Here is a 57,403-nt window from a genome sequence, read left to right on the forward strand (position 1 = left end):
CAAGCACCTCTGGCCGTGGATCATCATCGCGATCCTGACCTGCTCGGTGACACTGAGCCTGACGATGGTGACCATTGCGGTGAAGAACCCGGACAACCTGGTCAACGACAATTATTATGAAGCCGGCAAGGGCATCAACCGCTCGCTGGAGCGCGAATTGCTGGCCCAGACCCTGCAACTGCGTGCCAACGTGCAACTGGACGAACTCACCGGTGAGGTGAACCTGCGCCTGAACGGCAACAGCCGTCCCCAGACCCTGGAACTGAGCCTGATCTCGCCGACCCAACCGGAGAAGGACCGCAAGATCGTCCTGACCCGCAACGACAGTGAACCAGGGCGCTACGTCGGTCAGTTGGCGGACAAGATCGAAGGCCGGCGCTTTGTCGAATTGCTGGGGGTGGAGAACGACAAGACCTGGCGCCTGTTCGAAGAAGAGCAGATCAATCACGGCCAGGACCTCCTGCTCGGCGATGAACCGCTGCAAGGCGCTGAAGACCTGAAGCAGTAAATCGCTTCTCTGTGGCGAGGGAGCTTGCTCCCGCTGGGTCGCGAAGCGGCCCCGTTCGTCGTATGACCGGCTCACCCGATTACGACTGCTACGCAGCCGAGCGGGAGCAAGCTCCCTCGCCACAACAGCGCCCATAAACCAGCAAACGCCCCAGCCAAAAAGGCCTTCATGCGACAACCATGACCACTCCACAGCCCTGCTACCACTGCGCCCTGCCCGTCCCCCCTGGCAGTCGCTTCACCGCCGTTGTCCTCGGTGAAACCCGCGAGCTGTGCTGCCCGGGCTGCCAGGCGGTGGCCGAGGCCATTGTCGCCGGTGGCCTGGAAAGTTATTACCAGCATCGCAGCGAAGCGTCGGCCAACCCCGAATCCCTGCCCGTCCAGTTGACCGATGAACTGACACTGTACGATCGCCCAGACGTGCAGCAATCATTCGTGCGCCATGAAGGCGAACTGGCCGAAACCACCTTGTTGATGGAAGGCATCAGTTGCGCCGCCTGCGGCTGGTTGATCGAAAAGCAATTACGCAGCCTGCCGGCCGTGGCCGAGGCGCGGTTGAACCTGTCCAATCATCGCCTGCATGTACGTTGGGCCGACGCTCAACTGCCGCTGAGCACGCTGCTCACCGAATTGCGCCAGATCGGCTATGTCGCCCACCCGTACCAGGCCGACCAGGCCTGTGAACAACTCGCCGCACAAAACCGCCTGGCCCTGCGCCAATTGGGTGTGGCCGGTCTGTTGTGGTTCCAGGCGATGATGGCAACCATGGCCACCTGGCCGGAATTCAACATCGACCTCAGCCCGGAGATGCACACCATCCTGCGCTGGGTTGCCCTGTTCCTCACCACGCCCATCGTCTTCTATAGCTGCGCGCCGTTCTTCAAAGGCGCCATGCGCGACCTGCGCACCCGCCACCTGACCATGGACGTTTCCGTGTCCCTGGCCATCGGCAGCGCCTACGTTGCCGGGATCTGGACGTCAATTACCGGGGTCGGCGAGTTGTACTTCGACGCCGTAGGCATGTTTGCCCTCTTCCTGTTGGCCGGCCGTTACCTGGAACGCCGGGCCCGGGAGCGCACGGCCGCCGCCACCGCCCAACTGGTCAATCTGTTGCCGGCCTCGTGCCTGCGCCTGGAAAACAACGGCCAGAGCGAACGCATCCTGCTCAGCGAGTTGCGCACCGGCGACCGGGTATTGGTGCATCCAGGCGCGGTGCTGCCGGCCGATGGCAGGATCCTGGATGGCCAGTCCAGCATCGACGAATCGCTGCTGACCGGTGAATACCTGCCACAACCTCGCCAGGTGGGCGACGCCGTCACCGCCGGCACGCTGAACGTCGAAGGGGCCTTGACGGTCGAGGTGCTGGCCCTCGGGCAAGACACCCGATTGTCGGCCATCGTGCGGCTGCTGGAGCGGGCCCAGGCCGAAAAGCCACGGCTGGCGGAAATCGCCGACCGCGCGGCCCAATGGTTCTTGCTGTTCTCCTTGATCGCCGCTGCCGTCATCGGGCTGGTGTGGTGGCAACTGGACGCTTCGCGCGCGTTCTGGATCGTCCTGGCGATGCTGGTCGCCACCTGCCCTTGCGCGTTGTCCCTCGCCACGCCGACCGCCCTCACCGCCGCCACCGGCACCCTGCACAAACTCGGTCTGCTGCTGACGCGCGGTCATGTGCTGGAAGGCCTGAACCAGATCGACACGGTGATTTTCGACAAGACCGGCACCCTCACCGAAGGCCGCCTGGCGTTGCGCGCCATTCGGCCATTGGCGGCCCTCGACAGTGACCAATGCCTGGGCTTGGCCGCCGCCCTGGAAAACCGCTCCGAACACCCTATCGCCCGTGCCTTCGGCCGTGCGCCATTGGCTGCCGAACAGGTGCAAAGCACCCCGGGGCTGGGGCTGGAAGGTTTGGTGACCGAACAGCGCCTGCGCATCGGCCAGCCCGGTTTCGTCTGCGAACTGAGTGGCGTCGCCGTACCGCAAATGCCGGACGAACCCGGGCAATGGCTATTGCTGGGCGATGAGATCGGGCCCCTGGCCTGGTTCGTCCTCGATGACCGCTTGCGCGTCGATGCCCCGGCACTGCTGGCGGCCTGCAAGGCACGGGGCTGGCGGACGCTGCTGTTGTCGGGTGACAGTTCGCCCATGGTTGCCAGTGTCGCCGCCGAGCTGGGCATCGATGAGGCTCGCGGCGGGCTGCGCCCGGACGACAAACTGGCCGTGTTGCAGCAGTTGCATCAACAGGGCCGCAAGGTGCTGATGCTCGGCGATGGCGTGAACGACGTGCCCGTGCTGGCGGCGGCGGACATCAGTGTCGCCATGGGCTCGGCCACCGACCTGGCCAAGACCAGCGCCGACGCGGTGCTGCTGTCCAACCGCCTCGACGCCCTGATCCACGCCTTCAGCCTGGCCCGACGCACCCGCCGTGTGATCATCGAGAACCTGGTGTGGGCCGGGCTGTACAATGGCCTCATGTTGCCGTTCGCCGCCCTCGGCTGGATTACGCCGGTGTGGGCGGCGGTCGGCATGTCCATCAGTTCGTTGACCGTCGTGTTGAATGCGCTGAGGCTGACACGTCAGCCCAAGACGCAGGTTTTCGACACCACGCCCGATACCCGCCCGCTGCCGGCCTGAGCCGCACGGGCATGGAGTTCCGACATGCCAGCTCTCTACGTGATGATCCCGGCCGCGCTGCTGATCGTGGCCATCGCTGTGTACATTTTCTTCTGGGCCGTGGACAGCGGCCAGTACGACGACCTCGACGGTCCGGCCCACAGCATTCTGTTCGACGATCAGGACCCGAACCACAAGGCGGCGGTGGACGAAGCCAGTGGCGAGGCCCGCAAGCCGGACGACAAGGCTGGGCCCCATGCTTGACCTGGCACCCCTGTTGGTTTCGGCGGTCATCCTTGGCCTGCTCGGCGGCGGACACTGCCTGGGCATGTGCGGCGGCCTGATGGGCGCCCTGACCCTGGCGATTCCCAAGGAACAGCGCAGCCGGCGCTTTCGGTTGCTGCTGGCGTACAACCTGGGGCGGATCCTGAGCTACGCCACCGCCGGGTTGCTGATCGGCCTGGCCGGTTGGGCGGTGTCCAACAGCCCGGCGGCGATGATCATGCGGGTGCTGGCCGGCTTGCTGTTGATTGCCATGGGCTTGTACTTGGCGGGCTGGTGGAGCGGCCTGACCCGCATCGAAAGCATCGGTCGCGGCCTGTGGCGGCACATCCAACCCGTCGCCAACCGTTTGCTGCCCGTGTCGAGCCTGCCCCGGGCCTTGCTGCTCGGTGCGCTATGGGGCTGGCTGCCGTGCGGCTTGGTCTACAGCACCCTGTTGTGGTCCGCCAGCCAGGGCAATGCACTGGACAGCGCGTTGCTCATGCTCGCCTTCGGCCTGGGCACCTGGCCGGTGCTGCTCGCCACGGGCCTGGCCGCCGAACGCGTCACCGCCCTGCTGCGCAAACGCAGCGTGCGCATGGCCGGTGGCTTGTTGGTGATTATTTTCGGCGCATGGACACTGCCGGGGCCACATCAACATTGGCTCATGGGCCATTGACCAAGTCGCCCCCAATCGCGAGCATCGACAACTCCCAATGCCCCGTTGACGCAAATCAAAACGGCCACCCCCTCGCGCCCCTAGACTCGCCCCATGCCAGTCTATCCGGGGAATGCCCGCATGCTCGACACCATTTGTTGGGACTCAAATCTTATCCGCCGTTACGACCTGGCGGGACCACGCTACACCTCGTACCCCACTGCAGCGCAGTTCGGCAGCCAGGTGGGCACCTTCGACCTGCTCCATGCCCTGCGCGACAGCCGCAAGGCCCTGCGGCCGTTGTCGCTGTACGTGCACATACCGTTCTGCGCGAACATTTGCTACTACTGCGCCTGCAACAAAGTCATCACCAAGGACCGCGGTCGTGCCCACGCCTACCTGCAACGCCTGGAGCAGGAAATCCAACTGATCGGCTGTCACCTGAACCCCACCCAGCGCGTGGAACAGTTGCACTTTGGCGGCGGTACCCCGACGTTCCTCAGCCACGACGAACTGCGCCAACTGATGGCCAAGCTGCGCCTGCACCTGAACTTGCTGGACGACGATTCCGGTGACTACGGCATCGAAATCGACCCCAGGGAAGCCGACTGGTCGACCATGGGCCTGTTGCGCGAACTGGGTTTCAACCGGGTCAGTATCGGCCTGCAAGACCTTGATCCAGCGGTGCAGCGGGCCGTCAATCGCCTGCAAAGTCTCGAGGAAACCCGCGCAGTGGTCGAAGCCGCCCGGACCTTGCAGTTCCGTTCGATCAATATTGATCTGATTTATGGGCTGCCCAAGCAGACCCCGGAAAACTTCGCCCGCACGGTCCAGGAAGTCATCCATCTGCAACCGGACCGGCTCTCGGTGTTCAACTACGCCCACCTGCCGGAACGCTTCATGCCCCAGCGGCGCATCAACAGCCAGGACTTGCCGACCCCGGAGCAGAAACTGGCAATGCTGCAAGGCACCATCGAACAACTGACCACCGCCGGTTACCGCTATGTCGGCATGGACCACTTCGCCCTGCCCGACGACGAACTGGCAATCGCTCAGGAAGAGGCTACGTTGCAGCGCAACTTCCAGGGCTACACCACCCATGGCCATTGCGACCTGATCGGCCTTGGCGTGTCAGCCATCAGCCAGATCGGCGATTTGTACTGCCAGAACAGCAGTGATCTGAGCCATTACCAGAACACCCTCGCCGACGGGCAATTGGCGACCAGTCGCGGGCTGATCTGCAACGCTGACGACCGGCTGCGGCGCGCGGTGATCCAGCAATTGATCTGCCATTTCCACCTGCCCTTCGCCGAGATCGAGCAAACCTTCAACATCGATTTTCGCGGTTACTTCGCCCCGCAATGGCCGCAATTGCGGGCCATGGCCGCGGATGGGCTGATCGAGCTGGATGACACCCACATCCGGGTATTGCCCGCCGGGCGCCTGCTGGTTCGGTCCGTGTGCATGGTGTTCGATGCCTATTTGGAGCAGCACAACCGACAGCGCTTCTCCCGCGTTATTTGAGCGCGACAATTTGACGACGAAACCGCACTGGCCGGAGTGCCATCTCTGGGGTACCCTTACGCCTTATGCGTGATTTCCCACAAGGATTTAAGAAATGTCCGAGCCAGTCAAACTGCGCGCCCACAACCAGGCCCATTGCAAGGATTGCAGCCTGGCCCCCCTCTGCCTGCCGCTTTCGCTGAACCTTGAGGACATGGACGCGCTGGACGACATCGTCAAACGGGGCCGACCGTTGAAAAAAGGCGAGTTCCTGTTTCGCCAGGGCGACGCCTTCGACTCTGTCTACGCCGTGCGCTCGGGCGCCTTGAAGACCTTTAACCTGAGCGATGGCGGCGAAGAACAGCTCACCGGCTTCCACCTGCCCAGCGAACTGGTGGGCCTGTCCGGCATGGACACCGAGTCCCACCCGGTCTCGGCCCAGGCGCTGGAAACCACCTCGGTGTGCGAAATTCCCTTCGATCGCCTGGACGAGCTGGCCATACAGCTGCCGCAACTGCGCCGCCAGTTGATGCGGGTCATGAGCCGGGAAATCCGTGACGATCAGCAGATGATGCTGCTGCTCTCGAAAAAAACCGCCGACGAGCGTATCGCCACATTCCTGGTCAACCTCTCGGCACGCTTCCGCGCTCGTGGGTTCTCGGCCAACCAGTTCCGCTTGAGCATGTCGCGCAACGAAATCGGCAACTACCTGGGCCTGGCGGTGGAAACCGTGTCCCGGGTGTTCACCCGCTTCCAACAGAACGAGTTGATTGCCGCCGAAGGCAAGGAAATCCACATTCTCGACCCGATCCAGCTCTGCGCCCTGGCCGGCGGCTCGATCGACGGCTGATGAACCTGCGCGGCTGAGGGATTTGCCTCGCCGCGCTATACTGCCGCGTTTGCAGCCCTGCCAGGACACCTCCACGATGGTCTTCGACTCCTTCGATATCAAATCCCTGATCCGCCCCGTGATCGATTTCCCCAAGCCCGGCGTGATCTTTCGCGACATTACCCCACTCTTCCAATCCCCGACCGCCCTGCGCCTGGTCATGGACAGTTTCGCCCACCGGTACGTCGAGGCCGAGTTCACTCACATTGGCGCGATGGATGCGCGGGGTTTCCTGATTGGCTCGATCCTGGCCTATCAGCTGAACAAGCCGCTGATCCTGTTTCGCAAGCAAGGCAAGCTGCCGGCCGATGTGCTGGCCGAGGGTTACCAGACCGAATACGGCGAAGCCTTCCTTGAAGTGCACGCCGATAGCTTGTGCGAGGGTGATTCGGTGGTGATGTTCGATGACCTGATCGCCACTGGCGGCACGCTGATCGCCGCTGCCAACCTGATCCGCCGTATGGGCGCCAAGGTCCACGAAGCCGCAGCGATCATCGACCTGCCGGAGCTGCTCGGCTCCCAGCGCCTGGAAGACATGGGGATTCCCACGTTCTGCCTGACGCAGTTCTCGCTCAGCGAAAGGTAATTGGCAGGCAACAATCGAACCTGTGGGAGCGAGCTTGCTCGATGGCGATTTATCAGTCGCATGGATATTGACTGATCCACCGCTATCGCGAGCAAGCTCGCTCCCACAGGTACTGTGTAGCCGCTACAACGCGATTGGCTTGCGCCCGGCAAACGAATGCGCCAGTGTCCCGCCATCCACCAATTCAAGCTCCCCACCCAGCGGCACGCCGTGGGCGATGCGCGAGGCGATCAAGCCTTTGTTGTTGAGCAGTTGGGCAATGTAATGGGCGGTGGCTTCGCCTTCGACCGTCGGGTTCGTAGCGAGAATGACTTCCGTGAACGTACCCGCCTCTTCGATCCGCGCGATCAACTGTGGAATGCCGATGGCTTCAGGCCCCAAGCCGTCGAGCGGTGACAAATGGCCCTTGAGCACGAAATAACGGCCACGAAAACCGGTCTGCTCTACCGCATACACATCCATCGGCCCTTCCACCACGCAAAGCAGGCTGTCGTCCCGACGCGGATCGGCACATTGTGGACAGAGATCGTCTTCGGTGAGGGTGCGGCATAACCGGCAATGCCCTACGCCTTCCATGGCCTGGCTCAGGGCCTGGGCCAGGCGCGAACCGCCGCTGCGATCACGCTCGAGCAATTGCAACGCCATGCGCTGGGCAGTTTTCTGACCTACACCCGGCAACGTTCGCAGGGCATCGATCAGTTGGCGAATCAAAGGGCTGAAGCTCATGGAGGAAATGTCCGACATAACAACGAGACGCGGTTTATACCCGCGCCTCCGATTAGCGTCAAATACTCAATCCTGCGCGACCCGCACCACCAACTTGCCAAAGTTGCGCCCCTCCAACAACCCGATAAACGCCTGTGGCGCATTCTCAAGGCCATCGACCAGGTCTTCACGGAACTTGACCTTGCCATCGCGCACCCAAGGGGCCATGGCACTGATGAACTCGGGCTGACGGTCGCCGTAGTCATCGAACACAATAAACCCCTGGATCCGCACGCGCTTGTTAAGCAACGTGCGCTGCAACTGCGGCAAGCGATCCGGGCCGCTCGGCGCTTGATGATCGTTGTAGGAAGCGATCAGGCCACAGAGCGGGATTCGCGCCTTGGCGTTGAGCAGCGGCACGACGGCATCGAAAACCTTGCCACCGACGTTTTCGTAATAGATGTCGATGCCCTTGTCGCAAGCGTGCGCCAGCTCCTCGGCAAAACGTGCGCTCTTGTGATCGACACAGGCGTCAAATCCCAGCTCGTCGACCACGTACTTGCATTTCTCGCGGCCACCCGCGACGCCGACGACGCGCAGGCCCTTGATCTTCGCCACCTGGCCGACCACCGAGCCCACCGCACCCGAGGCCGCTGCGACCACCAGGGTCTCCCCGGCCTTGGGTTGGCCGATGTCCATCAGCCCCATGTAAGCGGTCATGCCCGGCATGCCCAGCACACCCAAGGCCATCGACGGGCTCGCAAGCCCCGAGGGGATGGGCATCACGTTGCGCCCGTCGCTGATGCTGTGGCTCTGCCAACCGGTGGCCCCCACCACCAGATCACCCTCCTGGAATTTCGGGTGCATCGAGCGCTCCACGCGGCTGACGGCGCCACCGGTCATCACCTCGTCGATTTTTACCGGAGCAGCGTAGGAAGGCGCGTCACTCATTCGCCCGCGCATGTAAGGGTCCAGCGACAGGAACTGCGTCTTGAGCAGGATCTGCCCTTGCGCCAGCTCCGGCAGCGTCACGTGCTCCAGGCGGAAATTCTCCGCGGTCGGGGCGCCGTGGGGGCGGGAGGCAAGGACGATGCGCTGGCTGGAGGTCGATGCTTGTGACATGGAAGCGTCTCCTTGATCGTTGAGTGGCACGTATAGGGAGCAGACCATTGCCGAGGGGGTGGCGTTCGATGTTTGTTCAGCGGGCACCTGTGGGAGCAAGGCTTGCCCGCGATACAGAGACCTCGGTGTGTCGGAGCGGCGCGTCATCGTTCATCGCGGGCAAGCCTTGCTCCCACAGGTATGATTTCTACCACCGCTCGCGCCTATGACAGAAACAAAAATGCCAGGCGCGATGCCTGGCATTGTGTGTAGCCCATCCCGACCGGGATGGCGAATCAGAACGGCAGTTTCATGCCCGGCGGCAGTTGCATGCCGGCCGTCATGCCAGACATCTTGTCCTGGCTGTTGGCTTCGATCTTGCGCACCGCGTCATTGACGGCGGCGGCGAACAGGGCTTCGAGCATTTCCTTGTCGTCTTCGCTCAGGCCTTCGACCACGCTTGGGTCGATGCTGACGCGCTTGATGTCGTGGCGACCGGTCATGACCACGGTCACCATGTCGCCGCCGGACTTGCCGGTGACTTCGGCGTTGGCCAGTTCTTCCTGCATCTTGGCCATTTTTTCCTGCATCTGCTGCGCCTGCTTCATCAGGCCGGCCATGCCACCTTTCATCATGGGAATCACCTCGAAAGTACTTGGATAAACAACGCACCCGGCCCGTTCGGCCCGGTGCCTTCAGTTATGAGCCCTGGGTGACCGGGGCCTCGACAGGTTCGATAGTATCGTGACGGACCACGGCGCCGAACTGTTGCATCATCTGCTGGATGAATGGATCACCGTGGATCGACTCCTCGGCTTCGCGCTGACGGTCGGCACGGCGCCGGGACGCGGCCTGGGCCGGGGTCTCCTGCTCGGGCTTGATCAGCTCGATGGTCAGCGTCAGGGTGCGCTGGTGGTACTGGTTCAGCGCATCGTTGAGGCGGCGCTGCTGGGTCGCGTTGAATAGCGCGCTGTGGGCCGGGTCCAGGTGCAGCAGCCAGTGGTCGCCCTCCACGGCCATCAGCGTGCAGTTGGCGGCGATGCTGCCGGTCATGCCGCTGATCGGCAGCTTAGGGAACAGCTCCAGCCATTGCAGGGCCAGCCCGGTGGCTGGCATCGCCGCGGGTTCCGGCTCGGGCTCCGGGGCCGGCTCAGCGGCGTGCTCGCTGGCCAGGTCGTCCAGGTAGCTGTAGGCCGAATCCAGGTCTGGCTCGATGTAATCCTCGTCCAGCGGCGGTTCGTCATCCTGATCGATGCCTGGCGTGGCGACATCGACGTCGGCCACTGTCGGTTCGGGCACCGGCGCGGCGACCCACTCAGGCGCATCGGGCACTACGCTGTCGGGCGTCGGCAAAGGCATCGGCGGCAACTCGGGCTGCTCGGCGATGGTCTCCAGGACCGGTTCCACGGCAGGTTGCTGGACAACCTCGGGCTCGATCGGATCGTTCCAGGGCAGATCGACAACGGCTTCGGCGACCGGTTCGGGCAGCGCCTCGACGATCGGTTCAGGTTCTGGCTCAGGGGCCGCGACAACGGGTGTCGGGGTCGCTGGTGCCACAGGTGCCGACGCTACCGGAGCCGAAGCCACTGCCGGCGCAACGACGGGCGCGGCAGCCACTGGCTTGGCGGAATCAGCTGTGGCCTGGCTGATCCCCACTGGCTTTAGCGCTTGCCTCGGGGCATCCGCTGTGTCGGCTGGCCGGAACGCCAGCATCCGCAGCAGGACCATTTCGAAGCCGCCGCGCGGATCGGGGGCCAGGGGCAGGTCGCGACGGCCGATCAGGCCCATCTGGTAATAGAACTGCACGTCTTCGGCCGGCAGCGCCTGGGCCAGGGCCAGAACGCGATCACGATCGCCATGGCCGTTGTCGACGCCTTCGGGCAGGGCCTGGGCAATGGCGACGCGGTGCAGCACGTTGAGGATTTCCGAGAGTACGCCATTCCAGTCCGGCCCCTGCTCGGCCAGGTGACGCACCGCCTCGAGCAGCGCCTTGGCATCGCCTTCGATCAGCGCATGTAAAACGTCATAGACCTGGCCGTGGTCGAGGGTGCCGAGCATGGCCCGGACATCGGCGGCCATGACCTTGCCTTCACCGAAAGCGATGGCCTGGTCGGTCAGGCTCATGGCGTCGCGCATCGAACCATCGGCGGCGCGACCCAGCAACCACAGCGCATCGTCCTCGAAGGGCACGTTCTCGACGCCCAGTACGTGGGTCAGGTGCTCGACGACCCGTTCCGGCGTCATGTTCTTGAGGGAGAACTGCAGGCACCGCGACAAAATCGTTGCAGGAAGTTTCTGCGGGTCGGTGGTCGCCAGGATGAACTTGACGTAGGGCGGCGGCTCCTCAAGGGTCTTGAGCAGCGCATTGAAGGAATGGCTGGAGAGCATGTGCACTTCGTCGATCAGGTAGACCTTGAAGCGCCCACGGCTCGGCGCGTACTGCACGTTGTCGAGCAGCTCGCGGGTGTCTTCGACCTTGGTGCGGCTGGCGGCGTCGATCTCGATCAGGTCGACGAAACGGCCCTCGTCGATTTCCCGGCAGACCGAGCACTCGCCGCAAGGCGTGGAGGTGATGCCGGTTTCACAGTTCAGGCACTTGGCGATGATCCGTGCGATGGTGGTCTTGCCCACGCCACGGGTACCCGTGAACAGGTAGGCATGGTGCAGCCGCTGGCTGTCCAAGGCATTGATCAGAGCCTTGAGCACATGGGTCTGGCCGACCATTTCGCGGAACGAGCGCGGACGCCATTTACGTGCAAGAACCTGATAACTCATCGAAAACCGTCGCAACGAAGGAACATAAGCGGCTAATGCTAGCGGAGCAGGGGCGAAATTGCATCCGGTGTGCTCGTCTAATCTGACTAAGATGGGATCAGGGACTCGGTTGTCGACGCGGTTTTGCACAGTCAGGAGAGTTTATGCGCTCAGCCATGGGGGCTTTGCTGTTGTTGGGGACAGGTTGTCTTGCTGATGAAGTACCTTTGCGTTTTGCCGTTACCGACGGCTGGGCGATGCCCATGGTGCAGATCGAACGGGGTCGCCCGACCCAGGGCATCCTTCCCGATGTAATGACCAGCCTGGCGACCCAGATGGGACTGCCAGCGCAATTCCACGTCCTGTCCCGCGCCCGGCTGGACAGCGCCATGAAACACGGCGAGATCGACGTACGTTGCTATGTCAGCCCTGAATGGGTGAGTGATGGCGGCGATTATCTGTGGAGCATCCCATTGTTTTTCCAACGCGACCTGCTCGTTGCCACGGCAAACGCACCTGCGGCAGTAACACCGGCAACGCTGGCGCACCAGGCCATAGGCACGGTGCTCAGCTATACCTACCCGACCTTGCAACCCTTGTTCAACAGCGGCCAACTGCGCCGAGACGATGCTCGCAGCCAGGAGCAAGTGCTGGCGAAACTGCTGGCAGGCCGCTATAGCTATGCGGTCAGCAACCAATGGGCACTGGACTGGTTCAATCAACGCCATCCGGCGGATCGACAACTCCGTGCCGTGGCTGTGCTTCAGGAACAGCAGTTGAGCTGTTACGTGCGCAACGATCCGGACATTCCAGCGCAACGCATCCTGAGAACCTTGCTGAACATGAAGACGTCCGGGGAAATCGACGCGATCATCCAGCTTTACACTGGCCGCAGTGATGCATCGCAGGCCAGGAGAGAGGCACCCTCCCCCTGATCGCCTGGCCGCTGCTGCCATTGCGACGGCGGGATGAAGCCCTGCACCCAGCCGGGTATCCGTTCGGGCGGCATGGGCCGTGCGATGAAATAACCTTGTGCCACCTCACAGCCCAGGCTCAACAGCAGTTGGCCGTGCTCAAGGCTGTCCAGCCCTTCGGCGACCACCTCACGGCCAAACGCCCGAGCCAGGCCGATCACCGCTTTGGTCAGTGCCAGGTCGTCGCGGTCATGGAGGATGTCGCGGACAAAGGTCTTGTCGATCTTGATGGCTTGCGTGCGCAGGTGCTTGAGATCATTGAGCGAGCAGTAGCCCGTGCCGAACCCACCCAGCGAAAACCCCACGCCCAAGGCATGGCAGGCCTGGAGGCAAGCGCTGACGTGGGCAAGGTTCTCCACCGCGACCGATTCGACAATCTGCAGATCCAACAGGCATGGCGGTACCGCCGGATGCCGCTCCAACACCTGTCGCAGCCGCTCGACAAAATCCGCTCGCTGGAAATGCCGCGCCGAGATATTGATGCTCACCGGCCAGCCCTGCCCCGCTTGCAGCCATTGCTGCAACTGGGTCAATACCTGCTCCATGACCCACTCGCCGATCTCGACGATCAGGTCGGTCTCTTCCACCAGCGGCAGGAACTCCCGAGGCGGCACCAGGCCACGTTGCGGATGCTTCCAGCGCAGCAGCGCCTCCAGGCCGACCACGGTGCCGTGGCGCATGTTGACCTTGGGCTGGAAATGCAGCCGCAACTCATTGCCGGCCAGCGCCTGGCGGACCCGCTCGACGGTCTGGTAAGTGGCTCGCACTTCCTTGTCCCGGGACACATCGAACAAATGGAAACGATTGCGACCGCTTTGCTTGGCCACGTACATCGCCTGGTCGGCATGACGCAACAAGGTCTCGGCGTCTTCGTTATCCCAAGGAAACAATGTGACGCCAATGCTGGCGAAGACCTTGATGCCCTTCCCGTCAATGCCATACGGCATGGAAACAGCGATCAACACCCGGCTCAACGCGGCGTGCAACTCATCCATCCCACGCACATGGCGCAGCACCAGCACGAACTCGTCCCCACCCAGCCGCGCCACCACATCCTCGCCCCGCACGATACTGCGCAGGCGCCTGGCGACCTCCACCAGCAGCCGATCGCCACTGGCGTGGCCGTAGCCGTCATTGACCGCCTTGAAGCCATCGAGGTCGAGCATGCACACCGCCAGGGGCAAGTTTTCCGCACGAGAAAACTCCAGGGCCTGGTCCAGCAGATCGGACAGATAAGTGCGATTGGGCAACCCGGTCAGCACATCGTGACCAACCCGCCATTGCAGGGAATGCAGCAGGCGACGCTTTTCGCTGACATCGAAGCGAATCGCCAGGTAGCGTTCGACTTGTCCTGTATCGTCATCGATCACTGGCACCAGGGTGGTGTCGACCCAGTGCAACGTTCCGTCCTTGGCCCGGTTACAGATTTCCCCTTTCCAGACCTGGCCCAGGGCAATGGTGCGCCACATGGCGCCGAAGAATTCGTCAGGGTGCTGGCCGGAATTGAGCAGGCGATGGTTCACACCCAGCAACTCATCGCGCCGGTAACCAAAAAGGCTGCAAAATTGATCGTTGACGTAGGTGATGCGCCCGCTCAGATCGGTTTCGGAAAAAATCGCGGCGGCGTCAACGGCTCTGCGGTACTTCTTATCCATCGAAGCAGTCATCCATGAGTCAGGCTCATTTGTCGCGCGCGGTTGCACCGCCTTCAAGACAGGCGAAAATCAACTAGGCTCAAACACTTTGAGAGAAGCTGGAGCGCGGGCCCTGGCGGTACTAAGGGAGCGCTTCAGCCCTTGCCGAGTATCGCGGCAAGAAACGCAAGGCCCGGTCTCTGCACACGCCCCCGGCTTCTGAAGCAGGTCGCCAAATACCCGTGCCAAAGGCCGATTCTACGAAACACATCACACTTTGCAAAGCAAGGTGATGGATCACGCGGTTGTCTAATGCGAAAATCTATCGTTAAGTTCTTGATTCTAAATGGGAATTAAGCGATGCAAATTTCAAGTTTGGGTCCAGCCATCAGACGCTACCGCAAAGTAGCGGGGCTTACTCAGGCTGAACTTGGCGAAAAAACCGGTTTTGACCCCAAAACCATCAGCCGCTTCGAAACCGGCACCTACACCCCCAGCGTCGAAGCCTTGTTCCTGCTTGCCAATGTGCTGGATGTACAACTGAAAGCCTTTTTTGCCGACATGGGCGATGAGGACGAACAGCGGGCCTATCTGTTCGGTGTCATACACAGAGCCACGCCGAAGGATCTGGGAAAACTGATCGCTGCGGTTGACCAGGCCTTGTCCAAGCCTTGATGCGCAGATGAGATAGAAGCCGGGGCTGTCGATGGGAGACAGACCGGGGTTCCCTTTGGCGTTTGTTTGCCCTGCCCTTCCAATTCCGAGGGTGACGCAAGACAGAATGTCACATTGACATCTTTCGCCACGAACCTCGACTATCAACGCGCTGATTCCGCGTCCCTATGACGCCCATGACTCGTCGACACAATAAATCCAAGGGGACACAGTGCATAAATTTTCGGTCATTCTTGTCTCGATACTCGCCACCGGTTGCACCGCCAAATACGCTCAGCAAGACGTATTCTCCAACCAGGCAAAACTTGATAGGCAAATGCCCGTCACCGTCGCCACACCGGTCGACGGCAGCTACGAAACAACGCCCTACCCTGCATCCGGCGATATGACAGCTGCCGCCGTTAAAACAGCTTTCTCTTATTACACCAACCGTGTGACGGTAATAGCCGCGTGCCGTGAATTGAGCTGCCTGAGACAGAGCAGCCCTTCGGGTTACTACGTCATCCCAGAAATCCTGCACTGGGAAGAACGCGCCACAGAATGGTCGGGGCTCCCCGACAAGATTGCAGTAAAACTCGCCATTTATGGTCCGACAGGAGAGCAGCCACTGGGGTCTGCGGTCCTGTCCGGCAAAAGCAAATGGGCGACCTTTGGCGGGGACCATCCACAGGATTTGCTACATGAGCCGATTGCTGAATATGTTAAAGCTCAATACTGATCCAATCGGCCTGCGATAGGAGCTCGGTCCGTCGAGCAGTCCGGACCAGACCTCTCCTTCAGCACTCGTTTGCCCTGGCCGCAGCAAAATCCGGAAAGCAGGACGCAACGATCGATATCGATCAGCAAAATAAAACTAATGGTTGGAATTTGGCAAACCTTGCGAACGAAGGCTTGGGCGTTATGGAGGCAACCCCACCAGCCACACCCCGGCACACAATGTTCCCGCTGTGGCTGCTTCCTTCCGGATCTGACCAGGTTCACGGGTAATCGTTGCGGGGGGACCGATGGGGTCACCATAACGACGCCCGCCTGACGGCGAGCCGCGCCATTGTACCTATCTGGCAAGAAGTTACAACCGTTCGTGCCGGATTAAAAAACTGAAGATGTTCAAGCACTTGCTGTAGGCGCAAAGCTTACCCGCGAAGGCCTCGGCACATTCGACATGGATACAAGCTGACCTACCGCTTTTACGAGCGAGCCCGCCCCCACAGGGAATCGGTGGGGACACCGAAACGGTGAACACCCGAGGGCCCGTGTGTGCGGGCTTGCTCGCGAAGGCGTCGGCACATTCAATATGAGTGCTTGAACTAACATTCCCAAATGATTATCGATGCTAAACCTCAGCAACAGCTAGACCCAAAGACTATTGGTCATTCTTCTTTCGCTGACAGATTTAATATTCTGACAAAGGCCATGACAGCCACTAAAAATAGCGGACGTTATTACTTGGCCACCCTCTAATCATGACGAGGTATTACAAACCACCGCCGGGCAGAACGGTCCATATTCACCATTAAGCGCCTGGGCCCGAACTTGAACATTGAAGTACACCGGCCTGGAGCCACCACTGACGCCTATTTCATGGCGGTACCAACCACGATGGTCCGGCCGGACAGTGGTGGCGGGGACAAACTGCCCCTGCCCAGTAGACACGGCAGTCACTCTGAACGTATGAGCGGCAATCTGGTCGGGGCAGACGTTATCCGAGATTTGCCAGGCCAATATAATGGTGTAAGTGCTTTGTCCGGCCTGGGATAGCCTCCGGGGCGCATTGGGAATGGTCGTCGCCTTATCCATCTGATCGTGTTTCATAAAATTTTCCATAATAAATATAGCCATCATCCATGGCGGCCTTAGGGTAAAGGAAAGCTAGGATATAAAACCACTGTCAAAACAAATGGCATCACTTTAACTTCGCCCAGCCTCTTATCGAGAGTCAACTCTGTATCTGGCGAGCAAAACTTCCTGCGTGAGCAAACTACAACAGCACCCCATCCGCCCTACCACCCTCCTCCTGGATCACCAGATGGATGAAGTGCAGCTTGGTAATCACCGCGGCCGGTACGACGAATGGGTAGAAATCCGGCTGGCCCATGCTGCGGGACAGTTCGTTGAGCATGCCGGCCAGTTCGATCCAGGCGTTGACGAACGAGAGGAAGGCCGCACCGCCAGCGTGCCCGGAATCGTATAGGGTTTCGGGCGGGAACGGCTGGTAGTCGAAATCCATTTCCCGGGCGCTCATACCGAACCCCAGGGCGGTGTCCACCGCGTCCATCATGTGCAGGTAATGGGCCCAGGTTTCCGCCCAGTCCTCCCACGGGTGCATGGTGGCATAGGCGCTGACGTAGCGGGTTTGCCAGTCCAGCGGCGCGCCTTGCTGGTAGTGCTGCTCCAGGGCGTCGGCGTAGCTGGCGCGCTCATCGCCGAACAGCTCGCGAAAAGCCCCGAGCCAGTGGCTGTTGGCGACCAGTCGGTCCCAGTAGTAGTGCCCCACCTCATGCCGGAAATGCCCGAGCAAGGTGCGATACGGCTCGCGCATCTGCTGGCGCACGTATTCGCGATGGGCATCGTCAGCTTCCTTGATGTCGAGGGTGATCAGCCCGCTGGCGTGACCGGTGGTGGGTGGCGTGCCGTCGGGGTCGACACCGATGAAATCAAACGCCAAGCCGATGTTTTCGTCGACGGTTTTCGGGATGACCGGCAAGCCGAGAGTAATCAGTTGCGCGACCAGTCGACGCTTGGCGGTCTCGACCTTGCGCCAGCGTTCTGGGTTTTCCGGGATCGACAGGTCGGGAATGGTGCGGTTCAGGCTACAGGCGACGCACAGGGTGTCGTGCCCATTGTCCGGCAGCAGCCAATTACAGGCCGCCGCAGTGTCGAGGTTGGCGCAACGGCGAAACAGCCCGGCTTGGGGATCAACGTCCAGCGTCCAGGTCCCGGCTTGCTCGCCAGGTTGCAAGGACGTCAGGCGACTCTGCTCAGGTTGATAACCCAGCGCCGCCAGGCAGGCCAGGCATTGGCTATTGCGAAAAAACAACGACTGGCCACAGCGGCACGGCCAGACCTTGCTGTTACGTGACCGATCGCCCAGGAACGGCGCGGCGATGCGTGAGCTCAGTTGTTCGAAGAAGCGGTGCATGGCGATCTCTCCCTGGGGCCTGCAAGACTAGATCACCCTGTATCCATGATCGTTCCCACGCGTTGCGTCATAGTGCCCGATAAACCGTGGCGAGGGAGCATGCTCCCGCTGGGTGGCGCAGCCGCCCCAATCGGAACGACGCAACCTTCCCAGACGGACCGCGTCAGGAGGTTTTACGACGGCTGCGCCGCCGAGCGGGAGCAAGCTGCCTCGCCACAGCGGCGCCCTCACGATTAAACCGTGATGCCATGCTTGCTCAAGAAAGCCACGAACGCCTCTTCATCCAGCACCTTGAGCCCCAGCTCATTGGCCTTGGTCAATTTCGACCCGGCGCCCGGCCCCGCCACCACGCAGTGGGTTTTCGCCGACACCGAACCGGCGACCTTCGCCCCCAGGCTCTCCAGCTTGTCCTTGGCGACGTCGCGACTCATCAACTCCAGCGAACCGGTCAGCACCCAGGTATGCCCCGCCTCGGGCAAGCCTTCGACGACCTTCTTCTCGCTCTGCCAGTGCATACCGAAGTCGCGCAACTGTCGTTCCGCTGCCTCGGCCTGCTGACGGTTGCTGGCATTGGCGAAGAACTCGCGCACGGCGTTGGCCTGCTTTTCCGGCAACGCCTGGCGCATGTCAAGCCAGTCGGCATTCATCACCGCTTCGAGTGAACCGAACTTGTCTGCCAGTTTCTGCGCCCCGCCCGGCCCAACCGAGGGGATGTCCAGTTTGTCGAGAAAGCCGCCCAGGGTTGTGCTGGCGGAGAACTCGGCGCCCAACTCGCCTTGGTCCTGGATCTCGAGACCGTGGCGCAGCAGGTCCTTGATCACCTGGCGGTTGTGTGGGTCTTCGAAGAAGCTGTGGATCTCGTGGGCCACTTCCAGGCCGACGTCGGGCAAGTAGGTGAGCACCTGGGGCAAAGCCGCTTGTACGCGCTCCAGCGAACCAAGAGAGCGAGCCAGGACCTTGGCGGTTTCCTCGCCCACGTCCGGGATGCCGAGGGCGTAGATAAAACGCGCCAGGCTCGGTTTTTTGCTGTCGACAATGGCCGCCAGCAGGTTCTTGCTCGACAGTTCGGCGAAACCCTCCAGGTCGACCACCTGCTCGAAGGTCAGGGCATACAGGTCGGCGGGCGAACCCACCAGGCCCTCGTCCACCAGTTGCTCGACACTCTTCTCGCCCAGACCTTCGATGTCCATGGCCCGGCGCGAGACGAAGTGAATGATCGCCTGCTTGAGCTGCGCGCCACAGGCCAGGCGACCGACGCAGCGATACACCGCGCCTTCGCTGATAGTTTCACGGCCCTTGCTGCGCTTGATCAGTTGCGTGCGCTCGACATGGGAGCCGCACACCGGGCACTGCTGTGGGATCGCGACCGGACGAGCATGCTCCGGCCGACGTTCGGTGATCACCTGCACCACTTGCGGAATCACATCCCCGGCGCGGCGGATGATCACCGTGTCGCCGATCATCAGGCCCAGACGCGCCACTTCGTCCATGTTGTGCAACGTGGCGTTGGCCACGGTCACGCCAGCGACCTTGACCGGCTTGAGGCGCGCCACGGGCGTCACGGCGCCAGTGCGACCGACCTGAAACTCAACGTCCAGCAACTCGGTGAGCTCTTCAGAGGCCGGGAATTTATGAGCGATGGCCCAGCGTGGTTCCCGGGCGCGGAAACCCAGTTCGCGTTGGGAGGCGATACTGTTGACCTTGAACACCACCCCGTCGATCTCATAAGGCAACGCGTTGCGTCGCTCGCCGATGTCGCGGTAGTAATCCAGGCATTCGTCAATACCATGGGCCAGCTTCAATTCACGGCTGATGGGCAGGCCCCAGGCCTTGAGTTGCTTGAGATTGCCGATGTGGGTATCGGCAATGTCCGTGGTCACCTGGCCGATACCGTAGCAGCAGAATTCCAGCGGGCGGTTGGCGGTGATCTTGGAATCCAACTGGCGCAGGCTCCCCGCCGCCGCGTTGCGCGGGTTGGCGAAGGTCTTGCCACCCGCTTCCAGTTGCGTAGCGTTGAGGCGCTCGAAACCGGCCTTGGACATGTACACCTCGCCGCGCACTTCCAGCAGTGGCGGCCAGCCACTGCCCTGCAACTTAAGGGGGATGTTGCGCACGGTACGCACATTGACGCTGATGTCCTCGCCCGTGGTGCCATCACCGCGCGTGGCTCCGCGCACCAGCAGGCCGTCCTGATACAACAGGCTGACCGCCAAGCCATCGAGCTTCGGCTCGCAGCTGTATTCAACCGCCGCGCCACCGCCCAGCAAATCGCCCATGGGCAGGTCGAGGCCTTCAGTCACCCGCCGGTCGAACTCGCGCATGGTGGTTTCGTCGAAGGCGTTGCCCAGGCTGAGCATCGGGATCTCGTGACGCACCTGGCTGAACGCCGACAGCGCCATGCTGCCGACGCGCTGGGTCGGGGAATCGCTGGTCACCAGCTCCGGGTGCTGCTCTTCCAGGGCCTTGAGTTCGTGAAACAGACGGTCGTATTCGGCATCGGGGATGCTCGGCTCGTCGAGGACATGGTAACGATAGTTGTGCTGATCCAACTCGGTACGCAGCTGTTGGATGCGGGTTTCGACGGCGTTCATGGGTGTTCTCTCATAAAGCAAAAGAGCAGCCTAGGCTGCTCGATTTTCTTGATACATATGGGGGGTGCTTCGCACCCCAGCGGGAGCAAGCTCCCTCGCCACATAAAGCTCTCTGGGTTTGAGAGCCGTTCATCGCTTAGCGTTTCTGGGTCAACGCACGACGCTCGAATTCGACGATGCGCTGGCGGTAGTGCTCGATGGTCTGGGCGGTCAGCACGCTGCGCTGGTCATCCTTGAGTTCGCCATTGAGCTCCTGGGACAGCTTGCGCGCCGCAGCCACCATCACGTCGAAGGCTTGCTTGGGATGACGTGGGCCCGGCAGGCCGAGGAAGAAACTCACCGCTGGCGTGCTGAAATGATCGATGTCGTCCAGGTCGAACACCCCGGGCTTGACGGCGTTGGCCATGGAGAACAGCACCTCGCCGTTGCCGGCCATGCTCTCGTGACGGTGGAAAATGTCCATCTCGCCGAAACGCAGGCCGCTTTCCAGAATGTTCTGCAGCAACGCCGGGCCCTTGAAACCGGCCGGATCGCGGCAGATCACGCTGATCACCAACACTTCTTCAGCCTGGGCCTGGTCCTTGTCGGCGCTCGAGGTTTTGTTCTCGTCCGGGAAGTCGCTGTCGCGACTGCTGAAGCTCGGACCACCATCCAGGTCGAGGTTCAGGTTCAAATCACCCTGGGATGGCTCGCTGTTGCGCTTGCCGCGCTTGGAGCCCGATTCCCGTGGCTCACGGGCAGGCGCGCTCATCGACGGCAAGTCGTGTTCGTCCAGCTGCGGCTCCTTGTGGGTGTCCAGCACCCGGGGCGGGCCCAGCAGCTCGGCGTTGTCATCCTCATCCGGCAGGTTCGACAAGCTGCGGTCCAGGCGAAACTTCAGCTTCCCCTTGCCGCCGCGCATGCGACGCCAGCCGTCGAAAAGAATACCGGCAATGACAATGATGCCGATGACGATCAGCCACTCGCGCAGACCGATTTCCATGTAATCCCGTGCCTCTATAAAAATGCTGAAAAATAAGGGGCTTAGCTATTTGCAAACCGCTTTAAAACGTGGCGCCAACTCTATGTTCTGAATGGCCTTTTGCCCACGCATACGAAAAATTGACATTAAACTAGCACGACCAAAGATAACTTTACACCGTCTGTCGCACAGGCTTGTGCCCAATCTGTGATTTGAACAACAGGCCCAAGGGTAAAAAATACCTACAGCGTTCCAAGTAGAAGCCCTACAACCGGTTGTTCAGGCATCCACCATGGCCATGGCCTCCTCCACATCCACCGCCACCAGCCGCGAACAGCCCGGCTCATGCATGGTCACGCCCATCAACTGATCGGCCATTTCCATGGCGATTTTGTTGTGGGTGATGTAGATGAACTGCACCGTTTCAGACATCTCCTTCACCAGCCGTGCGTAACGGCCTACGTTGGCGTCGTCCAGTGGTGCGTCGACCTCGTCGAGCATGCAGAACGGCGCCGGGTTCAATTTGAAGATGGCAAAAACCAGGGCCAGCGCGGTCAGCGCCTTTTCGCCACCGGAGAGCAAATGGATGGTGCTGTTCTTCTTGCCAGGAGGACGCGCCATGATTGTCACCCCTGTATCGAGTAAATCTTCGCCCGTCAGTTCCAAGTAAGCGCTGCCGCCACCGAAAACTTTTGGGAAAAGGGCCTGCAAACCACCGTTGATCTGATCAAAGGTATCCTTGAAGCGGTTGCGGGTTTCCTTGTCGATCTTGCGAATGACGTTTTCCAGGGTCTCCAGCGCTTCCACCAGATCGTCGTTCTGGGCGTCCAGGTAACGCTTGCGCTCGGACTGCTGCTGGTACTCGTCGATGGCCGCCAGGTTGATTGCCCCCAGGCGCTGGATGCGCTGGGCAATGCGTTCCAACTCCTCCTCGGCGTCCTTCTCGTTCGCCCCGGCCACCAGGGTGGCGAGCACACCATCGAGGTCGTAGCCGTCTTCCAGCAACTGGTCCTGCAAGGCTTTGCGCCGCACCGTCAGGGCTTGCCACTCCATGCGCTGCTGTTCCATTTGGCCGCGGATCAGTTGCGATTGCTGCTCGGCCTGGCTGCGACGCTTTTCGGCGTCGCGCAGTTCACGGTCGGCGTCCTCCAGGGCGATCTGCGCCGTCTTGAGTTCTTCGTCGACGCTCATGCGCTTGTCGAGCAACTCTTCGAGCTTGAGACGCAGCTCTTCCAGCGGCGCTTCGCCCTCCTCCAGATTGAGGCTCAACTGCTCGCGTTTTTCGGTCAGGCGTTCGGACTGCATTTCCAGCCGTTCCAAGGCCTGGCGCGTGGAATCGTGCTGGGCCTTGAGCGAGCCCAGGCGCACCGCCAACTGATGAGCATGATCCTTGTGCTGGCGTGCTTCCTGGCGCACCCGATCCAGGCGCTCGCGCAGACTGTCACGCTGGGCCAGCAGCAGTTCGCGCTGCTCGGTGTCCAGTGCCATGGCGTCGAGGGCTTCTTGCAGTTGCAAGCGCGCCTCGCCGATCTGTTCGTGCTCCAGCGCCCGCTGCTCGCCCAGTTCGGCGATTTCTTCTTCCAAGCGGGTGCGGCGCAACGCCAGCTGTTCGACCTTGGCCTTGCCGGCCGACAACTGCGCCTTGAGCTCGCCTTGCTGGCGCGCCTCATCCTGCAACAGCCGCCGCAGGTGTTCGCGACCGTTCTCCTGCTGACGCTGTTGCGCCCGAAGGTTTTGCAATTCGGTTTCCAGGGCTTCGACGCTGGCCTCGCGCTCTTCGCGCTCGGCGCCCAGGCGCTGGATTTCCTGACCCCGGGCGAGCATGCCGCTTTCGGCTTCGCTGGCCCGGCGCACCCGCAGGAAGTGCCGGCCGACCCAATAACCGTCCCGGCTGATCAGGCTTTCGCCGGCCGCCAACTGCCCACGCAGGGCCAACGCCTGTTCAAGGCTGTCCACCGGTTTGACCTGCCCCAGCCAGGGCGACAGGTCGACCTGGGCCTCGACCTTGTCCAGCAAGCTGCCGGGGATTCGTACGCCGTCGCCAGCCGGGCTGAGCAGGCGCAGATCGCCCTGGGTGAAACCCGACAGGTCGAAGCCGTCGAAGTCATCCACCAGCACCGCTTGCAGGTCGGCACCCAGCACGGTTTCCACCGCCAGCTCCCAACCGGCATCGACCTTCAGGCCCTCGGCCAGTCGCGGACGCTCGGCCAGATGCTGGTCGCGCAGCCACTCGGCGGTGCCGGTGCCTGGGTCCAGCGCGGCTTGCTGCAAGGCTTCCAGCGAAGCCAAACGCCCATTGAGCCGCTGCAATTCGCCCTGGGCCTGTTGCTGGTTCTGCAAGGCCAGTTGCAAGGCCTGGCGCAGTTGCTCAAGCCGTTCGACCTGGGCGTCTTCGCTGGCCTGCAAATCTTCGAGAGTGGCTTCGCTGGTCGCCAGTTGCTCGCTCAGGTCCAGAATCGCCGCGTCTTCCGGGTCTGCCGCGAGCAAGGCACGCTCTTCGGCCAGGCGGCGCTGACGTTCGGCGAGGCGCTCCATGCTGGTTTCCAACTGCTGGATGCGCGACTGCTGGACTTCAGCCTGGCGCCGTGGCTCGGCCGAGGTCAGGTTGAAGCTGTCCCACTGCTCTTGCCAGCCGTGCATGGTCAGCTCGGCTTCTTCCAGGGCTGCGGCGGCTTCTTCGGCGGCGGCGCTGGTGATTTCCTGCTCTGGCGTGAGCCGGTCCAGCTCTTCGCCAAGGGTCAATAGCAGCGTGCGGTCGTGGCCCAGGTGGGATTCGGTTTCCAGGCGCGCCCGCTCGGCTTCCTTCAAGTCATCCTGCAACTGCCGCAGCCGTTGCTGACCGTGCTGGATGCTCTGCTCGACCCGGGCGATGTCGCCCCCCACGGAATAGAAGCGCCCCTGCACCAGATTGAAGCGCTCCGACAGGTCGTGGTGACCGTCACGCAGGCGTTCGATGGCGGCGTCGGCGTTGCGTTGCTCGGCCACCAGGGCCTCGAAACTGACTTCCTGGTTGCCGATGATCGCCTCACGCTGACCGACCTGCTCGTTCAACGCCTGCCAGCGCAGGGCCGAAAGTTGGGCCTTGAGCTGGCGCTCCTCGCCCTTGTATTCCTGGTACTTCTTCGCGGCCTCGGCCTGACGGTGCAGACGTTCCAGCTGGCGCTCGAGTTCTTCGCGCAGGTCGGTCAGGCGCGCGAGGTTTTCGTGGGTGCGACGAATGCGGTTTTCGGTTTCGCGCCGCCGTTCCTTGTATTTGGAAATACCGGCGGCTTCTTCAATGAAGTTGCGCAGATCTTCAGGCTTGGCCTCGATCAGCTTGGAGATCATGCCCTGTTCGATGATCGAGTAGCTGCGCGGGCCCAGGCCGGTGCCGAGGAAAATATCGGTGATGTCGCGGCGTCGGCACTTGGTGCCGTTGAGGAAGTAGCTGTTCTGGCTGTCGCGGGTCACTTTGCGACGAATGGAGATTTCCGCATACGCGGCGTATTCACCCACCAGGGTGCCGTCGGAGTTATCGAACACCAGCTCGATGCTGGCCTGGCTCACCGGCTTTCGGCTGGTGGAGCCGTTGAAGATGACGTCGGTCATCGACTCGCCGCGCAGGTTCTTGGCCGAGCTCTCGCCCATCACCCAACGCACGGCATCGATGATGTTCGACTTGCCGCAACCATTGGGCCCGACCACTGCCGCCATGTTACTGGGGAAGTTCACCGTAGTCGGGTCGACGAAGGATTTGAACCCCGCCAGTTTGATGCACTTGAGCCGCACGTTCAGGCCTTCGTCAGGGCAGAAACCACCAGATCGCAACTGCGCTGGGCATAGGCCGTCAGCACGAGGCGAATCTGCGGCAGATCACGGGCCAGCACAGCGGCGAGCAGGCGCTGGAACAGGTCGAGGAACTCGCTCATTTCCGCCTTGCGCTGGTCCAGGGCCAGGAAATAGGCACGGCTCATGGCCGGTTGCAGGTTCTCGACGGTTTCCTGCAAGTACGGGTTGTTGGCAAAGGGATAGGCGGCGCGCATCACGCTGAAGCTTTCATCGACGAAGGTACGGATGTCCTGGCGCGCGTAGGCGTCGTTGAGACGCTGCTGGATCGCCACGAACGGCGCCATGTCGGCCTGCTCTTTCCAGCCATGGGCCACGGCGTAACCCAGCAGGATGTACAGCTCGCTCATCAACGTGCAGAGGCTGCGCACCTTGTGCTCGGTGAGTTCGGTGACGTGGGCGCCGCGGCGCGGCAGGATCGCGATCAAGTGGCGTCGCTCCAGGATCAGCAAGGCCTCGCGGACCGAACCGCGGCTGACGTTGAGCGCCAGCGTGACTTTCTGCTCCTGGATGCGCTCTCCCGGCTTCATTTCGCCGCGAATGATGCGTTCGGCGAGATGGTGGGCGATTTGCTCGGCGAGGCTGTCCGGGGCCTTGAACGTCATGGTTGTCCTTCAAACTCTTCGATTTGCACAAGCGACGCAGTGTAGCGCACTCGATACGTCATGGCGCAGGGCCTGCAGCGGGTTTTTGGCACGATTCAAGCAAAAAAGCAGGGCGCCACCCAAGGGTCAATACTGAACCTACACGTTGTTCATCGACAAAACGAATTTTCCTGACCTTTAAGTCAAAAAATCGTTGACCGAAAAGTCAAAACTGATAAATTCGGCCCAAGTCGATACAACAATAATGAGTCTGCGAGGCCTTCCGTGATCCAGTTTTTACTCAACCAGGAACTCCGTAGCGAGCACGCCCTGGACCCGAACCTGACCGTGCTCAACTATTTACGCGAGCATGTTGGTAAGTCCGGTACCAAAGAAGGCTGCGCCAGCGGCGACTGTGGCGCGTGCACCGTGGTGGTGGGCGAACTGCATATGGATGAAACCGGCCGTGAGCGCATGCGCTACCGCAGCCTCAATTCGTGCCTGACTTTCGTCTCGGCCCTGCACGGCAAGCAACTGATCAGCGTCGAAGACCTCAAGCACCAGGGCCAGCTGCACAGCGTCCAACAAACGATGGTCGATTGCCACGGCTCGCAATGCGGCTTCTGCACACCAGGCTTCGTCATGTCGCTGTTCGCCCTGCAAAAGAACAGCGAACAATCCGACGCCCATAAAGCCCACGAAGCCCTGGCCGGCAATCTCTGCCGTTGCACCGGCTACCGGCCGATCCTGGCCGCCGCCGAGCAGGCCTGCTGCGGCAAGCAACCGGACCAGTTCGACGCCCGCGAGGCCGAGACCATCGCCCGCCTCAAAGCCATCGCACCGACCGAGACCGGCGAGCTCAACAGCGGCGACAAGCGCTGCCTGGTGCCGCTGACCGTGGCCGACCTGGCCGATCTCTACGATGCTTATCCCCAGGCGCGCCTGCTGGCCGGCGGCACGGACCTGGCCCTGGAAGTCACTCAGTTCCACCGCACCCTGCCGGTGATGATCTACGTGGGCAACGTCGCCGAACTCAAGCGCATCGAGCGTTTCGACGATCGCCTGGAGATCGGCGCCGCCACCGCCCTCTCCGATTGCTACGAAGCCCTGAAAGCCGAATACCCGGACTTCGGCGAACTGCTGCAACGCTTTGCCTCGCTGCAGATCCGCAACCAAGGCACCTTGGGCGGCAACATCGGCAACGCCTCGCCGATCGGCGACTCGCCGCCGCTGCTGATCGCCCTCGGCGCGCAAATCGTGCTGTGCAAGGGCCAGACCCGCCGGACCCTGGCGCTGGAAGACTATTTCATCGACTACCGCGTCACGGCGCGCCAGGAAAGCGAATTCATCGAGAAGATCATCGTGCCCCGGGCCAGTGCCGAGCAGGCGTTCCGCGCCTACAAGGTGTCCAAGCGCCTGGACGATGATATTTCCGCGGTGTGCGCGGCGTTCAACCTGCGCATCGACAACGGCGTGGTCCGCGACGCCCGCATTGCCTTCGGCGGGATGGCCGCCACACCCAAGCGCGCCACCCATTGCGAAGCGGTATTGATCGGTGCGCCGTGGACCGACAGCACCGTCGAACGCGCCTGCGCCGCCCTGGCCGAGGACTTCACACCGCTGTCGGATTTCCGCGCCAGCAAGGAATACCGCCTGCTCAGCGCCCGCAACCTGTTGCGCAAGTACTTCATCGAACTGCAAACACCGCACATCGAGACTCGGGTGACCGCTTATGTCTAACCATCACACCGTAGAAAAGACCCAAGCCGAACTCGCCGAGCTGTTCGCCCGCGACCTGACCACTGGCGTGGGCCGCAGCGTCAAGCACGACAGCGCCGCCAAGCATGTGTCCGGCGAGGCCCAGTACATCGATGACCGCCTGGAATTCCCGAACCAGTTGCACGTCTATGCCCGACTGTCGGACCGCGCCCATGCCCGGATCGTCCGCATCGACACCGCGCCCTGCTACGCCTTCGAAGGCGTGCGCATCGCCATTACCCACCAAGACATCCCCGGCCTGAAGGACATCGGCCCACTGTTGCCCGGCGACCCGCTGCTGGCCATCGATGACGTGCAGTTCGTCGGCCAACCGGTGTTGGCCGTCGCCGCCAAGGACCTGGACACCGCGCGCAAAGCGGCGATGGCGGCCATCGTCGAGTACGAAGACCTGGAGCCGGTGCTGGACGTGGTCGAAGCCCTGCGCAAGCGGCATTTCGTGCTCGACAGCCACACCCACCAACGTGGCGATTCGGCCACGGCGCTGGCGAGCGCCGAGCATCGCATCCAGGGTTCGCTGCACATCGGCGGCCAGGAGCACTTTTACCTGGAGACCCAGATTTCTTCGGTAATGCCCACCGAAGACGGCGGCATGATCGTCTACTGCTCGACCCAGAACCCCACCGAAGTGCAGAAACTGGTGGCCGAAGTGCTGGGCGTGTCGATGAACAAGGTCGTGGTGGACATGCGCCGCATGGGCGGCGGCTTTGGCGGCAAGGAAACCCAAGCCGCCAGCCCGGCGTGCCTGTGCGCCGTCATCGCCCACCTCACTGGCCAGCCGACCAAGATGCGCCTGCCCCGGGTCGAAGACATGCTGATGACCGGCAAGCGCCATCCCTTCTACATCGAATACGACGTCGGCTTCGACAGCCGCGGGCGCTTGCACGGCATCGCCCTGGATCTGGCGGGTAACTGCGGTTGCTCGCCAGACCTGTCGGCGTCGATTGTCGACCGGGCGATGTTCCATGCCGACAACGCCTACTACCTGGGCGATGCGACCATCAACGGCCACCGCTGCAAGACCAACACCGCTTCGAACACCGCCTACCGTGGTTTCGGCGGGCCGCAAGGCATGGTCGCCATCGAAGAGGTCATGGATGCCATCGCCCGGCACCTGGGCCTGGATCCGCTGGCGGTGCGCAAGGCCAACTATTACGGCAAGACCGAGCGCAACGTCACCCACTACTACCAGACCGTCGAGCACAACATGCTCGAGGAAATGACCGCCGAACTGGAGCAAAGCAGCCAGTACGCTGAACGCCGCGAGGCGATCCGTCGCTACAACGCCAATAGCCCCATCCTGAAAAAAGGCCTGGCGCTGACCCCGGTGAAATTCGGCATTTCGTTCACCGCCAGTTTCCTCAACCAGGCCGGCGCGCTGATCCACGTTTACACCGATGGCAGCATTCACCTCAACCACGGTGGCACCGAAATGGGCCAGGGCCTGAACACCAAGGTCGCCCAGGTGGTGGCCGAGGTGTTCCAGGTGGAAATGGACCGCGTGCAGATCACCGCGACCAACACCGACAAGGTGCCGAACACCTCGCCCACCGCGGCCTCCAGCGGCGCCGACCTGAACGGCAAGGCGGCGCAGAATGCGGCCGAGACCATCAAGCAGCGCCTGGTGGAATTCGCTGCACGGCAGTACAAGGTCAGCGAAGAAGACGTGGAATTCCACAACGGCCATGTGCGGGTGCGCGACCACATCCTGACCTTCGAGGCGCTGGTACAGCAGGCGTATTTCGCCCAGGTCTCGCTGTCGAGCACCGGCTTCTACAAGACCCCGAAAATCTACTACGACCGCAGCCAGGCCCGTGGCCGCCCCTTCTACTACTACGCCTTTGGCGCGGCCTGCGCCGAAGTGATCGTCGACACCCTCACCGGCGAGTACAAGATGCTGCGCACCGACATCCTCCACGACGTCGGCGCTTCGCTGAACCCGGCCATCGACATCGGCCAGGTCGAGGGCGGCTTCATCCAAGGCATGGGCTGGCTGACCATGGAAGAGCTGGTGTGGAACGACAAAGGCAAGCTGATGACCAATGGCCCGGCCAGCTACAAGATCCCCGCCGTGGCCGACATGCCGCTGGACCTGCGGGTCAAGCTGGTGGAAAACCGCAAGAACCCCGAAGACACGGTGTTCCACTCCAAGGCCGTGGGCGAGCCGCCGTTCATGCTCGGCATCGCCGCGTGGTGCGCCATCAAGGACGCCGTGGCGAGCCTGGGGGATTACCAGCACCAACCGAACATCGACGCCCCGGCAACGCCGGAGCGAGTGTTGTGGGGGTGTGAGCAGATGCGGCAGTTGAAGGCCGTGAAGCCTACGCAAGCCGAAGCCGAGATGGCTCCGCTTTGAAGAGCGGACGCGAAGCGTGATGATCGTTCCCACGCTCTGCGTGGGAATGCAGCCCCCGACGCTCTGCGTCGAAGTTTGAAGAGCGGACGCGAAGCGTCCAAAGATGCATTCCCACGCAGAGCGTGGGAACGATCAGTCAGATGTCGAGGTGAATATGTACAACTGGATCAGCGCCCTCGCCGACCTGCAAACCCGCGGCGAACCCTGCGTGCTGGTGACGATCATCGAAGAACTCGGCTCCACCCCACGCAACGCCGGTTCGAAGATGGTCATCAGCGCCAGCCAGACGTTCGACACCATCGGTGGCGGGCACCTGGAATACAAGGCCATGGAAATCGCCCGGCACATGCTCGCCAGCGGCCAGCAGAACACCCATCTGGAGCGCTTCAGCCTCGGTGCGAGCCTGGGCCAGTGCTGCGGCGGCGTCACCGTGTTGCTGTTCGAACCCATGGGCCAGGTCCAGGCGCAAATCGCCGTGTTCGGCGCCGGCCACGTCGGCCGCGCCCTGGTGCCGCTGCTGGCGAGCCTGCCCTGCAAAGTGCGCTGGATCGATTCGCGGGAGGCGGAGTTTCCCGAACACCTGCCCCATGGCGTGCACAAGATCGTCAGCGAAGAGCCACTGGACGAAGTCGACGACTTGCCCGCCGGCAGCTACTGCATCGTCATGACCCACAATCATCAGCTCGACCTGGAACTGAGCGCCGCGATCCTCAAGCGCAACGACTTTGCCTACTTCGGCCTGATCGGTTCGAAGACCAAACGGGTCAAGTTCGAGCATCGCCTGCGTGATCGTGGTTTCGACAGCGCCGCCTTGCAACGCATGCGTTGCCCCATGGGCATCGGCGAAGTCAAAGGCAAGTTGCCTGTGGAAATCGCCATCTCCATCGCCGGCGAAATCATCGCCACCTATAACGCGAATTTCGGCCAGCACACCGCCCGCGCCGAACCGATCGCCAAGCTGCTGCCGGCCTCGCGCCGCAGCCAGGCGAACCGTTGAACACTCGTTGAGAATTCCCATGCCCCTGACACGCAAAGCCTACCGCGCCGCCCTGCTCCACAGCCTCGCCGACCCGGCCGAAGTCGGTATCGAGGCGTCCTATGAATATTTCGAAGACGGTTTGCTGGTGGTGGAAAACGGCCAGATCAGCGCCATCGGCCACGCCCGTGACCTGCTGCCGACCCTGGCAACTGACATCGAAGTCACTCATTACCCGGATGCGCTGATCACCCCCGGCTTGATCGACACCCACATCCACTTGCCGCAGACCGGCATGGTCGGCGCCTATGGCGAGCAATTGCTGGACTGGCTCAACACCTACACCTTCCCCTGCGAAAGCCAGTTCGCCGACAAGGCCCACGCCGATGCCGTGGCCGATATTTTCGTCAAGGAACTGCTGCGCAACGGCACCACCACCGCGCTGGTGTTCGGCAGCGTGCACCCGCAATCGGTGAATTCGTTTTTTGAAGTGGCCCAGAAGCTCGACCTGCGGATGATCGCCGGCAAAGTGATGATGGACCGCAACGCCCCGGACTACCTGGTCGACACAGCCGAATCCAGCTACACCGAGAGCAAGGCGCTGATCGAGCGCTGGCACGGCAAGGGCCGCCTGCACTACGCGGTGACCCCACGCTTCGCGCCCACCAGCACTGCGGAGCAATTGACCCTGGCCGGTCAGTTGCTGGGGGAATATCCCGATTTGTACATGCAGACCCACATCAGTGAAAACCTGCAGGAAGTACAGTGGGTCAAAGAGCTGTTCCCGGAGCGCAAGGGTTACCTGGACGTCTACGACCACTACCAACTGCTCGGCGAACGCTCGGTGTTCGCCCATGGCGTGCACCTGTGCGACGACGAATGCGCTCGCCTGGCCGAGACCGGTTCGGCCATCGCCTTCTGCCCGACCTCGAACTTTTTCCTGGGCAGCGGCCTGTTCAACCTGCCGATGGCCGAAAAACACAAGGTGAACGTGGGGTTGGGCACGGATGTGGGCGGCGGCACCAGTTTTTCGCTGCTGCAAACCCTCAACGAAGCCTACAAGGTGATGCAGCTGCAGGGCGCGCGGCTGAGCCCGTTCAAGTCACTGTACCTGGCCACCCTCGGCGGCGCCCGGGCCCTGCGCCTGGAAGACCGGATCGGGACCTTGCAGCCGGGTACGGATGCGGATTTCCTGGTTTTGGACTACAACGCCACGCCGCTGCTGGGCTATCGCCTCAAGCAGGCCAAGGACATTGCCGAGCGGTTGTTCGTGCTGATGACGCTGGGGGATGACCGGACGGTGGCGCAGACGTATGCGGCCGGTAAATTGGTGCATCAGCGGTAGATTTTTGATCGTTCCCACGCTCTGCGTGGCAATGCCTCAACGGACGCTCTGCGTTCGGCTTTGGGACGCGGAGCGTCCCGGGCTGCGTTCCCAGAGCGTGGGAACGATCAGGCTGATTCAACCCCTCAAAGCTTAGCGGTCGACCGCCCCGGTTTCTTGCTCTGCAACAAATGCGAGAACACCGCATGCAAGTCATCCGAAGCGCTTTCCTCGTCGAGGTTGAGCTTGCTATCGATGTGGTCCATGTGATGCATCATCAGGTCGACGGCCAGTGTGGCATCGCGGGCCTCGATGGCGTCGATCAACTGAGTGTGTTCGTCATAGGAACAGTGGGAACGGTTGCCGCTTTCGTACTGGGCGATAATCAGCGATGTCTGGGACACGAGGCTGCGCTGGAAGCTGATCAGCGGGGCGTTCTTCGCCGCTTCGGCCAGCTTGAGGTGGAACTCGCCCGACAAACGGATGCCGGCGCCGCGGTCGCCACGGGAGAAACTGTCGCGTTCGTCGCTGACCATCTGCCGCAGCTCAGCCAATTGTTCAGCCGTGGCATGCTGCACCGCCAATTCGGTGATCGCCCTTTCCACCAGGCGCCGGGCCATGAAGACCTGGCGAGCCTCTTCGACACTCGGGCTGGCCACCACGGCGCCGCGGTTGGGCCGCAGCAACACCACGCCTTCGTGGGCCAGGCGTGACAGCGCCCGACGAATGATCGTGCGGCTGACCCCGAAAATCTCCCCCAGTGCCTCTTCGCTCAACTTGGTACCGGGCGCCAGGCGTTGTTCGAGGATGGCCTCGAAGATATGCGCATAGACAATATCGTCCTGGGTTCCGCTGCGGCCGGCTTTACCGGCTCGCGGTTGTTTCTTGAGGGGTTGCAACTGTTCGTTCATGGGCACTCGGGTCGGGAAAACGGCGGCGAATTGACCGTGACTGTAATACGGCACAGCGGGTCGCTGGCAAGTATCGCGTAAATGACACGGCGATTGTACACAACCTCTGATGGCAACACGACTGTACGGCTGTTTGCGGGCATGGCTGTATTGCAATCGGCTACTGCGTTGAGTTTAGGCTTAAAACCAAAACCCTGTGGCGAGGGAGCTTGCTCCCGCTGGCGTGCGGAGCACGCCCAAACAGACCGACGCCGTATGGCCTGACCCACCGCATCGGCTGGTTTTGGGGCGGCTGCGCCACCCAGCGGGAGCAAGCTCCCTCGCCACCGGGCTGCTTCAGATTCTGCCAATTTATAATAAGGATCATCGTCCACCATGACCGAAGTCACGACCACGCCACTTCGTCCATTCGCCGACACCTCACCCTCGGCCATCGTCGCCGGGTTCATCGCGATGATGACCGGCTACACCAGTTCCCTGGTGCTGATGTTCCAGGCCGGGCAGGCAGCCGGGCTGACCAGCGGACAAATTTCTTCGTGGATCTGGGCAATTTCCATCGGCATGGCGGTGTGTTCCATCGGGCTATCGCTGCGCTATCGCACACCGATCACCATCGCCTGGTCGACACCCGGCGCAGCGCTGCTGATCACCAGTCTGGGTGGCGTGAGTTATGGCGAGGCTATCGGCGCCTATATCACCTGTGCAGTATTGGTGACGATCTGTGGCCTGACCGGCAGTTTCGAGCGCCTGGTCAAGCGCATCCCGGCCTCGCTGGCGGCGGCGTTGCTGGCGGGGATCCTGTTCAAGATCGGCAGCGAGATCTTTGTCGCCACCCAGCATCGCACCGGCCTGGTGCTGGGGATGTTTTTCACCTACCTGATCGTCAAGCGCCTGTCGCCCCGCTATGCGGTACTGGCGGCATTGTTGATCGGTACGGCGCTGTCGGGCCTGTTGGGGCTGCTGGACTTCAGCGGCTTTGCCCTGGAAGTCGCGACACCGGTGTGGACCACGCCGCACTTTTCCCTGGCGGCCACCATCAGCATCGGCATTCCGTTGTTCGTGGTGGCAATGACCTCGCAGAACATGCCCGGCATCGCCGTGCTGCGGGCCGACGGCTACAACGTACCGGCCTCGCCGCTGATCACCAGCACCGGCATCGCTTCGCTACTGCTGGCGCCGTTCGGCTCCCACGGCATCAACCTGGCGGCCATCAGCGCGGCGATCTGCACCGGCCCCCACGCCCACGAAGATCGCAACAAGCGCTACACGGCGGCGGTCTGGTGTGGGATTTTCTACGGGATTGCCGGGGTGTTTGGCGCCACGCTGGCGGCGTTGTTCGCGGCGCTGCCCAAGGAACTGGTGCTGTCCATCGCGGCCTTGGCGCTGTTCGGGTCGATCATCAATGGCTTGAGCATCGCCATGAGCGAAGTGAAGGAGCGGGAAGCGGCGTTGATCACCTTCATGGTCACGGCGTCGGGGCTGACGCTGTTCTCCATCGGCTCAGCGTTCTGGGGGATCGTGGCGGGGGTGTTGACCCTGGTGATTCTGAACTGGCGCAACGCCTGAAAGCATCGCGAGCTTGCTCGCGATAGCGGCCTGAAGGTCACTCAATACCCAACAGACAGGCACAAAAAAACCGGCCCCCAAACGGGCAGCCGGTTTCGGAACATCATCGGACCATCAAGCGACCGGGTTGATCGGCTTTTCCGGGTACCAGACGTCCATCAGCGGGCTCACTTCAACGCTGGTCAGCTCAGGACGCGCCTTGAGCCAGGCTTCAACGGTAGCGCGCTGCTCTTCGGAAACCGAACCACGCTTCTGCAGGCAAACCAGACCGTAGTCGTCGCCGCCGACGTAGCCCAGGCCGTTGGCTTCCATGGCTTCTTTCAGGAAAGCGTCGAGGAAAGCGTCAATAGCCTCATCGGCCAGATCTTCTTTGAAATCCAGGTTCAGTTCGAAACCCAGCTCTTGAAATTCATCCACGCACAGTTTTTTGCGCAGACGCTGGGAACGGTTAGTCGCCATTGGAACAATCCTCATAAGTAATAACGGCCGGCACTTTACCAGTTTGGTGCGTCGTTTGCCCGACTGATCGGGTGTATCGACCTACCGTCGGTAAAAAATAGCGGCCGAAGGGATCAGGCACGGCCCCAGCCGTTGCGGCTTGGGGCATAATGCCGACACTTTCATGACCGTTGAGGGCGTTCATTTTCATGTCCTCGTCTTTTCCCCCTCGCCCGTAGGGTTTTATTACAAATGATCAAATCTTTGCGTCCACTGCTTCTGGCCAGCCTTCTTCTTCCCCTGGCCCTCCCTGTCACCGCCCACGCCGCCACGATCAACACTGCCCTGTCGCCCAATGTGCAAAAAGCCCTCAAGGCCAGCAAACTGCAGAATGACGCCCTGTCCCTGGTGATGGTGCCGCTCAATGGCCCCGGCACCCCGACCCTGTACAACGCCGACGTTTCGGTCAATCCAGCGTCCACCATGAAACTGGTGACCACCTACGCGGCCCTGGAAATGCTCGGCCCCAATCACCAGTGGAAAACCGAGTTCTACACCGATGGCACTCTCAGCGGCGGGATCCTCAACGGCAACCTGTACCTCAAGGGCGGCGGCGATCCCAAGCTGAACATGGAAAAACTCTGGCTGCTGATGCGCGACCTGCGGGCCAACGGCGTGCAGCAGGTCACCGGCGACCTGGTGCTGGACCGCGGCTTCTTCATCCAGCCGCAACTGCCCGAATTCAACGACGACGGCAACGACGAAAACAAACCGTTCCTGGTCAAGCCCGACTCGTTGCTGGTCAACCTCAAGGCCCTGCGCTTCGTCGCCCGCAATGACGGCGGCCGGGTACTGGTGTCGGTGGAGCCGCCAATTGCGAGCATTCGCATCGACAATCAGGTCAAGGCCGTCAACTCCAAGCAATGCGCCGGCGGTGTGCGCTACAACCCGGTGGCCCAGACGGACGGCAGCGTGACGGTGACCGTCGGCGGCCAGCTCGGTGACGGTTGCAGCTCCCAGACCTACCTGTCGCTGCTGGACCATGCTACCTACACCGCAGGAGCGGTGCGGGCGATCTGGAAAGAGCTGGGCGGCAGCATCCAGGGCACGGACCGCCTGGCCGCGACCCCGAGCAACGCCAAGGTGCTGGCCCGGGCATTCTCCCCGGACCTGGCGGAGATCATCCGCGACATCAACAAATACAGTAACAACACCATGGCCCAGCAGTTGTTCCTGAGCCTCGGCGCACAGTTCCGTAACGAAGCCGACGGTGATGACGCCAAGGCCGCGCAACGGGTGGTGCGCCAGTGGTTGGCCAAGAAAGGCATCACCGCGCCGCACCTGGTGATGGAGAACGGCTCCGGCCTGTCCCGCGCCGAACGGGTCAGCGCCCGGGAAATGGCGGCCATGCTGCAAGCCGCCTGGCGCAGCCCGTACTCGGCCGAGTTCATCAGTTCGATGCCGATTGCCGGCACCGACGGCACCATGCGCAAACGCCTGAAGACCACCGCCATGGCCGGCGAAGCCCATGTCAAGACCGGCACCCTGAACACCGTCCGCGCCATCGCCGGCTACAGCCGTGACATCAATGGCAACACCTGGGCGGTGGTGGCGATTCTCAACGATCCGAAACCTTGGGGCGCTTCGTCGGTGCTGGACCAGGTGCTGCTGGACCTGTACCGCCAGCCGAAACTGCCGCAGACGGCTTCCGTGCTCTAATCTCTTGATTCGCCGCAATTTCAGCGGCTCTGGAAAACAGTGTGGGCGCGGGCTTGCTCGCTCCCACTCTTCGCCCCCTATACCCAGCCTAAGTGGCTAACCCAACTGCACCTCAACCCGATCCCGCCCGGCCTGCTTGGCCGCATACACGCCCGAGTCAGCCCTTAGCAGCAACGCATCGGCGCCCTCCCCGGCGCGCCAGGTGGCGATACCGAAGCTGGCGGTGACAAACCCCACTCCCTCGATGGGCGCCGCCCGCAAGCCTTCCCACAGCTCCAATGCCAAGGTGTAAGCGCTGTCGCTGTCAGTGTCCGGACACAGCACCACGAACTCTTCGCCCCCCAGCCGGCAGAACACATCGGTGCGCCGCAACCGTTGGGCGACACGCTGGCAGACGGCCTGCAACACCCGGTCGCCCACTGCGTGGCCATGCTGGTCGTTGATGCGCTTGAAGTGGTCAATGTCGAGCATGATGACCGCCAGTCCTCCGGAACCGCGCTCGACCCGAGCCATCTCCGAAGTCAGGCGCTCCTGGAAATAGCGGCGATTGCGAATACCGGTCAGCGCGTCGGTCACGGACAAGGCCCGCAGCTCTTCTTCCACGCGCTTGAGGTCGGAAATATCCGAGATATACCCGTGCCACAACACCCCGCCGCCGGGCAGCTCCTCGGGCGTGGCCTCGCCGCGTACCCAACGCAGGCCGCGCAAGGGCAGTTGCACCCGGTACTCTTCCCGCCACGGGCTCAAGGTGTGGGCCGAAGCGCGAATCGAAGCGCGGACACGCGTGCTGTCCAACGGGTGAATGCGCGAGAAAATCGCCTCGGCGTTCTGCACCAGCACATCGGGTTCCAATTCATAGATGTCGCGAATGCCGTCGCTGGCATAGATCACGCTGAAGCGACCGTTGAAATCCATTTTGAACTGGTAGATCCCCCCGGGCACGTGGGCACTGAGCTTTTTCAGCAACACATCACGGGCAGCCAACGCTTCGTGGACGCGCTTGCGTTCGGTGATGTCGATGCAGATCGCCAGGTGCCCGATCCACAGTCCCTGGTCATCGAGCATCGGTGTGGCGAGCATGTTCACGGTCAGGTGGCTGCCATCGCGGCGCACCAGGGTCCACTCCCGCGCCTGCTGCCCGCCCTGTTCGCCGCCCTCGAGCAACATCGCGTGGCACGCCGGAATCGGCTTGCCAAAGCGCGCGCCGAGTTGGGCGGCGCGGGCCTGGAGTTCGCGCGGTACATGCAGGCTTTCCAGGGTCATGCTCTGCAGGACCTCGCAGCTCGGGTAGCCGAGCATCTGCTCGGCACCGGCGTTGAAGGTGGTGATGACGCCGCGCAGGTCCGTGGCGATGATCGCGACCTGAGTCGCGGCATCCAGCACACCACGCAACTGCCCATGGGTACCGCGCAGCTCCTGCTCCCGGGCGCGTAGTTCACGGGTGCGTTGCTCTACCAGTTTCAAGGCCCGCTGCCGCTGGCTGACCAGTACATAGAGCAAGACGCTGAGCAGCAGGCTGAGCAAGCCGCCAAGTATCACCATACTGGTGACCGAAGAATGATTGGTGGACAGGAACACCCGGCTGGGCCGCAACTCCACCCGGTAGTCGCGATCGGCCAGGCGCAACAGGCGAGTCGCCGACAAATCGCTACGGCCCGGCGGGTTGTGGGATTCGAACAGCGCCTCCTCCGCGTTTTCGGTAGACAGGTCCATGACACGCATCGACAGATTGTCGTGACTGGACGCTGGCAGCCCATCACCCGCCAATTGCCGCATGCTGATGGCCGCCACCACGTACCCGAACGGTTCGCTGGCCGACTCCCGGGTGACCGGCGCAACCAACAGTACTCCCCGGGCAAATACCGGGTCGGCGCCCATCAGGTCCAATGGCTGCGAAACCACCGGCCCGCCTCGCTGGCGGGCCCGCTCAACGGTGGCACGGCGCAAGGGTTCGGAAAGCAGGTCCAGGCCCAGCGGTGTCCCGTAGGAAGCCTGGCTCTGGATGTAGCGCAGCGGTGCGTATTCATCCCGTTCGGCGGCCTGTCGCAGGCCACCGCTACCGTCCGGCTCGCGGATCGTGAATTGAGTGGCCCCGTCGGCTTGCGCTTGTCGTTCGAACGATTGCCGTTCGTCGCGCAGCACCCTGGGCGCCCAGGCGAACGCCCGGATACGGCGCAATAGCACGTCAGCGTAACCACGGAATTCGTTGTTGGAGACATCTTCAGAGTTGGCAAAGAAACGCCTGAGGCTGTCGAGGCGTTGCTCCTGGTCCTGGAAGTGTTCCTCGATGCGGCTGAAACGCTCCTCGGCTTGCAGCTCGAAGCGCTGGCGCAGTTGCTGGTGGAACAGATTCATCATCGCCCAAGTCAGCAACCCGGTCAGGAACATACCGGCCAGCAGGACCAGCGAAGCGACCAGCCAGGCCGACACGTCTTCGCTGATAAAGCCCAGGATCCTGGGACGCACCTGATGCAATGCCATAAACACAACTCAGAAAGGAACCAGGCATAGGCACAGCCCTGGACACAGCCTAAGTTATAGCTATTCGCCATCACTTTAGCCAGTCCCCAACGAGGCTAGAAGCCTTGAATTACAAGGCTTCGTGGATCCAATCAGCCCCGACTCAACGCGCCATGATCTTCCAGGCGCGGTGGATCTTGCCGTTGCGGGCAAAATCCGGATCAATCGTCTTGGCGGTGATCTCTTCCACCGCATAACGCTCGCCGAGGTTGTCCTCGAGCTGGAACTTGCGGAAGTTGTTGGAGAAATACAGCACGCCGCCAGGCGCCAGGCGCGCCATGGCCAGGTCCAGCAATTGGACATGGTCACGCTGCACGTCAAAGATGCCTTCCATGCGCTTGGAATTGGAGAAGGTCGGCGGGTCGATGAAGATCAGGTCGTACTCGTCACGGCTGGCCTCAAGCCAAGCCATCACATCGCCCTGCTCCAGGCGGTTCTTCTCCGAAAAACCATTGAGCGACAGGTTGCGGCGTGCCCAATCCAAGTAGGTTTTCGACAGGTCGACGCTGGTGGTGCTCCGCGCCCCGCCCTTGGCCGCATGGACGCTGGCGGTCGCGGTATAGCAGAACAGGTTGAGGAAGCGCTTGCCGGCGGCTTCTTTCTGGATCCGCAGGCGCATCGGTCGATGGTCGAGAAACAGTCCGGTATCCAGGTAATCGGTGAGGTTGACCAGCAGCTTCACGCCACCTTCGTTGACCTCGGTGAACTTGCCCTGGGCACTCTGGCGCTCATACTGCTTGGTGCCGCTCTGGCGCTCGCGACGCTTGATCACCACGCGGCTCTTATCCACGTTCAGCGCCTGGGGAATCGCCGCCAGGGCGTCGAACAACCGGGCCGAAGCCTTTTCCGGGTCGATGGATTTTGGCGCGACGTATTCCTGGACGTGTACCCAATCGTGGTACAGGTCAATGGCCATGGAGTATTCCGGCATGTCGGCATCGTAGACCCGGTAGCAGTCCACCCCTTCACGCTTGGCCCACTTACTCAGCAACTTGAGGTTCTTTTGCAGGCGATTGGCGAACATCTGCCCGCCTTCGCTCAACCGCGCCTGCTCCACGACGGGGGCTGGCGCCGGGGCCGGTTTGATCGGGTTACCGTTCTTGTTGTACTGGCGCTCTTGCGGGACTTCCGGGGCCTGATCGTAGGCGGCCTGCTCGCGCTCGGCCTGACGTTGTTCCGGGGTGCGACGCTCACCCGTGACGAACTGGTCTGGCAACACCTTGATCAGCAGCAATTTGCACGGCAAGGCGCCGTTCCAGAACGAATACTGCTTGTGACTGCGAATGCCCATGCGCTTGCCCAGGTCCGGCGCGCCAGTGAACACCGCCGCCTCCCAGTTCAAGCAGGCCTGGCGCAGGCGTTCGCCAAGGTTCTGGTAGAGGTAAAGCAGGCTGGCTTCATCGCCCAGGCGCTCGCCGTACGGCGGGTTGCAGATCACCAAGCCCTTCTGGTTCTGGTCCGGACGCGGCTCGAAGGTGGCGACTTCGCCTTGATAGATCTTGATCCATTCGCTCAGGCCGGCACGTTCGACGTTGTTGCGGCCCGGTTGAATCAGCCGTGGGTCAGCTTCGTAGCCGCGAATCCACAACGGTGGCTTGGCCAACCCGGCCTCAGCACGAGCGGTGGCCTCTTCGTGGAGTTTCTTCCACAGCGCCGGCACGTGGCCGAGCCAGGCGGTAAAGCCCCACTGCTGGCGACGCAGGTTCGGCGCCATGTCGGCGGCGATCATCCCGGCTTCTACCAGGAACGTGCCCACACCGCACATCGGGTCGGCCAGCGCCCCGCCTTCAGCGGCAATGCGCGGCCAACCGGCGCGGATCAGGATCGCGGCGGCGAGGTTTTCCTTCAGCGGCGCGGCACCTTGCTGCAAGCGATAGCCGCGCTGGTGCAGGCTGTGGCCGGAGAGGTCGAGGGAGAGGATCGCTTCGCCGCGGTCCAGGCGCAGGTGGATGCGCAGGTCGGGGTTGAGCTTATCGATGGACGGTCGCTCGCCCGACGGCGTGCGCAGCTTGTCGACGATGGCGTCCTTGACTTTCAAGGCGCCGAAATGGGTGTTGTCGATGCCCGAGCCATGGCCACTGAACTCCACCGCCAGCGTGCCATCGGCCAGCATGTGGTCTTGCCAGTCAACATCCAGCACGCCGTGGTAGAGGTCTTCGGCGTCCTTCATCGGGAAGCGCTTGAGCACCAGCAGCACGCGGTTGGCCAGGCGCGACCACAGGCACAGGCGATAGGCCGTTTCCATGTCGGCCATGCCGCGCACCGCCGAGGTGTGCTCGCGCGCTTCTTCAAGGCCAAGCCCGACGGCTTCCTCGATGAGCAGGCCTTCGAGGCCCTTGGGGCAAGTGAGGAAGAGTTCGAAACGATCGGACATGGGGATTCCAGAGCCTTTGGCTAAGTAGACCGGGCAACGCATTGCCGGGCCGGGTTCAATCAGGTGCTTTTCTCAAGAGCACCCGCGTGGCACGAAAGTGTGCCGTGCCACCCTCGCCGCTCAGGTTAAAAGAGCTTAGATGCGAAGGCAGAAAAAAAATTCTGTGCAACAAATTGTGAAAACTCGACCCTTTCGTCGAATAGTACCCGAGTGCAACAGGGGGACATTCTCATTCGAGGGAAGGCCGCCCTCTTTGGCGCAGGGCCGATCATACAGGGGTCTTGCTCAAAAGCGGTCAACGAACATCAAGTTACTTATCGCCCTAACATCTTTATTGTTACGTGCTTATGACAAAACGATCATTCCATCCATGTGACGCTTTGGTTAGAACTCAACACAGGTTGACGTCGCAACGGCGTCAACACCTCGGCTCGTCACGCCGGCAACGAGCCACCAACGGCAGAATGATTCTGCCCCGGCCTCGATAGAGGTCGACGCTAAGTAACAGTCAACAAGTGAGGGCAACACCCTATGAGAAGACTTAAGCGTGATCCGTTGGAAAGAGCATTTTTACGTGGTTACCAATATGGCGTTGGTGGTAAATCCCGTGAGCTTTGCCCCTTTACTCTACCGTCGGTACGTCAAGCCTGGATCAATGGCTGGCGAGAAGGACGCGGCGACAACTGGGACGGTATGACCGGCACTGCGGGTATCCATAGACTCAACGAACTTCACGCCGTCGGCTGACACAGGGCTTAATACTCAAGAACTCGACAATTTGACACCCATATCGATTTAACCACGCACGTCCCATCCGGACGGCGGGCTACGGCCCAGGGGGCTCCTTCGAGGAGCCCTTTTTAATGCCTGGGCTTTATGCAATTGCCTGAGCTGCGAACATAATGCCTTGGCTTTATGTCATTGCTTGAGCTGAGAACACCGTTGTGGCGAGGGAGCTTGCTCCCGCTGGGCTGCGCAGCAGCCCCAAAAGCCATTGCACGGTGAACCAGGCAAATGGCATCAGCCGGTTTCAGGACTGCTGCGCAGTCCAGCGGGAGCAAGCTCCCTCGCCACATCCAGCGGAGCAAGCTCCCTCGCCACAAGGTTCCACCCAGCCTTAAGTCAACGCAACGCCGCGATCGCATCCACCGACTCACGGATCAACGCCGGTCCTTTATAGATAAAGCCCGAATAAATCTGCACCAGGCTCGCCCCGGCGGTGATTTTCTCGGCGGCATGCCGGCCTTCGGTAATCCCACCCGCCGCAATGATCGGCAAGCGCCCCGACAGTTCGGCGGCCAGCACCTTCACGGTATGAGTGCTCTTGTCACGCACCGGCGCTCCCGACAACCCACCCGCCTCGTCACCATGCTCCAGCCCTTCGACCCCTTCGCGTCCCAGGGTCGTGTTGGTGGCGATCACCGCGTCCATGCCCGTCTCGATCAGGGCCTGGGCGACCTGGGAGGTTTCTTCGTCGGTCATGTCCGGGGCGATCTTGATCGCCAGCGGCACATGCCGGCCATGCATCACCGCCAGCTCGGCGCGTCGCCGGGCCAGGTCGGCCAGCAGTTGCTTGAGGGAGTCGCCGAATTGCAGGCTGCGCAGCCCCGGGGTGTTCGGCGAGCTGACGTTGACGGTCACGTAGCTGGCGTGGGCGTAGACCTTGTCCAGGCAGATCAGGTAATCGTCGACGGCACGCTCCACCGGGGTGTCGAAATTCTTGCCGATGTTGATGCCCAGCACGCCCTTGTACTTGGCCGCGGCCACCCGGGCCAGCAGATTGTCGACGCCCAGGTTGTTGAAGCCCATGCGGTTGATGATCGCCTCGGCCTCGGGCAGACGGAAAAGCCGTGGCTTGGGATTACCCGGCTGCGGGCGCGGGGTGACGGTGCCGATTTCCACGAAACCGAAACCCAGTTGGGCGAACCCGTCGATGGCCGCACCGTTCTTGTCCAGCCCCGCCGCCAACCCGACCGGGTTGGGGAATTCCAGGCCCATGACCGTCACTGGCAGGTTCGCCGGCGCCTTGCACAACAAACCGTTGAGACCCAAACGTCCACCCGCGCCGATCAGGTCCAGGGACAGATCGTGGGAGGTTTCCGGGGAAAGTTTGAACAACAGCTGACGGGCCAGGGTGTACATGGGTGGGTTTGACTCTCTGGGGGCGATAAAAAAGTGTCGGGATTATACCGGGCAGGAGGACGACCGGCGAGAACCCTGGCCATTCGAAGGTTCATCTTTGCCTCAAGCCCCCTGGGCCATCACCTCGGAGCGTTATTTGATAGTTGGCACCGTCAAAAGCCTGCAAAAGATCCCTGCATCTGCCATTGCAGCCCCAGTAGCCCTCCGCCACGCAGGATCAGGAAATGCTTATTTCTTCCCCAGGTTCACCTGTCGCTCGATCCATTCCAAATGAAGCCGGTCCGGACATTGCCATCACGATAAACGACCGCTCACCCCATACCACCATAGAGATGTTCAATGCACATATCCCTGCCGAGGAGATCGCCCCGCTTTCCTCAGAAAACTTAAGGTTCGCGCTGATGAGCGTCGAGGAAGCCCTTCACGAAATCGAAACAGAGCAAAAGGGAAGCACCGACAACGCCACTCAGAAATTCATCGACGCCATCACAGTGCAATTAGACGGCGGTCCTGACGGCCCAGTGCTCACCGATGATATCGGTCTGAATATTCCCAACTTGGCACAGTTCGAAACTTCAAGTCATTCGTCAGAATCCGACACGTTCATACGACGCGGCCAAATCATCCTGGAATACCTTGGCGAGCAACTGGGCAAATTGGTCAACAATGAATTCGAAGGCGATCTCGGACGCTGGGCCAGCAACCTGACCATTTCCAGCGTACGCACCGGCCTGGTCACTGCCACCCTCACGGTGATCAGGCAACTGGCCGGGTTCGCCCTGGAAAAAACCCTCCAATCCAATGCCGCCTCCCCCCTGACACGCAGCGTTATCAGCACAGTCGTCCAGAGCCTTGGCCCACTGCTGAATGTCCTCGGCGCAATCAGGGACGAGTGCAATAACACGGCAAGCTGGGAAACGCGCGCGGCACGTCTCGTCACACTCGTATTATCGGTCCTGGCTTTCGCAGCTGCTGCCACCGTGCCCACTGCACTACCTGCATTGGCCCCCTTCGTCTCGCAAATGGCGTTTTATACGTTTGCCCAGGATTTGGTGAGCCTGTTCTGCCCGACCGGCGACAATGCGAAAGCCAGCCCTGGTGGTACGGTCATCGCCGGCCTGCTGAACGGCATGCTCCAGTTCCTGTCGTTCACTGGAATGAACTACACCGCGCCACACTCCGGACCCGGGTATGTCATGGCGCAGGGTAACCAGCCATTACCGCCAGAGTCAGAAGGTTTGGCCTTTCAACTTGCGAATTGGATGGAACAACAGGCCAATGCGGCACCCGGTGCAAATCTGTCGGTTGAGGAACGAGCCAAGCAAATTGTCGAGTCCCTGATCCCAGTTTTGGGACACGATATGTTGCGGGGTCTCCTCAACGGCGGGGCCGACGTCTTCGGCCAAGTGTTCATGGGCGAAGCGGGGCACGCCTTACAAGAAGAACCTTCGGAAGAGGGTTTTCGGGTCGCCCCCATCTCTTTCCGAATACCCACCGCCGAACAAGCAGCCAATCAACTCCTGTCCACCAATGCGATACGAACCTCTGTAGGCCAAATCATCATGAGCGTCGTGATCTCGGCCTCCCGCTACTTTTCGACCCTGCCGATTCCGAAAGAAGTGGTGGACCATATCGCCAACTTGTTGGTCGCTGCCGTGGTGTTCGCTGCGCGTACCGGTACGGCCTATGTCAACGCGCGCAGCACGCCCGCATAAGTTTTTCTTTGCAAAGGGCGTGTTCCTTGCCTGACACCGGTCGGTCAGGCAAGGCGAACCGTGGCGAGGGAGCTTGCTCCCGCTGGGGCGCGAAGCGGCCCCCCGTCTTGGGTCTGCTGCGCAGCCCAGCGGGAGCAAGCTCCCTCGCCACAGGGTTATCGCTGGTCTCAACTTCTTCGCAGGCCTGCCAGGGACGCGTGGTTTCAATCACCACTCACTCCTCTCCCAAGCGTCATCCCCCATGGGCTGAAACACATCACGCATAACGCCCAATACATAGACTTCCATGGCAAACGCCAGGCCATTGGCCCCGCGGACTTCCTTATAGAGCTGCGACTTTTCCAGGCCCTCGTCCTTCAACCGAACCAATACCTGTTGCGTGATCGTCTTCAATGCCATCGCGGTGGGGTACGCAGCGGTTTCTCCGTCCGCCCCACGCAGTGTGCGAAGAAACTCATGAATCGCCTTCTCGCCCTGCCCTTCCATGGCCAGCAGCAATTGATACAAGTGCTCGAACTCAGGGTCCGGACGTTTGCTTTGCTCACCAGCAGCCAGCAGGCGCGCCTCCAGCGTCTCCACCGCCGGACTGACGCCGCGATCCAGCGTGCTGGAACCGCTCATGGTTTCAATCTTCATGGTGAACCTCGGTTGCCGTGGAATCGGTGGGGCGCTCGACGAAGCTTGAGCACAAGTCCGTCAGGGTCTGTAACGATGCCTGGTCCAGGGCGCGAACCGACTCCGGCAGGGCGGTGATGCTCGCCAGCAACCTGGGCGCCAACCGTTCCTGGATCGTTTCAACGTCGAATTCCAGCAGTTGATCCGCCAGCCGCAGCACGTAGCGGTCCTGCGGGTGATACTCCAGAATCAGTTCGCCGGCCCATTGCTGGCGCAAACTGTCCCGCAGTTCATGGCCGCGCGGGCGGCAATGCAGCGGCAACAGCACCTGCAGGACTGCGGTCGAATCGACCGGGTGTGCGGCCAGCCAACGCTCCAGCGCTTCATCCAGCCATTGCGGCTGATTCAAGGCGTCGGCGAGCAGATCACGCGCGGCCCGAGCCAGCGCGTGGAGCAATTGCATGCCCAAGGTTTGCGACTTCAGCAAACCATCCGCCAGTTGCCCTGCGGCGCGCAGAATGCCCTCGGCATAACCCTGTTGAAACGCCTGGGCGTGCAGCGCTTCGGCATCGCGCCGGGCCTGCTCGACACACTCGCGGGCGCGGCGTTGGGCCTCACGCTGCAAGCGCTGGCGGCGACGGGCAGCGGCGATGTCCTCGCGCGCCAGGCGCGCGTCCTCGCCCACAGGCAGGTCAGTCAGGGAGCGGATAGAGTCGAGCATGCTGCACCGCCAGAAAGAACAGGCTTGGATTGGGCTTCGTGAGCGGCCATTGCCGATGCAAGCGCACGACCGCCTCGGAAAATTGCAATGCCAGACGATCGAGCAGCGCGGCGGGAACCTGTTCGTGCCAGCTCCACAACGCATTGAGGCCAGCCGCTTCAACCTGGGCCACGACAACAGGTGAGCGGTCGATCGGCAGACCGCCTCGCCCCCCTAAGCTGTAACTCGCGAAACGACGAACCGACATCGGCAGGCAACCCAGCGCAGCGCCTCGTGCCAGCTCGGGCAGCAAACGATAAGCGCCCATCAGCAAGGCGATATAAGGCAATCGTCGCCAGTGACGAACCCATTGTTTCGCCACGCCGGTCAGTGGCATCGATGGCCAAGGCCCTTGCATCGCCAGCCCTTCGAGCACGATCCGGTTGAGCAGGCTCCGCGCCTCGGCCCCCTCGAATCCAGCCGGCACCACCAGGCGCTGAGGATGCAGATACCCCAAAGGCTCAGCGAGAATCTGCTGCAAGCAGTCAACGTCCGTCATCACGCCGCCTCGCATTTGCCTGACGATAGGCCCAGGCACCAGCGGCCAACAGCGACCCGCCGATCAGCGCCAGCCACCACGGCCAACTCGGACGCCCCTGAGCTGCGATAACCGTTGGCGCGACATGCTGGATGGGAGCGCGCTTGGACAGCACCACCGAGACGTTCTCGTACTCCACCGCCGCAAAACTGTTCTTGAGAAAACGCTTGATGTCGGTGATCAGCAATTGCGGTTCGACATCGCGCTCATGCAGCACCACCGCCGAGAGATGGATAGGCGGGGACTTGCGCCCGCCTTCACCGGCATCCAGGTCATAACTGACATGCACCCGCGCGGAAACCACGCCTTCGAGCACCGCCAGCGACTGTTCGATGCGTTGCTCCAACGCCGAATACAACCGGGCCTTTTCCGCGCGGGGCGAGGCCACCAGGGAATCGGCGGGAAACATCTCCGCAACCTGCAGGCGTGGCCGGGACGGCAACGAATAAAGGTTGAGCAGATCGACGGCGGCGGAAAAATCCGACTGATCGATTTTCACCGCATAACCGGCTTTGCCGGCGTCGACTTTCACCGCGGCGATGTTGTTGCGTTGCAAGACCGAAAGCACTTCATTGGCCTGCTGCTGATCCAGCCCTTCAAGCAGGCTCGGTTGGCGACACCCCGCCAGCGCCAGGCCCAACAGCAGCAACACCACGCCCGCTTTCATGACGCACGCAACAAGGTTTCTGCCGTGCCTACGGCCTTGCGCACCAGCACGTTGAGCAAGTTGATGTCCACGTTGTATTGCCCGGTCATCTCCTGCAACTGGGCCAATACTTCAGGGTCGCTGATATCCGGACGCAGCAGCAACTGATTGATCGCGGCGACTTCCTGGCCGCTGTCCACGGCGGAACCGGCAAACGCCTCGATCAAGCGCGATTCCAGTGACACGACCGGGCCTTCCTGCGGACCGCGCAGTTCAACGAAGGTCGAGCCGTGAACAAGCGAAGGGGAAACACTGAGGATGGACATAGGATGCACTCATGAAAAATGGCCATCGTCACGGCGATGGCCAATCGAAAAAAGCCAGCGTCAGCGGGCCGCCTGGATGATCGCCATGTCGATGTCCTTGAAGCCCTTGACCGTGTTGGTCTGGGCATTTCGGAATACTGTGTACGACGAAAACGCGGTCTGGTAGGCCGCTAGCTTTGACGGGTCAGAGGCATCGGTCCTGAGGTCATCCAACGCCAGATCCAGGGCTTCCTTGAGGCCCTGGGCACCAAGCTCGAACGCTGCTGCTTGCTGTCCGAGAAAATCATCGGGAAATTCGGGAAACATGATCGGGATACCAGGCATACGTCACCTACTTTGTTTGTTGGAAAAATGCCACGACGAAGCACTCGTCTTGACGTAGCCCTGTGGGCCGGTTTGAAACGACAGGCCCTTGAGCGCGTCGTCCTTGAGCTCGACAGTGAAATGCACGTAGCGATCACCCCACTGCCGGTAAAAGCGGTCGACATACTGGCGAGCGGCGGCCAGTTCGGAATCCTGCAGGTTGCCCTCGACGGCGAACGTGACACTGTCCGCGTGCTCGATCCGGTTGAAGGCCAGGGCCAGGCGTTGCAAGCCGCCCTGCGCCAGGTCGGCGAGCAGCGTGTCATCCTGCATCTGCACCACGACGTCGCGGGCATAAGGCGCCGCCGCGAGCAGCACATCGAGCAGTTGCGCTTGCTTGTCCGGCGTGAGCAGGTTGCGCTGGGTGCTGAGCAGCAGCCGCGGCGTCGACGGGTCCTTGAGGTCCAGGAAGTGCCAGGCCAGTTGCGGATCGTGATCGATCAGCACCTGCTCCAGTCGACCACGCTCCTGGTCCCTCATCAGCACCTTGCCGTTCAGGGCGTTGTGGCGCGTCAGCACCTGTCGGCTCCAACCGGCATCGCGTTCGGAAGACACAAAGACGTAGACCGAATGATCGCGCCCCGACAGCACCTGAACCTCGGCACTGCCGCCGCTGATCAACGCGCGAATATCGGTTTCCGGCGCAGGCCCCGGCATCGACCAAAGCCCCATCACGGTAACCAGAACAATCAGCGCCAGACCGCCGGCGTCCCAGCGCATCCAAGGGGCCCGCCAACGCTCGAGAGCGCTGGCATTGGACGGCGTCTCGGGTGCTTGACCCAGGCATTCGGGCGCCCAGGGTTGGTGTTCAGGACGCAAGGCGATTTGCAGCCTGCCGATCTGCACCCTGGCCTGGAAGGCACAATGGCGTACCTCCACCGAATCGCCGAGCAACCGCAACGGCACACCGTCCGCCGTGGCCTGGTCGGCCAGCACCTCGAAATTGCAGCCACCTTCCTCCAGGGGAACGAAGAGGGTTTCAGCCGGAACGCTGGCAGAACGGACGCCGTCCCCGAGCACATCCACAGCCCCCACCACGAACAGGGTCGCGCCTTCACCCAGCGGGAACTCACAGCCTTGCAACGGGCCATTGAGTATCCGCAAGACGCAGGGCTGTAGAGGGAGGGCCGTCGGGACTGTCACCGTCCTAACTCCAGGGCAGTCAAATGAGCAGGCAGGTTAGAAAGGCCGGCCCCAGGGTTCCTGATGCAAATCTGCCGATTGCCTCCCGCAAAGGATCAGAATCCCTGGACCAGCCCGGCTCACGGTGCTGCCATTCGCGCCTGGGTGAACGCCTGATAGCGTTTCCAGACTTTGCGGGCATAGCGAAGCCGCGCCGCTTGACGGTGAGGCGAATGGCCGGCGTTGTAGGCGCCGACCGCCGTCCAGTTGTAGCCGTAGCGGGCGATGAATTCGGCCAGCACCTGGGCACCGACTTCCACTGACAGGCACGGCTCATCCAGCAGACGCTGCTCCGTAATGCCTTGGGCATTCAATCGGGGCAGGTGGATGCTGTTGATCTGCATCAGCCCGATATCGCGGGTGCCGTTGCGGTTGTGGTTGATTGCGTCTGGCCGCTGCCCGGATTCAACATCGGCAATCGCTTGCAGCAGCTCGGGTTCGATGGCATGCAACTGCCCCGCCCTGCTCCAGCACCAGGCGTGCGCCTGGGCCATGCCAAGCCCCAAGCCCAGACACATCGGCACGCATAACCACTTGCTCCTGCGCCGCCTCATGCCAGGCGCCGCTCGCTGATCCACGTCAGCTGTTCGTGAATACGCCCCCGCAAGATCTGCGCCCGGACACAACCGGGGTCATGCCGCAGACACTGGTCGATCAACTGCGCCGCCTGCTCGTTGCGCCGCCAGAACCAATGATGCCAAGCATGAAAATACAGCACGTCAGCCTGATCGGCCGACAACAGGCAACGTCGGAACAACACCTGGGCCGCCTCCTCGCAGCCACGCAAACTGGTGAGCAACGCCAGGCGCGTCAAGGCCGGGAGACTGCCGGGGTCCAGCGCCAAGGCACTGGAAACCGCTGAATGCGCCTCTTCGATGGCGCGCTTCTGGTCACCCAGGCCCATCAGCGCCTGCCCCAGCCACACATCCGCCAAACCGCACCAGGGCGGCGCGTAGCCGGCATCGAGTTTCAAACACTGGCGAAACAGCACAGCGGCATCGCCGAGGCTTTGCGCCGTGTGCTGCTGCACGCTGCACAGCCCATTGAGATACGCCACCGCCACCGGGTACGACCCACAACGATCACCGACCGGACGCAACCCGGCGACACGCTGGGCCACCAGGCAGGTCAATGCGCCCAGGGCCTCGCCAGGATCATGGGCGTCCAGCGTCTGCCCATGGACCAGCGCCTGGTCGCTGCCACGAATCAACTCCACCGACCAAAGTCGCTGCCCGCCCGAACCGACGAACCGCCCACTCAAACAGTAATCCGCCGCCAACCGCCCGGCCAGCGAGCGCACATCCTCCGATGCCCCATAGGTCGCGATCACCCCCGAAGGCATCACACGTAGGGCCTCGCCGAATGCGGTGGTCAACTGACGGATCAGCACATCCTGCAGATCCAGCGCCGCCGTCTCGTCCAGGTTACGAAAAGGTAGGACCGCCAACGAAGGCGCCACCGCCCCCGTCTGACTCGGCACGTCGAGCTCAACCACTGAGCCAGTGAATCGATAGCCCTGGCCGTAGACCGTCGCAATGTAGTCCTTGTTTTCCTTGAGCAACTTGCGCAAAGCGTAGATACAGCGCGTCAGCGACTCCTCCGCTGCATCCATCTGGGACCATACATGGCTCAGCAAATAATCCTTACTGACGATCGTACCCGCCGACTGCAACAACAGGCGCAGTACGTGCAGCTCTTTGGGTGGAACATGAACTCCTTGTCCATCTCGCATCAGCGTTCCATCGCTTTGCAATAGCCAGTGGTCAAAGACGAATGACGTGACTGGCGTTTGTTCAGTTGCACTGTCCATACTCTGGGACTTCTCTATAGAAAGTTACTGAGCGCGATTGAGCCTGTGGGTAGGCTCGGGGTGACGAGCTGCGTGACTATAGGAAGATGTGTGGGGGGATTCCGTAGGGCTTCCAATCTTATTGATGTAGGAAACCACGACATACAACGTAGGGCCCTCGGGGGATGCCAAGAAGAGAGGCTTCTGCAATTAAGGCGTCACCGCCGCAAATTGCTCACGGCGGCTATCGCTCCATCAAGCGCCTCTCGCAGCCTCAACCGAATGGATGATATCGGCCACCGACCTCCAAGCCTCCACCTCATGTGAAGGCAGTTCAACATTAAATGCTTCGTCAACAATCATGATGATTTCCACCACATCCACGGAATCGAGATTCAGATCCTCCACTAACCGCGAATGCCTGCTTATCTTCCGTTGGATCGTCGAAAAATAGCCAGACAGCAGCTTTATCACTTCCGACTCGATACACATTTCAGTCACTGACGCACCCATCGATCACCGCACAGTCGTGAAGTTAAAAATTCAACATCGCCCTCAACATATCCGCAAACTGATTCAAATGTGCCGACAGTGTCTTGTTGAAATTGTCATGGTACGAATTGGCATTTGAATACTTCTGGGTAAGGGACTGCAGCATGTTTTTCAGGCGTTCTTCCTGGGCGTTGAAGCCGGTTTGCCATTGGTTGTACTTGGCGGTATCCCACGTCACTGTGCCGCTTTCCAACAGCAGGCTTCTTAGCATGGTCGTCAACGGGCTGGTGTCGATGACGACACACCAACCACTATCCGGAGGGGGGTTCTGTTTAAGGCAACTGGCAGGCAAACCCAGTGCCTTGAGCCATTTCTCCGCTTCTTCCTTGCTGGCGCTGCCGTCACCCGGCTTCGGAAAGAGCACGGACGCGGAGTTGGGATGGCTGTATTTTTTGATCAGGTTGTCCAATGCATCGCGCAATGCGTCGACATTCACCTCGACGTCTTTACCGTCGTTCGTCCCCTCGATCCAGTCCTTCATCTTCGCGGTAATTAGAGCGTTGAAATCGGCAAAGAAGTCGGTATAGGCCTTGATGATGTGTTCGTAACCGGCCAGGTAGCCGTTCTTGATCAGGTCGATCAGCTCGAGCAGTTTGTCGAAGAAGTCATTGGAGGAATTGATCCCGGCATCCAGGGCCTCCGCGATTTCGAAGGGTTTGTCCTGGTCCACCGCTTGCTTGAGGCTGCGCAGGATCTCGCCTTGTTCCTCATTGAGCTGGCGCAGGCGACTGTCGTCCAGAAGCGCGGACTTCATGCTGTGGCTCATCACCGCACAACACTGGCGGGCGCGCTGGGCCCACAGGTGTGAGCGATCGCGCTTGGCGTGGATCTGTTCGAGAAGCTCCGGGATAAGTTGCGCCACGGACTCGGTGGTCATGCCTTCCAGCGACTTGGCGTTGAATGGGCCCCTGAGCAGATTGGCGAGGCTGCGATTGAGTGCGCTCACGGAGCGGTCGAGCAACTGTGTCAGAGAGCTGACCGTTTGTACTTCAACGGGAATGTCCACAGGCAACGGCGTATCGACCGTGGCGTCGATGTTCGGCAGCAAGACGACAGGTGTCTGTATGAATCTCGTGATTTCCATATTCCTCTCCTCAAGCCGTCACGGCGCGAATAACGTCACTGCGTGATTGAAAAAGCTGCATGACCATGTCCATCAGTTTTTGCAGCAATGCGGCATCGGCCGCGTCCTTCTGAGCGACTTCATCCCCCAGGCTCTTCTGGCTGTTCTGCGCACTTTGCTGCAGCACCTCTTTCTCCCGCGCGGTGTACTCAGCCAGGCGCACGATGCTCGACACCACTTGGCTCAGGTTCGTCGCCATGGCGCTGAGGGCGCGGCCGATTTCCAGTTTCCTTTCAATACCCCGGCTGCCCATCTGGCTTAGCCAGTCGGAGGTCTCGCTGACCTTTTGCGCGTTGGATATTTGCTTTTCGAACCAGGCTTGGTCCTTGGCTGAGAGGGGCGACCCCTTGGGTTTGAAATCGACCAGCGTCGGACGACCGAACGCGTCGAACGTCCTGATCTTGTAAGTGGTGTCCGAATTCCAGTCCGTGCGGTCGCGTTCAAGCTTGAGGTCGCGTTCGATGTTCCTGGCGTTCAGGGCGTTGGGCTTGTGCAGGTTCAATCGGTTCTGGGGGTCTGTCTCGCTCAGCCACTTGGCGTTGCGACCGACCTCCTGCGCCTTGAGGATTTCCTTGTCGAACCAGGCCTGGTCCTCGGCTGGCCGGGTTGAACCGCTGGGTTTGAAATCGACCGTCTTCGCGCGACCGAAATCATCGAGGGTCTTGATCTTGTAGGTGCCCTGTGGATTCCACTCGCTGCGACTGCGTTCAAGCTTGAGGTCGCGTTCGATATTGCGAGCGTCCATGGCGTTGCGTTTGTGCAGGTTGATATCCGCATGCTTCAACGTCTGGCCATGGAGGGTCTTGAGCAGGGCAAACCCGGAGATCGCACCGGACACGATCGCCCCCGTAATAGCACTGTTCCGTGCGGCCTCGCCTGACTCGATAATGGCCGCACCTTGGGCCTTGGCCGCCTCGGAGGCCATGACGCTGAAATGTCCACGCAGTTGAGCGTTGGCAACCCGTGCGATGTTCAGCGCGATGATCGCCGCCACCAATACGTTCGCGTGTTTCTCCCAGGCGCCTGGATCGAAGATCAGCTCGTTGCGCACTTCATCGCTGAGCATCATCGAGGCGGCCATGAAGTCCTGCCAGTCCGACTCGGTGGGCTGGTAGGCGTTGATCGCGCTCTCCAGCTCCGCAGCTGAAGGCGCCGTGATGCTGGGATTCTGGAGGACTTGTCTTGCGGTGATCTCGCCGAAAACCGCTGAATCGGAGAGGGACTTCCTTTTGGGGAGGTTTGAAGATTCAGTTTGAGCGGTTGACACGTTTTGCCCTGCATAGGGGACAAAAACATGCGTGCTCGAAGTGTCAATAGCCTTCATCGTAGGTACCTACTATCCGTGATTTCGAACGTTCTGAGCTATCTTCAGCTTGGCGTTGTGACTGCGCTGCAGATCGGCAAATACCTGTTCGATCTGATGGGTTCGCTCCCGCATCGCCTGGCCGTAGTCGTCGACTACCTGGGTCAGGTATTTGCTGATTTCCTCGCTGATCGCCATGCGCACTCGCACATCGGCCAAATGCACGGCCGCTTTGGCCTGATGCCGACCGGCCTCGATTTGCATCACGCCCTGCGCCGCGACATTGCCGAACTCGGTGACGGACTGGGCGATCTCCAGGTTGGCGGCGTAACGGGCCAGCGATACCGCATCGGCGCCGTTGGTCACCAAGCTGCGCAACTGCGTGAGCATCTGGGTCAGCGAGTTGCCCACCGAGGTTGCCATCTGCTTCATGGCTTGCACCGCGGCAGGCGCGGCCTGGGCGACCACCGACCCCAGTTTCGAGGCGACGGCGCTGACCATCGGCCCGATCACCTGCGCCCCGACGATGGCCACCAGGGCAACGGCGGCCAGCGTCGAAATGACGCCCTGGATCATGCCGGCGATTTTCCCGACCTTCTTCGCCGTGTCCTCATCGACGCCCAGGTCGATCAGCATTTGGGTGTAGATCTCGCTGAACCGCTGGATGGCTTCCTGCATGGCCACGGTCAGCGGCTTCATGGCCTCGGCCATGAACGACTTGCCGGTTTTTTGCTCGACTATCACATCGGCCAACATGACCCCCAGGCCAACCACCCCAACCACGATCAGCGGCAGACTGCCGGTCATGACCCCGGCAACGATGGCGACAACGGACAATATCGCCCCGACGATCTTGCCGATGCAGCCCATGGTTTTCTGCAACGCCTCGGCCTTGCGCACTTCCTCCAGGTATTTATCCGACTCACGCTTCATGTACTCCTGAAGCTTGACCTGCAACTCCTGGAACAGCTCCTGGCTCAGTTCCTCCTTGTTCTGCGCCGCCTCACCGAGCAACTCGATGATCTTCAAGCGGTTGAGCAAGGCCAGCGCACTGCTGCTGAGGGCTTTTTCGTCGGTTTCCTTTTGGTCGGGTCCTGCGCCGCCGGACACCACCACTTTCGCGATCACCCCGCTCAAGGTATTGGCAAAGGTATTGGCGATCTCGATCAGCTTCAGGTGCGCGGCGGTCGCTGCGTTGAACGTTTGGGTGTGGCTCGCCAATTCGCCCTTGAGCTGATCGCGACGGGCCAGCTCCTCGGCGTATTCGGGCGAGTCAGGGTCCAGTTGTGCCAACCGCGCTTCGCTGTCTTCCAGCAGTCCTTGGAAATGCAGGACCCGCTCGTGCAATTGGTCGAGTTGCGCCTGGCTGCTGCCGACATCCCCCTCGGCATCCGCCATGGCCTGGACAGCGGCGGCGTATTCGGCCGAGAGGTTTTCAAGCCCCTGCTGGCGGGCACCGGCCATGCTCTGCAACATCGCCAGGCGGTTTTTCAGTTTGTTGACGTCGACCTCACCGATCAGTTCGGAAATCATCGCCATCAACAGGGTGAACAGGTCACCGTTGGTTTCCTGCTTGTTGCCATCGGCCCGCGGCGGTGGTGCGTGCAGCACCGGTCGACCCGTACTGGGCGCGGAGCGGCCATCGTGACCGTCGTATTGCACTGACATCAGGTCCGCCAGGGCTTTGCGACCGGCCTCCTGATAGTCCGTGGTCCTGGCGGCCTTGCTGGCCGCCGCGCCGTACTTTTCAAAGGCTTCGGTGCGGCTCATTCCCCCCGGGAAGGGAGCGCTACGGGTGCTTCCTATGTCAGTCATGTTCAGTCCTCCGAACAGTGCAGTTCCATGTGGGCCAGGGTGTCGAGATACACCTTGGCCTGCTCGCGCAGATCGTCTTCCGCGGCTTGCTCGATCACGTATTCGAAACACAACCTGGCCTTGCCGACCTTGCCCAGGGCCAGATGACACTGGCCGGTGTAGAGCATTGGCCGGTAGTCGTTCTTGCCTTGGGCAAACGCGATGGCATACAGGTCGATGGCCTTCTGGTGGTTTTGCTTGAGCTGGTGCACCGCCGCCAGTCCCATCCAGTAATGGCTGTTGTAGAAGTCGTAGATGCACAGGAAGTGGAAGAACTTCTCGGCGTCGTCCAGCCGTCCTTGTTCGTAGAACTGGAAGGCGAAGGCATAGAGGCTGTCCATGTGTTCGTCACTGATGCCTTGCACGTCTTTCAACGCCGCGCCACCGAGTACCGCGTCCACGACCTCCAGGGCCACCTGCTCGTCTTGTTTGTTGTCGCGATTCATCGGCCACACTCCTGAAAAAACGTCAGCGTTGCTGACGGGTGCATTGAGCCAAAACGCCGATAGGTCACGCTGCCAAATTGCGCTCATCCTTGCCTTTGTGGCGAGGGAGCTTGCTCCCGCTGGGCTGCGCAG

The 57,403-nt window shown here is 61.6% G+C and carries 49 protein-coding genes and 1 other RNA gene (1 of these 50 running past the window's edge); 18 read left to right on the plus strand and 32 right to left on the minus strand.

The genetic code is table 11. The features are described from left to right. The 7 genes from BLT00_RS27645 to BLT00_RS27675 all read left to right on the plus strand — a co-directional run. On the plus strand, positions 1 to 508 hold the 3' portion of the coding sequence (locus BLT00_RS27645) for a FixH family protein (protein WP_063322208.1). 32 nt of this gene lie to the left of the window's left edge; 508 of the gene's 540 nt are visible here — the last part of the coding sequence; its start codon lies off the left edge, out of view; it ends in the stop codon at positions 506 to 508. Positions 509 to 687: 179 nt separating this feature from the next. Continuing rightward, positions 688 to 3,138 carry a heavy metal translocating P-type ATPase gene (locus tag BLT00_RS27650; protein ID WP_092148434.1) on the plus strand — a complete coding sequence of 817 codons (2,451 nt, stop codon included), beginning with the start codon at positions 688 to 690 and terminating at the stop codon, positions 3,136 to 3,138. A 24-nt stretch (positions 3,139 to 3,162) separates the two neighbouring features. Then, positions 3,163 to 3,381: a cbb3-type cytochrome oxidase assembly protein CcoS gene (gene ccoS, locus BLT00_RS27655; RefSeq protein ID WP_063322210.1), complete on the plus strand. Its 219-nt coding sequence runs from the start codon at positions 3,163 to 3,165 to the stop codon at positions 3,379 to 3,381. Next, positions 3,374 to 4,057, plus strand: coding sequence for a sulfite exporter TauE/SafE family protein (locus tag BLT00_RS27660; RefSeq protein WP_063322211.1), 684 nt, complete (start codon positions 3,374 to 3,376; stop codon positions 4,055 to 4,057). Before ccoS ends, BLT00_RS27660 begins: the two co-directional genes overlap by 8 nt. Positions 4,058 to 4,177: 120 nt before the next feature. Next, positions 4,178 to 5,560, plus strand: a complete 1,383-nt coding sequence (hemN, locus tag BLT00_RS27665) for an oxygen-independent coproporphyrinogen III oxidase (RefSeq protein WP_092148436.1) — start codon at positions 4,178 to 4,180, stop codon at positions 5,558 to 5,560. A 94-nt stretch (positions 5,561 to 5,654) separates the two neighbouring features. Continuing rightward, the gene (fnr, locus tag BLT00_RS27670; protein WP_063322213.1) at positions 5,655 to 6,389 is read left to right on the plus strand and encodes a fumarate/nitrate reduction transcriptional regulator Fnr; all 735 of its coding nucleotides are present in this window, start codon (positions 5,655 to 5,657) and stop codon (positions 6,387 to 6,389) included. A 76-nt stretch (positions 6,390 to 6,465) separates the two neighbouring features. After that, positions 6,466 to 7,014: an adenine phosphoribosyltransferase gene (locus tag BLT00_RS27675; protein ID WP_063322214.1), complete on the plus strand. Its 549-nt coding sequence runs from the start codon at positions 6,466 to 6,468 to the stop codon at positions 7,012 to 7,014. Between the two features lie 123 nt (positions 7,015 to 7,137). Here the strand turns inward: BLT00_RS27675 and recR are convergent, their stop codons facing one another. From recR to dnaX, 4 genes are all read right to left on the minus strand, one after another. Further along, the gene (gene recR / locus BLT00_RS27680) at positions 7,138 to 7,740 is read right to left on the minus strand and encodes a recombination mediator RecR (RefSeq protein ID WP_003199585.1); all 603 of its coding nucleotides are present in this window, start codon (positions 7,738 to 7,740) and stop codon (positions 7,138 to 7,140) included. 66 nt (positions 7,741 to 7,806) lie between these two features. Then, positions 7,807 to 8,841, minus strand: coding sequence for an NADP-dependent oxidoreductase (locus tag BLT00_RS27685; RefSeq protein WP_092148439.1), 1,035 nt, complete (start codon positions 8,839 to 8,841; stop codon positions 7,807 to 7,809). Positions 8,842 to 9,116: 275 nt separating this feature from the next. Next, positions 9,117 to 9,455: a YbaB/EbfC family nucleoid-associated protein gene (locus tag BLT00_RS27690; RefSeq protein ID WP_003183512.1), complete on the minus strand. Its 339-nt coding sequence runs from the start codon at positions 9,453 to 9,455 to the stop codon at positions 9,117 to 9,119. 64 nt (positions 9,456 to 9,519) lie between these two features. After that, positions 9,520 to 11,595 (minus strand): DNA polymerase III subunit gamma/tau, encoded by a 2,076-nt coding sequence (gene dnaX, locus BLT00_RS27695; RefSeq protein ID WP_092148442.1) that lies wholly within the window; start codon positions 11,593 to 11,595, stop codon positions 9,520 to 9,522. Between the two features lie 143 nt (positions 11,596 to 11,738). Between dnaX and BLT00_RS27700 the strand changes: the two genes are divergently transcribed. Beyond that, positions 11,739 to 12,509 carry a substrate-binding periplasmic protein gene (locus tag BLT00_RS27700; RefSeq protein ID WP_092148445.1) on the plus strand — a complete coding sequence of 257 codons (771 nt, stop codon included), beginning with the start codon at positions 11,739 to 11,741 and terminating at the stop codon, positions 12,507 to 12,509. Here BLT00_RS27700 and BLT00_RS27705 read toward each other — a convergent pair. Further along, positions 12,455 to 14,203 carry a putative bifunctional diguanylate cyclase/phosphodiesterase gene (locus BLT00_RS27705; RefSeq protein WP_092148448.1) on the minus strand — a complete coding sequence of 583 codons (1,749 nt, stop codon included), beginning with the start codon at positions 14,201 to 14,203 and terminating at the stop codon, positions 12,455 to 12,457. The two genes, BLT00_RS27700 and BLT00_RS27705, sit on opposite strands and share 55 nt — an antisense overlap. A gap of 339 nt (positions 14,204 to 14,542) precedes the next feature. On the opposite strand from BLT00_RS27705, the gene BLT00_RS27710 reads away from it, so the two are divergent. Together BLT00_RS27710 and BLT00_RS27715 are read left to right on the plus strand one after the other, a co-directional pair. Beyond that, positions 14,543 to 14,857, plus strand: coding sequence for a helix-turn-helix domain-containing protein (locus BLT00_RS27710; protein WP_063322219.1), 315 nt, complete (start codon positions 14,543 to 14,545; stop codon positions 14,855 to 14,857). Positions 14,858 to 15,068: 211 nt separating this feature from the next. After that, positions 15,069 to 15,575, plus strand: a complete 507-nt coding sequence (locus tag BLT00_RS27715; protein ID WP_092148451.1) for a DUF4823 domain-containing protein — start codon at positions 15,069 to 15,071, stop codon at positions 15,573 to 15,575. 192 nt (positions 15,576 to 15,767) lie between these two features. On the opposite strand, the gene ffs is transcribed toward BLT00_RS27715, so the two are convergent. The 7 genes from ffs to BLT00_RS27750 all read right to left on the minus strand — a co-directional run bounded on the left by ffs (position 15,768) and on the right by BLT00_RS27750 (position 25,978). Then, positions 15,768 to 15,864, minus strand: an RNA gene (gene ffs / locus BLT00_RS27720) — signal recognition particle sRNA small type. Positions 15,865 to 16,318: 454 nt separating this feature from the next. Beyond that, positions 16,319 to 16,669 (minus strand): hypothetical protein, encoded by a 351-nt coding sequence (locus BLT00_RS27725; protein WP_139199631.1) that lies wholly within the window; start codon positions 16,667 to 16,669, stop codon positions 16,319 to 16,321. A 166-nt stretch (positions 16,670 to 16,835) separates the two neighbouring features. After that, positions 16,836 to 17,996, minus strand: a complete 1,161-nt coding sequence (locus BLT00_RS27730) for a zinc-binding metallopeptidase family protein (RefSeq protein WP_092148454.1) — start codon at positions 17,994 to 17,996, stop codon at positions 16,836 to 16,838. 233 nt (positions 17,997 to 18,229) lie between these two features. Then, a complete protein-coding gene (ligA, locus tag BLT00_RS27735) occupies positions 18,230 to 20,587 on the minus strand; it encodes an NAD-dependent DNA ligase LigA (RefSeq protein WP_092148457.1) in 2,358 nt (785 codons plus the stop codon). 136 nt (positions 20,588 to 20,723) lie between these two features. Next, on the minus strand, positions 20,724 to 21,569 hold the full coding sequence (gene zipA, locus BLT00_RS27740) for a cell division protein ZipA (protein ID WP_063322223.1): 846 nt from the start codon (positions 21,567 to 21,569) through the stop codon (positions 20,724 to 20,726). A 258-nt stretch (positions 21,570 to 21,827) separates the two neighbouring features. After that, positions 21,828 to 25,316 carry a chromosome segregation protein SMC gene (smc, locus tag BLT00_RS27745; RefSeq protein ID WP_092148460.1) on the minus strand — a complete coding sequence of 1,163 codons (3,489 nt, stop codon included), beginning with the start codon at positions 25,314 to 25,316 and terminating at the stop codon, positions 21,828 to 21,830. Between the two features lie 2 nt (positions 25,317 to 25,318). Further along, the gene (locus BLT00_RS27750) at positions 25,319 to 25,978 is read right to left on the minus strand and encodes a GntR family transcriptional regulator (RefSeq protein WP_063322225.1); all 660 of its coding nucleotides are present in this window, start codon (positions 25,976 to 25,978) and stop codon (positions 25,319 to 25,321) included. A 264-nt stretch (positions 25,979 to 26,242) separates the two neighbouring features. On the opposite strand from BLT00_RS27750, the gene xdhA reads away from it, so the two are divergent. From xdhA to guaD, 4 genes are all read left to right on the plus strand, one after another. After that, on the plus strand, positions 26,243 to 27,697 hold the full coding sequence (gene xdhA, locus BLT00_RS27755; protein WP_092148463.1) for a xanthine dehydrogenase small subunit: 1,455 nt from the start codon (positions 26,243 to 26,245) through the stop codon (positions 27,695 to 27,697). Then, a complete protein-coding gene (gene xdhB / locus BLT00_RS27760) occupies positions 27,690 to 30,089 on the plus strand; it encodes a xanthine dehydrogenase molybdopterin binding subunit (RefSeq protein ID WP_092148466.1) in 2,400 nt (799 codons plus the stop codon). The genes xdhA and xdhB overlap by 8 nt, the downstream gene beginning before the upstream one ends. A gap of 154 nt (positions 30,090 to 30,243) precedes the next feature. Further along, positions 30,244 to 31,086 carry a xanthine dehydrogenase accessory protein XdhC gene (xdhC, locus tag BLT00_RS27770; RefSeq protein WP_092148469.1) on the plus strand — a complete coding sequence of 281 codons (843 nt, stop codon included), beginning with the start codon at positions 30,244 to 30,246 and terminating at the stop codon, positions 31,084 to 31,086. A gap of 19 nt (positions 31,087 to 31,105) precedes the next feature. Beyond that, a complete protein-coding gene (gene guaD, locus BLT00_RS27775) occupies positions 31,106 to 32,410 on the plus strand; it encodes a guanine deaminase (protein WP_092148472.1) in 1,305 nt (434 codons plus the stop codon). 125 nt (positions 32,411 to 32,535) lie between these two features. Here the strand turns inward: guaD and BLT00_RS27780 are convergent, their stop codons facing one another. Beyond that, entirely contained in the window at positions 32,536 to 33,300 is a 765-nt protein-coding gene (locus BLT00_RS27780; RefSeq protein ID WP_003183531.1) for a GntR family transcriptional regulator, read from the minus strand. A 375-nt stretch (positions 33,301 to 33,675) separates the two neighbouring features. Here BLT00_RS27780 and BLT00_RS27785 point away from each other — a divergent pair, with 375 nt between their 5' ends. Then, a complete protein-coding gene (locus BLT00_RS27785) occupies positions 33,676 to 34,866 on the plus strand; it encodes a benzoate/H(+) symporter BenE family transporter (RefSeq protein ID WP_092148475.1) in 1,191 nt (396 codons plus the stop codon). Between the two features lie 114 nt (positions 34,867 to 34,980). Here the strand turns inward: BLT00_RS27785 and BLT00_RS27790 are convergent, their stop codons facing one another. Then, positions 34,981 to 35,325 carry a YggL family protein gene (locus BLT00_RS27790; RefSeq protein WP_092148478.1) on the minus strand — a complete coding sequence of 115 codons (345 nt, stop codon included), beginning with the start codon at positions 35,323 to 35,325 and terminating at the stop codon, positions 34,981 to 34,983. Then, the gene (locus BLT00_RS31615) at positions 35,315 to 35,515 is read right to left on the minus strand and encodes a hypothetical protein (RefSeq protein WP_139197675.1); all 201 of its coding nucleotides are present in this window, start codon (positions 35,513 to 35,515) and stop codon (positions 35,315 to 35,317) included. The genes BLT00_RS27790 and BLT00_RS31615 overlap by 11 nt, the downstream gene beginning before the upstream one ends. A gap of 41 nt (positions 35,516 to 35,556) precedes the next feature. Here BLT00_RS31615 and dacB point away from each other — a divergent pair, with 41 nt between their 5' ends. Next, positions 35,557 to 37,023: a D-alanyl-D-alanine carboxypeptidase/D-alanyl-D-alanine endopeptidase gene (dacB, locus tag BLT00_RS27795; protein WP_092148481.1), complete on the plus strand. Its 1,467-nt coding sequence runs from the start codon at positions 35,557 to 35,559 to the stop codon at positions 37,021 to 37,023. Between the two features lie 96 nt (positions 37,024 to 37,119). Here dacB and BLT00_RS27800 read toward each other — a convergent pair whose 3' ends face one another. Both BLT00_RS27800 and rlmKL read right to left on the minus strand, forming a co-directional pair. Further along, the gene (locus BLT00_RS27800; protein ID WP_092148484.1) at positions 37,120 to 39,504 is read right to left on the minus strand and encodes a sensor domain-containing diguanylate cyclase; all 2,385 of its coding nucleotides are present in this window, start codon (positions 39,502 to 39,504) and stop codon (positions 37,120 to 37,122) included. Between the two features lie 142 nt (positions 39,505 to 39,646). Further along, complete coding sequence (rlmKL, locus tag BLT00_RS27805; RefSeq protein ID WP_092148487.1) at positions 39,647 to 41,917, minus strand: bifunctional 23S rRNA (guanine(2069)-N(7))-methyltransferase RlmK/23S rRNA (guanine(2445)-N(2))-methyltransferase RlmL; 2,271 nt, start codon at positions 41,915 to 41,917, stop codon at positions 39,647 to 39,649. Between the two features lie 531 nt (positions 41,918 to 42,448). Here rlmKL and rmf point away from each other — a divergent pair. Next, positions 42,449 to 42,664: a ribosome modulation factor gene (gene rmf, locus BLT00_RS27810; protein WP_003223300.1), complete on the plus strand. Its 216-nt coding sequence runs from the start codon at positions 42,449 to 42,451 to the stop codon at positions 42,662 to 42,664. Between the two features lie 375 nt (positions 42,665 to 43,039). Here the strand turns inward: rmf and BLT00_RS27815 are convergent, their stop codons facing one another. After that, complete coding sequence (locus BLT00_RS27815) at positions 43,040 to 44,059, minus strand: quinone-dependent dihydroorotate dehydrogenase (RefSeq protein WP_092148490.1); 1,020 nt, start codon at positions 44,057 to 44,059, stop codon at positions 43,040 to 43,042. Between the two features lie 224 nt (positions 44,060 to 44,283). Between BLT00_RS27815 and BLT00_RS27820 the strand changes: the two genes are divergently transcribed. Further along, positions 44,284 to 45,774, plus strand: a complete 1,491-nt coding sequence (locus BLT00_RS27820) for a hypothetical protein (protein ID WP_256572796.1) — start codon at positions 44,284 to 44,286, stop codon at positions 45,772 to 45,774. 207 nt (positions 45,775 to 45,981) lie between these two features. On the opposite strand, the gene BLT00_RS27825 is transcribed toward BLT00_RS27820, so the two are convergent. The 14 genes from BLT00_RS27825 to sicA all read right to left on the minus strand — a co-directional run bounded on the left by BLT00_RS27825 (position 45,982) and on the right by sicA (position 57,271). Further along, positions 45,982 to 46,410: a hypothetical protein gene (locus BLT00_RS27825; RefSeq protein WP_175456245.1), complete on the minus strand. Its 429-nt coding sequence runs from the start codon at positions 46,408 to 46,410 to the stop codon at positions 45,982 to 45,984. After that, complete coding sequence (locus BLT00_RS27830) at positions 46,400 to 47,110, minus strand: oxygen-regulated invasion protein OrgB (RefSeq protein WP_092148496.1); 711 nt, start codon at positions 47,108 to 47,110, stop codon at positions 46,400 to 46,402. Before BLT00_RS27830 ends, BLT00_RS27825 begins: the two co-directional genes overlap by 11 nt. Continuing rightward, positions 47,082 to 47,630, minus strand: a complete 549-nt coding sequence (locus tag BLT00_RS27835) for a secretion system protein (protein WP_256572797.1) — start codon at positions 47,628 to 47,630, stop codon at positions 47,082 to 47,084. The genes BLT00_RS27830 and BLT00_RS27835 overlap by 29 nt, the downstream gene beginning before the upstream one ends. A 4-nt stretch (positions 47,631 to 47,634) precedes the next feature. After that, positions 47,635 to 48,354, minus strand: coding sequence for an EscJ/YscJ/HrcJ family type III secretion inner membrane ring protein (locus BLT00_RS27840; RefSeq protein WP_092148502.1), 720 nt, complete (start codon positions 48,352 to 48,354; stop codon positions 47,635 to 47,637). Beyond that, a complete protein-coding gene (gene sctI / locus BLT00_RS27845) occupies positions 48,351 to 48,659 on the minus strand; it encodes a type III secretion system inner rod subunit SctI (RefSeq protein ID WP_092148505.1) in 309 nt (102 codons plus the stop codon). The genes BLT00_RS27840 and sctI overlap by 4 nt, the downstream gene beginning before the upstream one ends. A 60-nt stretch (positions 48,660 to 48,719) precedes the next feature. Beyond that, the gene (sctF, locus tag BLT00_RS27850) at positions 48,720 to 48,983 is read right to left on the minus strand and encodes a type III secretion system needle filament subunit SctF (RefSeq protein ID WP_092148508.1); all 264 of its coding nucleotides are present in this window, start codon (positions 48,981 to 48,983) and stop codon (positions 48,720 to 48,722) included. Between the two features lie 3 nt (positions 48,984 to 48,986). Beyond that, a complete protein-coding gene (locus tag BLT00_RS27855) occupies positions 48,987 to 50,165 on the minus strand; it encodes a PrgH/EprH family type III secretion apparatus protein (RefSeq protein WP_092148511.1) in 1,179 nt (392 codons plus the stop codon). Between the two features lie 119 nt (positions 50,166 to 50,284). Further along, positions 50,285 to 50,758 (minus strand): transglycosylase SLT domain-containing protein, encoded by a 474-nt coding sequence (locus BLT00_RS27860; RefSeq protein ID WP_063322242.1) that lies wholly within the window; start codon positions 50,756 to 50,758, stop codon positions 50,285 to 50,287. Next, positions 50,755 to 51,936: a winged helix-turn-helix domain-containing protein gene (locus BLT00_RS27865; RefSeq protein WP_092148514.1), complete on the minus strand. Its 1,182-nt coding sequence runs from the start codon at positions 51,934 to 51,936 to the stop codon at positions 50,755 to 50,757. Before BLT00_RS27865 ends, BLT00_RS27860 begins: the two co-directional genes overlap by 4 nt. Before the next feature lie 312 nt (positions 51,937 to 52,248). Further along, the gene (locus BLT00_RS27870; RefSeq protein ID WP_256571806.1) at positions 52,249 to 52,467 is read right to left on the minus strand and encodes a phosphopantetheine-binding protein; all 219 of its coding nucleotides are present in this window, start codon (positions 52,465 to 52,467) and stop codon (positions 52,249 to 52,251) included. 61 nt (positions 52,468 to 52,528) lie between these two features. Further along, the gene (locus BLT00_RS27875; RefSeq protein WP_092148520.1) at positions 52,529 to 53,629 is read right to left on the minus strand and encodes an IpaD/SipD/SspD family type III secretion system needle tip protein; all 1,101 of its coding nucleotides are present in this window, start codon (positions 53,627 to 53,629) and stop codon (positions 52,529 to 52,531) included. 10 nt (positions 53,630 to 53,639) lie between these two features. Further along, complete coding sequence (locus BLT00_RS32270) at positions 53,640 to 54,749, minus strand: cell invasion protein (RefSeq protein WP_256572798.1); 1,110 nt, start codon at positions 54,747 to 54,749, stop codon at positions 53,640 to 53,642. Between the two features lie 255 nt (positions 54,750 to 55,004). Next, positions 55,005 to 56,786 (minus strand): type III secretion system translocon subunit SseC family protein, encoded by a 1,782-nt coding sequence (gene sctE / locus BLT00_RS27890; protein ID WP_092148523.1) that lies wholly within the window; start codon positions 56,784 to 56,786, stop codon positions 55,005 to 55,007. A gap of 2 nt (positions 56,787 to 56,788) precedes the next feature. Next, entirely contained in the window at positions 56,789 to 57,271 is a 483-nt protein-coding gene (gene sicA, locus BLT00_RS27895; RefSeq protein WP_092148526.1) for a type III secretion system translocator chaperone SicA, read from the minus strand. Positions 57,272 to 57,403 lie beyond the last annotated feature (132 nt).

This window comes from Pseudomonas sp. NFACC51 (assembly GCF_900103575.1).
Classification (GTDB): domain Bacteria; phylum Pseudomonadota; class Gammaproteobacteria; order Pseudomonadales; family Pseudomonadaceae; genus Aquipseudomonas; species Aquipseudomonas fluorescens_Q.

Bases quoted from the DNA above. Each gene is read 5' to 3' on its own strand.
- BLT00_RS27650 (WP_092148434.1), top strand. From the start codon at position 688: ATGACCACTCCACAGCCCTGCTACCACTGCGCCCTGCCCGTCCCCCCT.
- ccoS (WP_063322210.1), top strand. From the start codon at position 3,163: ATGCCAGCTCTCTACGTGATGATCCCGGCCGCGCTGCTGATCGTGGCC.
- BLT00_RS27660 (WP_063322211.1), top strand. From the start codon at position 3,374: ATGCTTGACCTGGCACCCCTGTTGGTTTCGGCGGTCATCCTTGGCCTG.
- hemN (WP_092148436.1), top strand. From the start codon at position 4,178: ATGCTCGACACCATTTGTTGGGACTCAAATCTTATCCGCCGTTACGAC.
- fnr (WP_063322213.1), top strand. From the start codon at position 5,655: ATGTCCGAGCCAGTCAAACTGCGCGCCCACAACCAGGCCCATTGCAAG.
- BLT00_RS27675 (WP_063322214.1), top strand. From the start codon at position 6,466: ATGGTCTTCGACTCCTTCGATATCAAATCCCTGATCCGCCCCGTGATC.
- recR (WP_003199585.1), bottom strand. From the start codon at position 7,740: ATGAGCTTCAGCCCTTTGATTCGCCAACTGATCGATGCCCTGCGAACG.
- BLT00_RS27685 (WP_092148439.1), bottom strand. From the start codon at position 8,841: ATGTCACAAGCATCGACCTCCAGCCAGCGCATCGTCCTTGCCTCCCGC.
- BLT00_RS27690 (WP_003183512.1), bottom strand. From the start codon at position 9,455: ATGATGAAAGGTGGCATGGCCGGCCTGATGAAGCAGGCGCAGCAGATG.
- dnaX (WP_092148442.1), bottom strand. From the start codon at position 11,595: ATGAGTTATCAGGTTCTTGCACGTAAATGGCGTCCGCGCTCGTTCCGC.
- BLT00_RS27700 (WP_092148445.1), top strand. From the start codon at position 11,739: ATGCGCTCAGCCATGGGGGCTTTGCTGTTGTTGGGGACAGGTTGTCTT.
- BLT00_RS27705 (WP_092148448.1), bottom strand. From the start codon at position 14,203: ATGGATAAGAAGTACCGCAGAGCCGTTGACGCCGCCGCGATTTTTTCC.
- BLT00_RS27710 (WP_063322219.1), top strand. From the start codon at position 14,543: ATGCAAATTTCAAGTTTGGGTCCAGCCATCAGACGCTACCGCAAAGTA.
- BLT00_RS27725 (WP_139199631.1), bottom strand. From the start codon at position 16,669: ATGAAACACGATCAGATGGATAAGGCGACGACCATTCCCAATGCGCCC.
- BLT00_RS27730 (WP_092148454.1), bottom strand. From the start codon at position 17,996: ATGCACCGCTTCTTCGAACAACTGAGCTCACGCATCGCCGCGCCGTTC.
- ligA (WP_092148457.1), bottom strand. From the start codon at position 20,587: ATGAACGCCGTCGAAACCCGCATCCAACAGCTGCGTACCGAGTTGGAT.
- zipA (WP_063322223.1), bottom strand. From the start codon at position 21,569: ATGGAAATCGGTCTGCGCGAGTGGCTGATCGTCATCGGCATCATTGTC.
- BLT00_RS27750 (WP_063322225.1), bottom strand. From the start codon at position 25,978: ATGACGTTCAAGGCCCCGGACAGCCTCGCCGAGCAAATCGCCCACCAT.
- xdhB (WP_092148466.1), top strand. From the start codon at position 27,690: ATGTCTAACCATCACACCGTAGAAAAGACCCAAGCCGAACTCGCCGAG.
- xdhC (WP_092148469.1), top strand. From the start codon at position 30,244: ATGTACAACTGGATCAGCGCCCTCGCCGACCTGCAAACCCGCGGCGAA.
- guaD (WP_092148472.1), top strand. From the start codon at position 31,106: ATGCCCCTGACACGCAAAGCCTACCGCGCCGCCCTGCTCCACAGCCTC.
- BLT00_RS27780 (WP_003183531.1), bottom strand. From the start codon at position 33,300: ATGAACGAACAGTTGCAACCCCTCAAGAAACAACCGCGAGCCGGTAAA.
- BLT00_RS27785 (WP_092148475.1), top strand. From the start codon at position 33,676: ATGACCGAAGTCACGACCACGCCACTTCGTCCATTCGCCGACACCTCA.
- BLT00_RS27790 (WP_092148478.1), bottom strand. From the start codon at position 35,325: ATGGCGACTAACCGTTCCCAGCGTCTGCGCAAAAAACTGTGCGTGGAT.
- BLT00_RS31615 (WP_139197675.1), bottom strand. From the start codon at position 35,515: ATGAAAATGAACGCCCTCAACGGTCATGAAAGTGTCGGCATTATGCCC.
- dacB (WP_092148481.1), top strand. From the start codon at position 35,557: ATGATCAAATCTTTGCGTCCACTGCTTCTGGCCAGCCTTCTTCTTCCC.
- BLT00_RS27800 (WP_092148484.1), bottom strand. From the start codon at position 39,504: ATGGCATTGCATCAGGTGCGTCCCAGGATCCTGGGCTTTATCAGCGAA.
- rlmKL (WP_092148487.1), bottom strand. From the start codon at position 41,917: ATGTCCGATCGTTTCGAACTCTTCCTCACTTGCCCCAAGGGCCTCGAA.
- rmf (WP_003223300.1), top strand. From the start codon at position 42,449: ATGAGAAGACTTAAGCGTGATCCGTTGGAAAGAGCATTTTTACGTGGT.
- BLT00_RS27815 (WP_092148490.1), bottom strand. From the start codon at position 44,059: ATGTACACCCTGGCCCGTCAGCTGTTGTTCAAACTTTCCCCGGAAACC.
- BLT00_RS27820 (WP_256572796.1), top strand. From the start codon at position 44,284: ATGCTTATTTCTTCCCCAGGTTCACCTGTCGCTCGATCCATTCCAAAT.
- BLT00_RS27825 (WP_175456245.1), bottom strand. From the start codon at position 46,410: ATGAAGATTGAAACCATGAGCGGTTCCAGCACGCTGGATCGCGGCGTC.
- BLT00_RS27830 (WP_092148496.1), bottom strand. From the start codon at position 47,110: ATGCTCGACTCTATCCGCTCCCTGACTGACCTGCCTGTGGGCGAGGAC.
- BLT00_RS27840 (WP_092148502.1), bottom strand. From the start codon at position 48,354: ATGAAAGCGGGCGTGGTGTTGCTGCTGTTGGGCCTGGCGCTGGCGGGG.
- sctI (WP_092148505.1), bottom strand. From the start codon at position 48,659: ATGTCCATCCTCAGTGTTTCCCCTTCGCTTGTTCACGGCTCGACCTTC.
- sctF (WP_092148508.1), bottom strand. From the start codon at position 48,983: ATGCCTGGTATCCCGATCATGTTTCCCGAATTTCCCGATGATTTTCTC.
- BLT00_RS27860 (WP_063322242.1), bottom strand. From the start codon at position 50,758: ATGAGGCGGCGCAGGAGCAAGTGGTTATGCGTGCCGATGTGTCTGGGC.
- BLT00_RS27865 (WP_092148514.1), bottom strand. From the start codon at position 51,936: ATGCGAGATGGACAAGGAGTTCATGTTCCACCCAAAGAGCTGCACGTA.
- BLT00_RS27875 (WP_092148520.1), bottom strand. From the start codon at position 53,629: ATGGAAATCACGAGATTCATACAGACACCTGTCGTCTTGCTGCCGAAC.
- BLT00_RS32270 (WP_256572798.1), bottom strand. From the start codon at position 54,749: ATGGCCGCCTCGATGATGCTCAGCGATGAAGTGCGCAACGAGCTGATC.
- sctE (WP_092148523.1), bottom strand. From the start codon at position 56,786: ATGACTGACATAGGAAGCACCCGTAGCGCTCCCTTCCCGGGGGGAATG.
- sicA (WP_092148526.1), bottom strand. From the start codon at position 57,271: ATGAATCGCGACAACAAACAAGACGAGCAGGTGGCCCTGGAGGTCGTG.